The 43,017-nt window shown below is 71.8% G+C and carries 42 protein-coding genes (1 of these 42 cut by a window edge); 21 read left to right on the top strand and 21 right to left on the bottom strand.

Annotated features, from left to right (window positions below):
- The 3 genes from ACYVIP_RS40130 to ACYVIP_RS40120 all read right to left on the bottom strand — a co-directional run.
- The coding region (locus ACYVIP_RS40130) for an NAD(P)/FAD-dependent oxidoreductase (RefSeq protein ID WP_460406314.1) at positions 1-1,322 on the bottom strand (1,322 nt) is incomplete at its 3' end.
- Positions 1,322-3,070, bottom strand: coding sequence for a hydroxysqualene dehydroxylase (locus tag ACYVIP_RS40125; protein WP_460406312.1), 1,749 nt, complete (start codon positions 3,068-3,070; stop codon positions 1,322-1,324). The genes ACYVIP_RS40130 and ACYVIP_RS40125, both read right to left, overlap by 1 nt.
- Positions 3,067-4,125 carry a hypothetical protein gene (locus tag ACYVIP_RS40120; protein ID WP_460406310.1) on the bottom strand — a complete coding sequence of 353 codons (1,059 nt, stop codon included), beginning with the start codon at positions 4,123-4,125 and terminating at the stop codon, positions 3,067-3,069. The genes ACYVIP_RS40125 and ACYVIP_RS40120 overlap by 4 nt, the downstream gene beginning before the upstream one ends.
- A 78-nt stretch (positions 4,126-4,203) precedes the next feature.
- Between ACYVIP_RS40120 and ACYVIP_RS40115 the strand changes: the two genes are divergently transcribed.
- Positions 4,204-4,818, top strand: coding sequence for a TetR/AcrR family transcriptional regulator (locus ACYVIP_RS40115; RefSeq protein WP_460406308.1), 615 nt, complete (start codon positions 4,204-4,206; stop codon positions 4,816-4,818).
- On the opposite strand, the gene ACYVIP_RS40110 is transcribed toward ACYVIP_RS40115, so the two are convergent.
- The gene (locus ACYVIP_RS40110; RefSeq protein WP_460406306.1) at positions 4,809-6,017 is read right to left on the bottom strand and encodes an FAD-dependent monooxygenase; all 1,209 of its coding nucleotides are present in this window, start codon (positions 6,015-6,017) and stop codon (positions 4,809-4,811) included. The genes ACYVIP_RS40115 and ACYVIP_RS40110 overlap by 10 nt on opposite strands.
- 77 nt (positions 6,018-6,094) lie before the next feature.
- Here ACYVIP_RS40110 and ACYVIP_RS40105 point away from each other — a divergent pair, with 77 nt between their 5' ends.
- Complete coding sequence (locus tag ACYVIP_RS40105; protein WP_460406304.1) at positions 6,095-6,649, top strand: TetR/AcrR family transcriptional regulator; 555 nt, start codon at positions 6,095-6,097, stop codon at positions 6,647-6,649.
- Between the two features lie 39 nt (positions 6,650-6,688).
- On the top strand, positions 6,689-7,033 hold the full coding sequence (locus tag ACYVIP_RS40100; RefSeq protein WP_460406302.1) for a TraR/DksA family transcriptional regulator: 345 nt from the start codon (positions 6,689-6,691) through the stop codon (positions 7,031-7,033).
- A gap of 8 nt (positions 7,034-7,041) precedes the next feature.
- Here ACYVIP_RS40100 and ACYVIP_RS40095 read toward each other — a convergent pair whose 3' ends face one another.
- The gene (locus tag ACYVIP_RS40095; RefSeq protein WP_460406300.1) at positions 7,042-7,536 is read right to left on the bottom strand and encodes a hypothetical protein; all 495 of its coding nucleotides are present in this window, start codon (positions 7,534-7,536) and stop codon (positions 7,042-7,044) included.
- A 168-nt stretch (positions 7,537-7,704) separates the two neighbouring features.
- On the opposite strand from ACYVIP_RS40095, the gene ACYVIP_RS40090 reads away from it, so the two are divergent.
- The 12 genes from ACYVIP_RS40090 (at position 7,705) to ACYVIP_RS40035 (ending at position 17,397) form a co-directional block, all read left to right on the top strand.
- The gene (locus ACYVIP_RS40090) at positions 7,705-9,369 is read left to right on the top strand and encodes a purple acid phosphatase family protein (protein WP_460406298.1); all 1,665 of its coding nucleotides are present in this window, start codon (positions 7,705-7,707) and stop codon (positions 9,367-9,369) included.
- A 68-nt stretch (positions 9,370-9,437) separates the two neighbouring features.
- On the top strand, positions 9,438-10,037 hold the full coding sequence (locus ACYVIP_RS40085) for a hypothetical protein (RefSeq protein WP_460406296.1): 600 nt from the start codon (positions 9,438-9,440) through the stop codon (positions 10,035-10,037).
- Complete coding sequence (locus ACYVIP_RS40080) at positions 10,034-10,837, top strand: nickel/cobalt transporter (protein ID WP_460406294.1); 804 nt, start codon at positions 10,034-10,036, stop codon at positions 10,835-10,837. The genes ACYVIP_RS40085 and ACYVIP_RS40080 overlap by 4 nt, the downstream gene beginning before the upstream one ends.
- A 108-nt stretch (positions 10,838-10,945) precedes the next feature.
- Complete coding sequence (locus ACYVIP_RS40075) at positions 10,946-11,296, top strand: hypothetical protein (RefSeq protein ID WP_460406292.1); 351 nt, start codon at positions 10,946-10,948, stop codon at positions 11,294-11,296.
- Positions 11,277-12,776 carry a sensor histidine kinase gene (locus ACYVIP_RS40070; RefSeq protein ID WP_460406290.1) on the top strand — a complete coding sequence of 500 codons (1,500 nt, stop codon included), beginning with the start codon at positions 11,277-11,279 and terminating at the stop codon, positions 12,774-12,776. Before ACYVIP_RS40075 ends, ACYVIP_RS40070 begins: the two co-directional genes overlap by 20 nt.
- Positions 12,773-13,432: a response regulator transcription factor gene (locus tag ACYVIP_RS40065; RefSeq protein ID WP_460406288.1), complete on the top strand. Its 660-nt coding sequence runs from the start codon at positions 12,773-12,775 to the stop codon at positions 13,430-13,432. The genes ACYVIP_RS40070 and ACYVIP_RS40065 overlap by 4 nt, the downstream gene beginning before the upstream one ends.
- 73 nt (positions 13,433-13,505) lie before the next feature.
- Positions 13,506-14,723 (top strand): phosphotransferase family protein, encoded by a 1,218-nt coding sequence (locus ACYVIP_RS40060; RefSeq protein ID WP_460406286.1) that lies wholly within the window; start codon positions 13,506-13,508, stop codon positions 14,721-14,723.
- A complete protein-coding gene (locus ACYVIP_RS40055) occupies positions 14,720-15,190 on the top strand; it encodes a hypothetical protein (protein WP_460406284.1) in 471 nt (156 codons plus the stop codon). The genes ACYVIP_RS40060 and ACYVIP_RS40055 overlap by 4 nt, the downstream gene beginning before the upstream one ends.
- Positions 15,191-15,270: 80 nt before the next feature.
- The gene (locus ACYVIP_RS40050; protein WP_460406282.1) at positions 15,271-15,996 is read left to right on the top strand and encodes a GNAT family N-acetyltransferase; all 726 of its coding nucleotides are present in this window, start codon (positions 15,271-15,273) and stop codon (positions 15,994-15,996) included.
- Positions 15,993-16,544 carry a hypothetical protein gene (locus ACYVIP_RS40045; RefSeq protein ID WP_460406280.1) on the top strand — a complete coding sequence of 184 codons (552 nt, stop codon included), beginning with the start codon at positions 15,993-15,995 and terminating at the stop codon, positions 16,542-16,544. The genes ACYVIP_RS40050 and ACYVIP_RS40045 overlap by 4 nt, the downstream gene beginning before the upstream one ends.
- A complete protein-coding gene (locus ACYVIP_RS40040) occupies positions 16,541-16,774 on the top strand; it encodes an anti-sigma factor family protein (protein WP_460406278.1) in 234 nt (77 codons plus the stop codon). Before ACYVIP_RS40045 ends, ACYVIP_RS40040 begins: the two co-directional genes overlap by 4 nt.
- Entirely contained in the window at positions 16,771-17,397 is a 627-nt protein-coding gene (locus ACYVIP_RS40035; RefSeq protein ID WP_460406276.1) for a hypothetical protein, read from the top strand. The genes ACYVIP_RS40040 and ACYVIP_RS40035 overlap by 4 nt, the downstream gene beginning before the upstream one ends.
- Here the strand turns inward: ACYVIP_RS40035 and ACYVIP_RS40030 are convergent.
- The 13 genes from ACYVIP_RS40030 to ACYVIP_RS39970 form a co-directional block, all read right to left on the bottom strand.
- The gene (locus ACYVIP_RS40030) at positions 17,385-19,826 is read right to left on the bottom strand and encodes a hypothetical protein (protein ID WP_460406274.1); all 2,442 of its coding nucleotides are present in this window, start codon (positions 19,824-19,826) and stop codon (positions 17,385-17,387) included. The two genes, ACYVIP_RS40035 and ACYVIP_RS40030, sit on opposite strands and share 13 nt — an antisense overlap.
- A complete protein-coding gene (locus ACYVIP_RS40025) occupies positions 19,823-20,149 on the bottom strand; it encodes a hypothetical protein (protein ID WP_460406272.1) in 327 nt (108 codons plus the stop codon). Before ACYVIP_RS40025 ends, ACYVIP_RS40030 begins: the two co-directional genes overlap by 4 nt.
- Before the next feature lie 51 nt (positions 20,150-20,200).
- A complete protein-coding gene (locus ACYVIP_RS40020; protein WP_460406270.1) occupies positions 20,201-20,887 on the bottom strand; it encodes a hypothetical protein in 687 nt (228 codons plus the stop codon).
- Between the two features lie 56 nt (positions 20,888-20,943).
- Positions 20,944-22,203, bottom strand: a complete 1,260-nt coding sequence (locus tag ACYVIP_RS40015) for an amidohydrolase (RefSeq protein ID WP_460406268.1) — start codon at positions 22,201-22,203, stop codon at positions 20,944-20,946.
- A 19-nt stretch (positions 22,204-22,222) separates the two neighbouring features.
- Positions 22,223-24,367, bottom strand: coding sequence for a zinc-dependent metalloprotease (locus tag ACYVIP_RS40010; protein ID WP_460406266.1), 2,145 nt, complete (start codon positions 24,365-24,367; stop codon positions 22,223-22,225).
- On the bottom strand, positions 24,364-25,077 hold the full coding sequence (locus tag ACYVIP_RS40005) for an ABC transporter ATP-binding protein (RefSeq protein WP_460406264.1): 714 nt from the start codon (positions 25,075-25,077) through the stop codon (positions 24,364-24,366). The genes ACYVIP_RS40010 and ACYVIP_RS40005 overlap by 4 nt, the downstream gene beginning before the upstream one ends.
- Before the next feature lie 142 nt (positions 25,078-25,219).
- Complete coding sequence (locus ACYVIP_RS40000) at positions 25,220-26,878, bottom strand: ATP-binding cassette domain-containing protein (RefSeq protein WP_460406262.1); 1,659 nt, start codon at positions 26,876-26,878, stop codon at positions 25,220-25,222.
- Entirely contained in the window at positions 26,871-27,878 is a 1,008-nt protein-coding gene (locus ACYVIP_RS39995; protein WP_460406260.1) for an ABC transporter permease, read from the bottom strand. Before ACYVIP_RS39995 ends, ACYVIP_RS40000 begins: the two co-directional genes overlap by 8 nt.
- On the bottom strand, positions 27,875-29,437 hold the full coding sequence (locus ACYVIP_RS39990) for an ABC transporter substrate-binding protein (protein ID WP_460406258.1): 1,563 nt from the start codon (positions 29,435-29,437) through the stop codon (positions 27,875-27,877). The genes ACYVIP_RS39995 and ACYVIP_RS39990 overlap by 4 nt, the downstream gene beginning before the upstream one ends.
- Positions 29,434-30,201 carry an SDR family NAD(P)-dependent oxidoreductase gene (locus tag ACYVIP_RS39985; RefSeq protein WP_460406256.1) on the bottom strand — a complete coding sequence of 256 codons (768 nt, stop codon included), beginning with the start codon at positions 30,199-30,201 and terminating at the stop codon, positions 29,434-29,436. The genes ACYVIP_RS39990 and ACYVIP_RS39985 overlap by 4 nt, the downstream gene beginning before the upstream one ends.
- Positions 30,194-31,090, bottom strand: coding sequence for a polysaccharide deacetylase family protein (locus ACYVIP_RS39980; RefSeq protein WP_460406254.1), 897 nt, complete (start codon positions 31,088-31,090; stop codon positions 30,194-30,196). The genes ACYVIP_RS39985 and ACYVIP_RS39980 overlap by 8 nt, the downstream gene beginning before the upstream one ends.
- Positions 31,087-32,088, bottom strand: a complete 1,002-nt coding sequence (locus ACYVIP_RS39975) for an Lrp/AsnC family transcriptional regulator (RefSeq protein WP_460406253.1) — start codon at positions 32,086-32,088, stop codon at positions 31,087-31,089. Before ACYVIP_RS39975 ends, ACYVIP_RS39980 begins: the two co-directional genes overlap by 4 nt.
- Positions 32,089-32,173: 85 nt before the next feature.
- Positions 32,174-32,734, bottom strand: coding sequence for a TetR/AcrR family transcriptional regulator (locus tag ACYVIP_RS39970; protein WP_460406252.1), 561 nt, complete (start codon positions 32,732-32,734; stop codon positions 32,174-32,176).
- Positions 32,735-32,820: 86 nt separating this feature from the next.
- On the opposite strand from ACYVIP_RS39970, the gene ACYVIP_RS39965 reads away from it, so the two are divergent.
- The 5 genes from ACYVIP_RS39965 (at position 32,821) to ACYVIP_RS39945 (ending at position 39,362) form a co-directional block, all read left to right on the top strand.
- A complete protein-coding gene (locus ACYVIP_RS39965) occupies positions 32,821-33,762 on the top strand; it encodes a TIGR03620 family F420-dependent LLM class oxidoreductase (protein WP_460406251.1) in 942 nt (313 codons plus the stop codon).
- A 147-nt stretch (positions 33,763-33,909) separates the two neighbouring features.
- On the top strand, positions 33,910-35,700 hold the full coding sequence (locus ACYVIP_RS39960; RefSeq protein ID WP_460406249.1) for an FAD/NAD(P)-binding protein: 1,791 nt from the start codon (positions 33,910-33,912) through the stop codon (positions 35,698-35,700).
- 53 nt (positions 35,701-35,753) lie between these two features.
- Positions 35,754-36,995, top strand: a complete 1,242-nt coding sequence (locus ACYVIP_RS39955; RefSeq protein WP_460406247.1) for a putative PEP-binding protein — start codon at positions 35,754-35,756, stop codon at positions 36,993-36,995.
- Between the two features lie 33 nt (positions 36,996-37,028).
- Positions 37,029-38,255 carry an MFS transporter gene (locus ACYVIP_RS39950; RefSeq protein ID WP_460406245.1) on the top strand — a complete coding sequence of 409 codons (1,227 nt, stop codon included), beginning with the start codon at positions 37,029-37,031 and terminating at the stop codon, positions 38,253-38,255.
- Between the two features lie 75 nt (positions 38,256-38,330).
- Positions 38,331-39,362: a GNAT family N-acetyltransferase gene (locus tag ACYVIP_RS39945; protein ID WP_460406243.1), complete on the top strand. Its 1,032-nt coding sequence runs from the start codon at positions 38,331-38,333 to the stop codon at positions 39,360-39,362.
- 13 nt (positions 39,363-39,375) lie between these two features.
- Here the strand turns inward: ACYVIP_RS39945 and ACYVIP_RS39940 are convergent, their stop codons facing one another.
- From ACYVIP_RS39940 to ACYVIP_RS39930, 3 genes are read right to left on the bottom strand one after another with little or no spacing between them, the layout of a single operon-like run.
- Positions 39,376-39,864: a LeuD/DmdB family oxidoreductase small subunit gene (locus ACYVIP_RS39940; RefSeq protein ID WP_460406241.1), complete on the bottom strand. Its 489-nt coding sequence runs from the start codon at positions 39,862-39,864 to the stop codon at positions 39,376-39,378.
- Complete coding sequence (locus ACYVIP_RS39935; RefSeq protein WP_460406239.1) at positions 39,861-41,126, bottom strand: 3-isopropylmalate dehydratase large subunit; 1,266 nt, start codon at positions 41,124-41,126, stop codon at positions 39,861-39,863. The genes ACYVIP_RS39940 and ACYVIP_RS39935 overlap by 4 nt, the downstream gene beginning before the upstream one ends.
- A complete protein-coding gene (locus ACYVIP_RS39930) occupies positions 41,123-42,325 on the bottom strand; it encodes a LeuA family protein (protein WP_460406237.1) in 1,203 nt (400 codons plus the stop codon). Before ACYVIP_RS39930 ends, ACYVIP_RS39935 begins: the two co-directional genes overlap by 4 nt.
- A 361-nt stretch (positions 42,326-42,686) precedes the next feature.
- Here ACYVIP_RS39930 and ACYVIP_RS39925 point away from each other — a divergent pair, with 361 nt between their 5' ends.
- A protein-coding gene (locus ACYVIP_RS39925) for a TauD/TfdA family dioxygenase (RefSeq protein WP_460406235.1) crosses the window boundary here: on the top strand, positions 42,687-43,017 show its 5' end (the start). The gene runs 677 nt beyond the window's last position; only the first 331 of its 1,008 coding nucleotides appear in the window; its start codon is at positions 42,687-42,689; its stop codon lies beyond the right edge, outside the window.

Below are 43,017 nucleotides of genomic sequence, written 5' to 3'. Positions count from 1 at the left end.
GGCGGCAGCGGCCGCCGGCGGGTGTGCCGGCGGTCGAGTGCGTCGGTCAGCGCGGTGCGCAGGTCACCGGCCAGCGCGCGGAGCACCGCGCGCCTGCCGGTGGACGCCCTGGCCAGCGCGGCGGCCGCCAGGGTGGTGAACCGCAGCGGGGTGGCCACCTCACCGGGGCGGCGGGCGCGGGAGTACACGTCGAGCAGCCGGGTGGTCAGCGGCGCCCGGTCCCGCGCCGCGCGGTACAGCTCGGTCTCCAGCGGGGTCATCGCCTCGCCCCTGGCCAGGCCGTTGGTCCACTGGTAGACCTCGAGACACTCGGCCTGCCGGCGGCGCTCCCAGGCCAACAGCGTCGCGTCCAGCTCCTCGGTGTGCAGCACCGGCGCGGCCGCCTCGCCGAGCAGGCGGCCGTAGCGCAGCGCGTCCCGGATGCCCTGCGCGGTCACCGGATCCTTGAAATGACCGGCGTCGCCCGGCAGCGCCCAGCCCTGACCGGACGACCGCCGGAAGTAGGACTCGATCCCGGTGGCCGACCGGATGCCGCCGACCAGCTCGCCGCCGCGCAACCGGTCGGCCAGCCCGGGAATCGCCCTGATCGTGCGCAGGTACTCCGCCAGCGGGTCCGCTCGGAAGTCCCCGGCGCGCTCCTGCGGAGGTTGCAGCAGGCACAGCACAAGCCCGTCGTCGCAGGGGAACGCGGTGCCGAGCTCGGCGTCCACCCGCCACTGCACCGCGATCTCCCGCCAGTCGGGCCGGGGATCGGTCCAGTAGCCGAAGAAACAGGCCCGACCGCTGGGCACCCGCCGATAGGGCCGGTGGACGCCGACGAGCCGGGCCACCGTGCTGCGCCTGCCGTCCGCGCCGACCACCAGCGGCGCGCACAGCTGTCCCTCGACGCCGTCCCGGTCGGTGAACCGGACCCCGGCGACCCGCCCGGCGCGCACCACCAGGCCGGTGACCCGGCAGCCCTCCCGCACCTGCGCGCCCGCCGCTCGCGCGGTGGCCACCAACGCGGCGTCCAGCCCGCCGCGGCGCACGCAGATCCCGTACCCGATACCGTCCACAGTGGAGTACCGGCCGCGCACGGTGATGCCATCGCCGACGGTCATGCCGACCGGCAGCCGGGGCGCGCCGAGCGCCTCGACCCGCTCGAGCGCCCCGATGGCGCGCAGTTCGGCGACCCCGCCGGGAAACAGCAGGTGCGTGGACAGCGTGTCCGACGGGAACCGTGCCCGGTCCAACACCACGACGCGCCTCCCGGCGCGGGCCAGCGCGATCGCCGCCGCCGACCCGGCCGGGCGCGCGCCGACCACCAGCGCGTCGGCGTCCATCAACCGGGCAGATCGAAGAGGTTGGGCAACCCGACCGCGTACCGCGTCGCGTCGACCCGTTTGAGCGGCTCGAGTTCCGGCGGTTGGTGCAGGGTCTGGATCGGCACCCGGTCGCCGGTGGCGCCGGCCGCGTCCAGCAGCGCGTTCACCGCCTGCCGGCCGGACTCGTTGGCGCTCTCCATGGTGGCCAGGTTGATGTCGGTGCGCACGTAGTCACCAGCCAGGAAGAGGTTGCCGATCGACGTGCCGGAGTCGGGCCGGAACCGGTAGCTGCCAACGGTGTTGATGAACAGCGGGGTGTCGTTGGTCAACCCGGAGCCGGTCTCCCGGATGGCCGGGTCGAGGAACGACGAGTGCCGGATGCCGTCGGGCAGGATGGTCCGCCCGGTGTCGTGCAGGGCGTCGGTGACCTGTGCCCAGCACTCCGCGAGCACCTCCTCGATGGTGCACTCCCGCGCGGTCTTCCCGTACAGGATTCCCGGAGTGTCCCAGTCGGACACATCCAGCGACAGGATGTCCCGCGCGGCGCCGTCGCCGTACTGGGCCGGGATTTCCCGGTCCCACAGGAGACTGTCCAGTACCGAGGTGATCTCCCACGGGGTGTCCAGGAACAGCTGGGTGCCCGCCGCGATCGGCGGGGTCTCCCGCAGGTAGAACTGCACCCCGTTCATCCAGTCGGTCCGCAGCTGGCTCATCCCGGCCAGTTCCGGTGCCGCGCGCAGGATCTCCGGCGACCACAGCTCCCGTGCCCGCTCCATCGGGACCGCGCTGATGAACCAGTCCGCGGTCACCTGTGCCGGCGTGCCGGCGGCGTCGGTGACCGTGGCCGAGGTGATCCGGCCGCCGGACAGCGTGAGCGACCGCACCGTCTGGCCGAGCTCGAACCGCACCCCGAGCGAGGTCAGGTGGCGCGCCCACGGGTCGATCCAGGTCTCGCTGGTGGGGCCGTTGAGCATCCTGGCGGGGGACTGGCCGTTGGTGCCCCGGCCGAGGAACGCCAGGATGAACGCCTCGCCCATGGAGCCGACCGTGCGGGTGTTGGCCACCCGCTCCTTGAGCGCGATGAGGCCGCGGGTCATGAACCGCACCAACGCGACCTGGTACTCCCGCGACCGTCCCTCGGCCCGCATGAAGTCCCAGAAGGACACGTTCTCCCACTGGCCCTCGCGGCGCGCCGGGCTGCTGGTCATGAACACCAGCAGCCGGTCGGCGAACAGCAGGATCTCCGACAGCGGCAGCGCGGCGAGCTGTTGTGCCAGGCCGATGATGGACTCCCGCAACGAGTCCGGGTTCAGCGGTTGGCTGATCGGGTTGGCCGGGATGGCCAGCTCGATGTCCGATCGCCCGCCGCTGCGGGAGATCAGCGCGCCGTTGAGCGAGACCAGGTTGTCCACCACCGAGTTCCCGTTGCCCGGCAACGGAATCCTGGACATACTGTCCGGCACGTTGTGGTAGAAGCCGGGGAAGAACCGGAAGCCGTGCTCGCCGGGCAGGTCGGCCCGGCCCATGGTGCCGGTGCCGGGCACCGGGATGCTCCGCGCCTTGCCGCCAAGCGCGGTGCTCTCGTACACCGTGACCTCGAAGCCGCGCTCGATCAGCTCGTGGGCCGCGGTCAGCCCGGACATGCCGCCGCCGAGCACGGCCACCCGCCTGCCGTCGGCCGCGGCGTGCGCCGGGACGCCGCCCAGCGCCGCGGCGACCCCGGCCATGGTCGCGCCGCGCAGCACCGTGCGCCGGTCGAGGCTCATCGGCCGTCCTCGAGTCGCGGGGGCAGCGTGCGGATGTGCTCGATGAGCCCGATCGAGCCGGGCACGGTCTTGCCGATCGACTCGGGCAGCGCCAGCAGGCCGACGTCCAGGATGAACGGGTCGGTCACGGTGAACGTGTGGTCCAGTCCGGGATAGGGCTCCGGTTCCCAGCCGGTCGGGGTGCCCTTCTTGCCCTCCTCGCAGGAGGCGTTCTCCGTCTCCGGATAGGAGAAGGTCCCGTAGACCCGCCAGTTCGACAGCCGCAGCGTCGCCATGCAGCCGATCACCTCGGTGGGCGTGGCGTGCGCGATCACGCCCTGCCAGACGCCGTTGCCCTTGACCACGCCGCCGAGCAGGGTGGCGCTGCCGTCCGGCTCGTGCGACACGCCCCATTCCCAGCCGGAGTAGCGCTGGTCGAGAACGTTGAAGTTGCCCCAGTTGTGGTCGTGGTAGCCGCGCCAGCCGGCGAGGTCGGTGGTCTGCCCGTCCGGGGTGCGCAGGTAGCCGGTGGGGTGGCTGGTGGCCACCGGCGCGGTCCAGTACATGTCCTGGCCGCCGTCGTACCTGATGGGTCCGCCGGTCAGCCCGGTGACCGGCCGGTCGAGCCAGGCGTCGATCCGGAAACCGTTGGCGTTGAACAGGAAGTGGTAGCCGCGGTTCGGGTCGTAGACGATGCTGCCCGCGCTGTTGCGCACGTCCGGGGTGACCGTGCTCGCGATGGTGGGGGTCGCCGCGACCGGCAGCACCAGCTTCTGGCCGTCCTCCGGGTAGTAGAACATCGCGGTGATCGGCAGGGGATCGGTGAAGAACAGCGCGATGAAGGTCCGCTCGGTGCGCGGATCCATCAGGTGCACGTACCACCACTCGGTCGCCGAGCCGGGATGGGCGACGTCGTCGGATGGCAGTGCGAGGTGACCGGGGACCTGGGTCAGGTCCGAGCCGGTGATGTCGGTGTGTGGCGGGTCGAAGTCCTGCGCGCCGGCGGGCGCGGGGACGAACAAGGTCAGGGTGGCGGCCGCGATCATTGTCACCACAACGTTGTGACGCAATCTCATTCGAGCCTCCTCAGGGTTCATAGACAGGGTGTCGACACCCTGTCCACAAGTCAATAGCGCACCTGTAGCATTCGGCTCATGTCCTCGGTGACCAGAACCGCGCGCAACCGGCCCAGGCGCGCGGAGATCGTGCGCAGGCTGGTCGAGGCCGTGGAGAACGAACTGGTCGCGGGCACGCCGTTCACCGAGATCTCGGTGCTGCGGATCGCCGAGCAGGCCCAGATCGCCCGGTCGACGTTCTACCTGCACTTCCCGGACAAGAGCCGGCTGCTGATCGCGGTAGCCGACGAGGCCGTGCAGGGGTTGTTCGACGTGGCCGCCGAGTGGTGGGGTGCCGACCACGCCGAAGGGCCGGCGGCCGTGGAACGGGCGATGCGCGAGATGTTGGCCCAGTACCGGGCCCATCCTCGGGTGCTGCGCGCGCTGGCCGAGGTCTCCTACTACGACGAGGAGGTCGCGGCCTACTGGCTGGGCAAGGTGGCGGCCTTCGTCGAGGTCGAGCAGCGGCGGCTCGAGGACGAGCAACGGGCGGGCCGGGTGAGCGCGGACCTCGACCCGGCCAACACCGCGCGCCTGTTGGCGAGCATGGTGGAGCGCACCATCTCCGTGCACTGCGGCGTCGCCGGCCAGGACCAGGACCCGGCCATGGCCAGGACCCTGGCCAGATCCATCTGGCTGACCGTCTACGGCTGAGCCGGCGTGTAGTCCTCGACGGTCATGGAGTCGAACAGGCGGGCGCTCCTGGTGATGAGGCGCAACAGCGCGCGGCTGGCCGACCCTGGCAGGGCGGAGATCAGCCGGAGGCTGTGCGCCAGTCCCTGTACGCCGAGGCGCGAGGTGGGGATCAGGGTCTTCGCGGCGCGCAGCGCCAACGCGCGGCTGTCCCGAACGTAGGGCGCCAGCACCCGCTCGTAGGCGGGGAAGGCGCGCTCGTGGTCGCCGTCCGCGCGCGCCAGCTCGCCGGCCAGGACGTACGCGCCGACGACCCCCAGGGTGGTGCTGCCGCCCACGGCCGCGCCGGGGCAGTAGCCGGCGTCACCGACGAGGGCCACCCGGCCGTGGGACCAGGTGTCCAGGCGCAGCTGGGTGATCGAGTCGAAGTAGAACGCCGGGGTGCGGTCCAGCTCGGCCAGCCAGTGATCCACTTCCGGATGAAAGCCGGCGAACGCCTCGCGCAGCAACTCCTGTTGCCGGCGGACATCGCGGTGGTGGTAGTCGAGTTCGTGCTCGCTGCGGAACAGGAACAACGCCCGTGCCTCGTCGAGGTGCCGCACGCCGTAGCTGCCGGCGGTGCGCCCGACCCCGACGTGCAGTTGGAGCTCGTCGCTCTGGTCGGCGGGTTTGGGCACCGTCAGCACCGCGAGGTAGGCCCCGACGAAGGTGCTGAAGCGGGACTCGTCGCCGAAGACCAGGCGGCGCACGTTCGAGTGCAGCCCGTCCGCGCCGACGACGAGGTCGAACCGGCGTGGTGGCGCGTGCTCGAACCGGACCTCGCCCTCGGGGGAGATCGCGGTGATCGAGTCGCCGAAGAGGTACTCGACGTCGGCGCGCGCGGCGTCGTGGTAGATCTCGCTCAGGTCGTCGCGCATGATCTCGACGTGCTGGTCGGACGTGGCGTCGTAGACCTTGGACAGGTCCACCCGGACGGGACGCCGCGCACCCTCCCGGTGGAGGGCCATCCGGTGCACCCCGGTGACCCGCTCCGCGACGCGGGGGAGCACGCCCATCTTCTCCGAGATGACCATCGCCGGCCGGAACAGGTCGACCGCGTGGCCGCCGGTCACGCGCAGCGCGGGCGCGCGCTCGACGACGGTGACGGTGAAGCCGTACCTGGTGAGCCAGTACGCCAGCACCGGGCCGGTGACGCTGGCGCCGGAGATGAGGATTCGCACGAGCGGATCTCCTTACTTATCGATAGGTAAGCGTAGCATGGTTACTTACCGATCGATCAGTAAGTTAGGTTGATGGCATGGCCCGTCCCTCTGGCACCAAGCAGCAGATCCAGAACGTCGCCCGTGAGCTGTTCGTCTCGCAGGGTGTGCAGCGAACCAGCCTGCAGGAGATCGCCGACCGGATCGGCATCACCAAGCCCGCGCTCTACTACCACTTCTCCTCGCGCGAGGAGCTGGTCCGCAGCATCGTGCAGCCGATCATCGACGAGGAGGAGGAGTTCCTGCGGGTGCAGGAGGCGCGCGCGCGGGCCGAGGTCGAGCCCCGCGCCCTGCTGGAGGGCTACTTCGACTTCCACTACCGCCATCGCCACGAGATCGTGCTCCTGCTCAGCGAGGCGAACCTGCTCACCGACCTCGGCCTGATCGAGCTCGTGCTGAACTGGCGCAGGCGGCTGGGGGCGCTGGTGCACGGTCCCGAACCCACGCTGGCGCAGGCTGTCCGGGCGGTGATCGCCTTCGGCGGCATCCAGGACTGCACGATCCAGTTCCCCGACACCCCACCGGAGGAGCTTCGCCGGGTGGCCGTCGACGGCGCCTGCGCCGCCCTCGGCATCGAGCCCCCGGCGCGGTGACGGTCCGCGTTCGCCTGCGGGCCGGTGTTCAATGGAGGGATGTCCGACCAGGCCAGCAGGCTGGCCAGCCGCCGCCGGGAGACGCTCGAGCTGGTCGAGGCGCTCGGTAGGCGGCTGGCGGGCATCATCGAGTCCGCCGTGCACACGACCAACGACGACGAGCACGACCCCGAGGGCGTCACCGTCGCGTTCGAGCGTGCCCAGGTGGCCGGCCTGTTGGCGCAGACCCGTGCCGAGCTGGCCGCGCTCGACGCGGCCGACCAACGCCTCGAGGCCGGCACCTACGGCACCTGCGCGCGTTGTGGTCAGCCGATCGCGGCGGAGCGCCTGGACGCGCTGCCCGCGGTCACCACCTGTATCCGCTGCGCCGATCGCCGATCATGACCCGGCGGTCAGGCCTTGGGCAGCACCGAGTCGGTCAGCTGTCCGGTCGGGTCGTACACCACGCACATCACGTCCCGGTCGCCGTCGGCCCAGGTCTCCATGGTCGGCAGGATCGGATAGTAGTCCAAAGTGGACTTCTCGGTGGGCCAGTAGGTGCGGAAACCCTTGCCGCAGCGGGTCCACGCGTCCTCGGCCACCCGGTCGTGGTCGAACGGGCCGTCCGGCAGGTGGACGAAACCGTAGGACTGGTTGTCGGCCTGCTGGGTGCACACCGTGTACAGCACCACGCGTGCGGCGGCGGCCGGATGGTAGGCCGGATCGGTGAAGCACTCGCCCGCCTCGATGTCCAGGATCCCTGGCGTATCGGCGGTGATGAAGTTCTCGTCCTTGTGGCTGACGGCGTGCGTGCTGGCCGCCTGCGCCGGGGTGAGGGTGACGGCGCACAACCCGAGCACCACCCCGAGCAGGATCCAGCGCGACGACGGGTCTCTCGGTGCCGGCACGGCGGAAGCGTACCTGCCGGTTGACCTGCGGCGACGCCCGTGCGGGAACAGGTTTCGTTGTTCACCATGCCGAAAGTCGTTGGTTGGCCGACGTTCCACTTCCGATGAGCTAATGCTCATCGTCGCCGGGCGCTCGCCCGGTTGTTCGAGTCCACAGGAGACCCTTACGTGAGTGACGTCAACAGACGTGGGTCGGTCAGCCTCCGCAACGTCGGGGTGGCTGCCCTGTCCGCCACGCTGGTGTTCGGTGGCTTCTCGGCCGCACCGCTGGCCTTCGGCGCCGGCACCTCCGCGCCGGTCAAGGTCCCGGCCGCCGAGGTCCACCGGTCGACCGCGATGCCCGACCGCCTCATCCTCATCCCAACCAGCACTCCGGCCACGTCGCAGAAGGTGACGTGGCGTGCGCAGGCGACCGCCGAGTTCGCCAAGGCACAGATTCTGGTGGCCCCCAGGGCACTTGGCCAGGTGGAGCCGGCCCCCGGCGCGGTGACCACCGTGCCGGCCTCGGCCACCCAGTCGGTCAACACCTCCCTCGGGTACGCCTCCACCTACCACACCGTCGAGTTCGCCGACCTGGCGCCGGGCACGCGGTACACCTACCGCGTCGGCGACGGGGTCAACTGGAGCGAGTGGACGGACTTCACCACCGCGGCCGCCGACGCCCAACCGTTCTCCTTCATCTACTTCGGCGACGCGCAGAACTACATCGACTCCGCGGTGCCCAGGGTGTTCCGCCAGGCGTTCGCCGACCGGCCGGCGGCCAAGGTCGTGGTGAACGCCGGTGACCTCATCAACTCCGCCAACAGCGAGGAGGAGTGGGGGCAGTGGTACGCCGCCGACGGGTACATCAACAGTCAGATCAACAACATCTCGGTGCCCGGCAACCACGAGTACTCCGGTGGCCTGTCGACGTTCTGGCGTCCGCAGTTCCCCTACCCGGACAACGGTCCTGGCAACCCCGAGCTGAAGAACACCGCCTACTCGGTGGACTACCAGGGGGTGCGGTTCATCGGCCTGGACTCCAACGTGCAGAGCGACGAGCAGCTGATGGCCGCGCAGACCGCGTGGCTCGAGGGACTGCTCAAGGACAACCCGAACAAGTGGACGGTCGTCACCTTCCACCACCCGGTGTACTCGACCACCGGCACCCGCAACAACCCCAACGTGCGTAACCAGTGGGGGCCGCTGCTGGAGAAGTACGGCGTCGACCTCGCGCTGCAGGGCCACGACCACAGCTACGGCCGGGGCGACAAGGCGGCCAACCGGAAGTCGGTGACCGTCCACAATGGAGTCACCTACGCGGTCTCGGTGTCCGGCGGGAAGATGTACGCGCTCAACGACGGCGAGAACTGGACCGACAACGGTGCCGAGCTGCGCAGCCGCAGCGAGAACACCCAGCTGTACCAGATGATCGACGTCACCGGGGACACGATCCGGTTCGAGTCGCGGTATGCCAACGGCCAGCACCACGACGGTTTCCTGGTCCGCAAGAACGCCAGGGGCGAGCGCACGGTGAACGACATCCGCACGCCGGAGAACACCGTCGGCGAGCAGGTCACCCTGGACCGGACCAGCGTCGGGCACCGGGGCACGGTGCTGGTGTCGGCCTACGGCTACGACCCTGGCGAGCGCGTCGCCCGCTACCTGCGCACGGCCGACCGGCACGGCGGCGGCAAGGACCGGCTGATCGACCACGTCCTGGCCGACGAGCTCGGCCGGGTCGTGGCACCGGTGCGGATCCCCGCGTGGGCCAAGCGCGGTGCACCGTACCGGTTCTATCTGCACAGTGAACACCAGAAGATCACCAGCCCCGTCATCACCGTGACGAGGTAGTTCGCCTTCCTGGTCGGGGCGGCCGGGGTCACCGGCCGCCCCGAACCACACCCGCCGCTGGAGCTTTCGTGCGTGTTCTCGTGCTGGCCGGGGTTTTCCTCCTGGCGTTCGCCGCCCCCGCCGCGGCCCATCCGTTCGGCCCGCCGTCGACCGCGCGGGTCGCCGTCGACGGCTCGACGGTCAGCCTGTCCTGGCTGGCCGCCGAGGACGACTGGGTCGCGTTGGGACAGTCGCTCGGCGCCTTCGACGACTCGACCACGGTGACCGGGGAGGAGAAGCTCCGCCGGTCGCCCGCGGTCCGGGACTACCTGCTGGCGCGGGTCACCATCAGCCAGGGCGGCCGGCCGTGCCGGGGGGAGTTGGCGCCACTGGCGGATCTGTTGAGCCAGGGCGCGCGCTACACGTTCACCTGCCCGGCCTCGGTGTCCGAACTGGACGTTCAGCTGGCCACGCTCACCGACCTGAACTCCGCCTACCGCACGGTGTTGACCACCGATCCGCCAGCCACGCCGGCACGCGCGCTGTTCACCGGCGCGCAGGACACGTTGCGGCTGCGGTTCGCCGGCGACGGGGGACTGCCCGGCTCGGTGGTCGGACTCGCCGCCGGGCTGGCCGTGGTGGTCGCCGCGGGCGCGGTGTTCCTGGTACGCCGGCGGCGGCGCGGATGAGCGGCTTCGACGAACGGCTGGTCGCCCTCTTCGACGGCGGCGCGGTGTTCTGGCTCGCACTCGTGGTCGCGTTCGGGGTCGGCGCCATGCACGCGGTCGCGCCGGGGCACGGGAAGACGGTCACCGCGGCGTATCTGGTCGGCACGCGTGGGCAGTACCGCGACGCCGCCCGGCTCGGGGTGATCGTCGCGGTGATGCACACGTTCTCGGTGCTGGTGCTCGCGCTGGTGTGGGTCGGCGTGTCCGGGGTGGCGACGCTCGGCACGGAGACCATCACCGCGTGGCTGCAGGTGGTGGCCGGCGCGGTGGTGATCGCCGTCGGGGTGCACCTGTGCTGGCGGCACACCCGAGGCCGGACCATGGCGCGGGCCAACGCCGGTCACGGGCATGGCCACGGCCACGGGCATGGGCACGGCCACGGGCACGGTCATGGGCACGGGGACCGGGAGCCGGTGGACCCGTGGTCGCGGCGTGGGCTGGTCGCGCTGGCGTTGTCCGGCGGGCTGCTGCCGTCGCCGTCGGCGTTCATCGTGCTGGTGAGCGGGTTGCTGACCGGTCGCGCGGTGAACGCGGTGGTGCTGGTGCTCGCGTTCGGTGTCGGCATGGCGGCGACCCTGACCGGCGTCGGCATCCTCACGATCAAGAGCGTCACCGCCATCAGCACCGCCATCGGCACCCGCGCCAGGACCTGGTCGATCGCCGCCACGGTGGCCGCCTGGACCCCGGTCGTGGCCGGCGTGGCCGTGGTCATCGGCGGCTGTGTGTACCTGACCGTCGCGGTCTCCGTACTGACCAGCTGACCCCGCTCGTTTGCGCAGGTCGGGCCGGACGGCGACGATCTGTGAGATGAAGGTTTTCTCATCCGTGGTTCATGTCCGGCTGCCCGGCGGACCTGAACACTGGCGGCCATGCGGTTGACCACCCGGATGGCGGTACTGGCCGTGGCGCTGGCCCTGCCGCTGGTCGCCGCGCTCGCCAGCTACCTGCTGCTGGCCGACCCGCCGGCCCCCCGGGTGCCCGCCACCGTCGAGATCGGCGAGAACAACCCCAGCCCGCCGGCCACGGTCCCATCCACGACGACCCCATCCACGACGACCCCATCCACGACGACCCCGCCACCGCCGCCATCGTCGACCCCACCGCCACCGCCACAGACCCAGGTCGTACCGCCACCGCCCCCGGTCAGCGATGACGACGGAGGTGACGATGACGACGACGAGGTTGACGACGACGGAGACGATGACGGAGACGACGACTGAGCCGGTGGATCCGCCGCGGCCGCCACCCACCCGGCGCCGCCGGTTCCGCGGCCTCCCAGCACGAGTGCTGATCATGTGCTGGCTGCTGGTGCTGATGGCCGTGGTCCTCGCGTCGGTCTGCCTGGTCACCAGGAACCTGCTGCGCCAGGAGATGCACTCCGACATGAACGCCGCGCTGGAACAGGAGGCCAGGGAGTACCGGGACCTGGCGGCCGGCGGGGTCGACGAGAACCAGCGCCCGTTCCCGTCGGTGGCCGCCCTGCTCGGCTACCACCTCCGGCTCCAGGTCGCCGACGACGACGAGGTGATCGCCGGCTGGGTCGGCGAGCCCGACCCCCAGTACCTCTACCAGCACCGCGAGGAGGTCCCGCTGCGGCTGCGCGAGCACCCGGACCTGCTCGACACGATCGTCCGGTCGCCATCGGCGACCGGTGTGCTGACCACCCCGGCCGGGGACATGCACTGGGTCAAGGTCACCACCACCGGCCAGCAGCCGGCCGCCGGCAGCGGCGTGTACGTCGTCGGCTACCTCATCGACCGCGACCTCGCCGAGGTCGACCTGATGGTCCGCACGCTGGCACTGGTGTCGCTGGTCGGGCTGGTGCTCGCCGGGGTGGCCGCGTGGATCGTGGCCGGGCAGATCCTCGCGCCGATCCGGCTGGTCCGCCAGGGCGCCGAGGAGATCACCGAACACGACCTGACCCGTCGGATCCCGGCGGGTCAGGTCGTCGGCAACGACGACATCGCCGCCCTCGCCGAACAGTTCAACGCGATGCTCGACCGGCTGGAACAGGCCTTCGCCACCCAACGTGAGTTCCTCGACGACGCCAGCCACGAACTGCGTACGCCGATCACGATCGTGCGCGGACATCTGGAGCTGCTGTCCCCGGACGACGACCCGGCCGAGCGGGCCGAGGCGATCCGGCTGTGCCTGGACGAGCTGGACCGGATGAGCCGGATCGTGGGCGACCTGCTGCTGCTGGCCAAGGCGGAGCGGCCCGACTTCGTCCGGCCGGAACCGGTCGAACTGGCCGAGCTGACCAGCGACGTCGACGCCAAGGTGCGGGCGCTGGACGACCGGGACTGGCGGCTGTCCGACATCGGCACCGGCATCGTGCATGTCGACCCGCAGCGGGTGACCCAGGCGATGGTGCAGCTCGCGCAGAACGCGGTGCAGCACACCAACCGCGGGGACCGGATCACCCTCGGTTCGTCCCGGTGGAACAACACGGTGTCCCTGTGGGTGACCGACACCGGCCCCGGCGTGCCGGCCGAGGACCTCGCGGTCATCTTCGACCGGTTCTCCCGGGGCCACGGCGGCCGGGCGCATCGCGGCGGCGCCGGGCTCGGCCTCGCCATCGTGCGCGCGATCGCCGACGCCCACCACGGCACGGTCCGCGTGCTGTCCAACCCGGGGTCCGGCGCCACCTTCGGCATCGAACTGCCGGTCGACGCGGGGGAGCGAGGTGTCGGGCCGTGAACCGGATCCTGATCGTCGAGGACGAGGAGCGGATCGCGTCGTTCGTCCGCAAGGGACTGTCGGCCAACGGCTTCACCACGACCGTCGTCGCGGACGGCCGCGGTGCCATCGATTTCGCCCTGACGGGTGACTTCGACCTGATGGTGTTGGACATCGGCCTGCCGGACATGGACGGCTTCGCCGTGCTCCGCACCCTGCGGGAGGCGCGGGTGACCACCCCGGTGATCATCCTGACCGCCAGGGACTCGGTCCGGGACACCGTCGCCGGCCTGGAGGGTGGCGCGGACGACTACGTGACCAAGCCGTTCCGGTTCGAGGAGCTGCTCGCCCGGATCCGGCTGCGGCTGCGCGCCGACAACGCCCCGGAGGCGACCGTGGTGAGCGCCGGCGGGGTGTCGTTGGACCTGCGCACCCGCCGCGCGCGGGTCGAGGACCGGACCGTCGACCTGACCGCCCGCGAGTTCACCCTGCTCGAGCTGTTCCTGCGCCACCCCGGCCAGGTGCTGTCCCGGGAGCAGATCCTGTCGCACGTGTGGGGCTACGACTTCGACCCCGGCTCGAACATCGTGGACGTCTACGTCCGGGCACTGCGCCGCAAGCTCGGCCAGGAGCACATCTCCACCGTGCGTGGCATGGGCTACGCCGTCGGGCGCTGACCCATGACGCTGATGAAGGTGCCTTCATCAGGGACTCAGGTCGCGGTCATCTGCCGCCAGCAGTCTTGGTGTCGTGCGAGCGAACCTGAGCGAACCGACCGAGACCGGCCTGGCCACGCTGACCGGGCCCGACGCGGCCGACCTGCTGGCCGCCGTGCTGTCGCCGGTGGGCGGGCGGGTCGAGCACTGGCGGATCGGCCAGGTCGACCACCAGCCGGGCGGGCGGACCACCGTCGGCTACCAGGTGCGGGTCGCGTGGCCGGACGGCACGCTGACCGAGGAGTCCCTCGGCGCGGCCACCGGCTCGCTGCCGGCCGGCGCGCCTCGGCTGACTGACGGGGAAACCGAAGTCGCCATGTGGCGCTTCCCGTTCGACCCCGACCTGCCGGCGCTGCCCGCCGCGTGCGACCCCGACCGGATGGGCCGGCTCGCCACCCGCCTCGGCCTCGACGGCACGGCCGTGACCATGACGGTCCGGACCTACCGGCCACGGCGCCGCGCGGTGGTCGAGGTCGCCACCCCGACCGGCCGGGTCTTCGTGAAGGTGCTGCGCCCGGCGAAGGTCCGCGCGGTGCACGAGGCCCACCGGCTCGCCGCCGACGCCGGCTACCCGGCGCCGCGTTCGCTCGGGTGGACCGACGACGGTCTGCTCGTGCTCGCCGAGCTGCCCGGCCGGACGCTGCGCGACGTGCTGCTCACCGGTGACCCCGTGGACACCGCCGGGGTGGTCGACGGGGTGGTGACCGCGCTCGACACGCTGCCCACCGCGCTCGCGACCGGCCGCCGGCGACCCACCTGGGGCCAGAAGGCCGCCCACTACGCCGAGATCGTCGCCGACACGCTGCCCGAACTCGCGGGCAGGGCAATGGCCATCGCCACGGCCGTCGACCACGCGGCCCCCGAGGGCCCGGCCGTCCCGGTGCACGGCGACTTCTACGAGACCCAGCTGATGGTCGCCGCCGGCCGGGTCACCGGGGTGCTCGACATCGACACCGCCGGCCGGGGCGAGCGCCTCGACGACGCCGCCTGCCTGCTCGCCCACCTGGCCGTGCTCGCGCAGCTCCACCCCGGGCACGCCGGTGCGATCGACCGCCTGCGGGTGGCGCTGCACCGGCGGCTCACCCGCGACCTCGACCCGGCGGCGCTGGCGCGCCGCGGCGCCGCGGTCGTGCTGTCCCTGGCCACCGGCCCCTACCGGGTGCGGGAGCCGGGCTGGCGGCAGGCCACCACCCAACGCGTCGAGCTGGCAGAACGCCTGCTCGTCACCACAGGAGAAGGAGATATCGGATGAACATCAAGCGGACCTGGATCGTGGCCGGCGCGGCGGTCGCCATCGCCGGCTTCGCCGGCACCGGCATCGCACTGGCCAGTGACGACGTCGAGCTGCGCGACCAGAAACCGGCGCCGGTGGTCGAGCTGCGCGGCGACGACGCGCCCCGGCAGGCGGCCGTGGACAGCGCCGCGTCGGCCAACAGTGCGTCAGCCAACAGCGCGTCAGCCAACAGCGCCGCGTCGGCCAACGCCGCGTCGGCCAACTCGGCGGACTCCCCGGCAGCGCCGGTCAACCAACCGCCGGCCGCCCCGGCCAAGGTCGCGCCGGCCAAGGCCCCGGCGCCCGCCCCGGTCGCCGCCTCCGCGGACAGCCCGGCCCCCGCGAAGGTCTACATCCCGGCCCCGGCGGCGTCCGCGGACAGCGGTGCCAGTGGTGCCAGTGGTGCCAGCGCCGGTAGCGCGGACAGCGCCGGCAGCGCCGACTGAGACCCGGCTGTGGCCGGGAACGCCAGCCGGTGTTCCCGGCCACAGCCGGATTCCCGTGCGCAGGCGTCATAATGTCCCCCATGGACGTGACGCCGGCACCAGGCGCGGTGATCGTGGACCTGGCCGACCTCGGCGACCAGGCCTTCGACCAGCTCTACGACGACGTCCTCGCCCCGTCGTTCCCCGAGACCGAACTGCTCGGCCGCGACGTCCTGCGCGCCCAGTACCTCGGTGACCCCTCGGACTTCTTCGGCAGTGCCGTGCTCACCGCCGGCCGGGCGGTCGCCGTCGCTCTGTGCGAACACCACCGGGCCAGCGGGATCTCGCTGCTCAACTATCTCGCGGTCGATCCAGGGATCCGCCAGGGCGGGCACGGCGGCCGGTTGCTGCGGCACACGCTGTCCCGGTGGGAGACCACCGACTCGGTCGCGTTCCTCGCCGAGGTGGAGGACCCCCGATGCCACCCAAGCAACGACCACGGCGACCCGACGGCGCGCGTCCGCTTCTACGAACGGCACGGCGCCGCCCTGCTCCCGCTGCCCTACTTCCAACCGTCGCTGGGACCGGGGCTCGCCAGGGTGCCGAACCTGCTGCTGATCAGCCTCCGCACCAGGGAGGCCGGCCTGCCCAGCGCCGGGCTGACCCGGTTCCTCGACGACAACATCGCCGCCTGCGAAGGAGAACAGGCCCGCGACCACGATCCCGCCTACCGCGCGCTGCGCGACACGGTCACCGCGTGGCCGGCGCACGCCCCGCTGTGGCCGCTGTCGCGGTTGACCGAACTGCCAGTACAACCGTCGGCATGACCGACCGCGACCTGTGTGCCCGCCTGCGATCCGGGGACCGGGCCGCAGGCGCCGAACTGCTGGCCCGGCACCACCCGATCAGCGCCTTCGCCCTCGCCGCGCTCGCGGCCGAGCAGGCGACCACGATCCTCACCACCGTGTGGCACGAGGTACTCGGCGAGGTCACCGCCGGCACCCTGCCGGCAGGCGTGCGGGCCGAGGTCCTCGGCCGGTTGATCGCCGCACTCGCCGACCAGAACCTGATGGACACCGCGCCGCCACCGCCGCCGCGCGACCGGTTCCTGCCGGCGACCGACCGCTGGGCCGGCTGGTGGCGCGACGACCCGGCCGCGCTGGAATCCGACCAGCTCACCCGCCCGTCGATGCTGGCCGCCCTGCGCCAGGTGCCGATCGAGGCCAGGGCGGTGCTCGTGCTGCGCGACGCCGCCGGCCTCGACGCCCGCGCGGTCGAGGCCATCCTGCGGGCGAACGCCACCCAGCAGGACGCGGTGCTCGACGACGCCCGCCGGCGATGGGTCGACGTCCTGACCGAGCGGGCCGGCCGGTGAACCCCGCGACCGTCAGCTGCGAGATCATCGTCGGCCTGATCGGCCGCTGGCACGACGGCGCCCTGCCCCCGGCCGATGGCGACGCGTACGAACAGCATCTGCTGTGCTGCCCGCCGTGCCTGACCCTCGCGGAGAACTACCGCCGCGCGCTCGGCGCGCTGCCGACCGTGGCGAACACCTCGGCGGTGCCGGCGGACCTGCGCGCGCTGTTCGACGGGCGGCCGGGGTGAGGTACTGGAAGTTCCTGCGCGCGGGCGCGCGCGGCCAGTTCACCGGCTACCGGTGGACCCCGGGCGTGTGGGCGCACAGCGAACGGACCCGGCCGTGCGGCGCGGGGTTCCACGCCTGCCGGACCGGCGACCTGCCGTACTGGCTCGGCGAGGAGCTGTGGCTGATCGACCTCGACGGCCCGATCACCGAACTGGACCGCAAGGTGGTGGCGCCAACGGCGATGCTCGTCGAGCGGGTGACCGCCTGGGACGCGGCCGCCGGCCGGGAGTTCGCGCTCGACTGCGTGCGCCGGGTCGCGGAGTACGCGGCCGCCGAACTCGCCGACCACGGCCTGACCGGCGACGCCGAGGACCTGCGGGCGGCCACCGACCCGGCTGGCTGGGCGGCCGCCGCGGCGGCCGCGGCGGACCGGACCGACCTGGCGTCGGCGGTGCTGTTGTGCGGCTACGTGCAGGACGCGGTGGAGACCTTCGACGGCTACCCGGCGCCCGCCAGCGCCTACCTGGCGGCCAGGGTCGCCGACGAGTGCGCGCGCGAACCGGCGGCCGACGGCTACGCCGACGAGCGGAGCCGGCAGGCGCGGTGGCTGGTGGACCGGCTTGAGCTGACTCAGTCCGGCTGACCGGTCCCGCGCAGCTCGTCGAGCCCGGCCACCACGTCCAGGCAGTCCTCCCAGTGCAGTCGCCAGCGCGCCATGAAGTCCGAGCCCTCACTGCGCAGGTCGGCCGGGGACGGCCCGGCCACGAACAGCGCCGCGCGCACCTCGTTGACCTCGGTGGGCAGCGTCGCCGGGACAGCAGGACACGCCTCGGGACAGCCGTCGCGGACACCGGCGAGGAACTCGGCCACCCGCGCCTGCGCGGTCAGCTCGCCGACGCGCCGGGCGACCCTGCTGGTCTGTTCCCGGTAGAACTCGCTGGTGTACTCGTCCGGGCCGCCCTGCCAGGCGCCGTGCAGCCAGTAGGCCTGCCGGACCGCGCGGCCGTAGCAGACGCCCGCCTTCCCGAGCTCACCCTGCCGCCACCACAGGTCGCCGCGCAGCCGGTGCAGGTCGCCCTGCAGTTCGTGGTCCCAGTCCTCGTCGTCGCTCGCCCTGGCGTGCTCGCGCCGCGCGCTGTGGGCCAGCAGCCGCTCGGCGGCGGTGTGGTCGCCGGCCTCGAAGGCCATCTCCGCCTGCTCGCTGAGCATCCAGGCCACGTTCCAGTCGTCGCCGAGCCGCTCGAACGTGGCCGTCGCCGACTGGTAGTAGCGCGTCGCCCGGTCGTCTCCCCGGCTCCGGAACCGGATCGAGTGCGCCAGGTACACGGCGAGCAACGCGTCGGCGAAGGCGGCGTCGCGCTGTTCGTCCTCGGTGAGCCGCACCCCCTTGGCCAGGCTGCGCACGGTGAGGTCGCGCAACAACAGCAGCTGGCCGCGCACCTGGTCCCACGGCGCGTCGGCCGGTTTGGGGCTGCCCATCGGGTAGGTGGTGAGCAGGGTCGCCAGCGCGTCCAGGAACGCCCGGTCCCGGCTCAGCTCGGCCTCGACCAGCGCCACGTTCTCACTGGCGTTCGCCCAGATCGTCGCCGTCCGGTTCCAGTCCTCGAGCAGGCCGCGGTTGAACTCGAACGGCACGTAGCTGCCCCACCACCAGAACGCCTTGAGGAAGACCAGCAGGAACCGGGTACGGGTGATCGCCCGGCGTTCCACCAGCATGCCGGAGTGGTGTAGCCAGCGGCGTTTGTGGTGCTGCCACAGGGGATCCTCGAAGGCGTACCAGGATTCGTATGATCCTTCGCGCAGGTCGCTGTCGAGGTCGCCGAGCGAGGCGTAGTAGTGGTCGGCGGCCAGTTGGTGCAGCTCCCGCCACCTGGTCCGGTTGCGGGCCGGGGTGCGCGCCTCGATCGCGAGCCGGAGGAACTCGTGCAGCCGGTAGCTGTTGTGCGACCGGCCGGACGCCTCGCCGACCTGCCGGATCATCCGCAGCCGCGCCAGGTCGGCGATGACGTCGGCCGCCACGACACCCGACCCGATCAGGGTGCCGAGCAGCCCCTCGGTGAACGTGTCGGCCACCGCCGCCGCCTCGACCGCCTCCCGGTGCCGCGGTTGCCGGGCCGCGCCGAGGATCGCGTCGACGAGCTCGGCCCACAGCTGGTGGGACTGGGCGGGCAGCCGGTCGAGGGTCCGGCGCAGGGTGAGCGCGTCGAGCGCCGGTCCGCCCAGCTCGAGCACGAGCTCGGCGACCAGGCCGACGCCACCGGGGTGGCCGTCGGTGAACCGCAGCACGATGTCGGTGATCTCGTCGCTCACCGGGACGCCGGAACACCGGCGCCGCAGGAAGTCCGCGGTCTCCTCGCGGGTGAAGTGGGTGAGCGGGAGCTGGTGGAACTCGGCGTCCTGCAGCCAGGTGTGCACCGTGGGGGTGCGGGCGATGACCACCAGCGTTCGTGGCAGGTGGCGGACCAGGTCACGCAGCAGCCACCAGCCGATCTGGTCGTCGGCGACCAGTTCGAAGGCGTCGATGGTGACCAGGACCGGCTCGCGTCGCTTGCGGATGACGGCTTCCCAGGCCGACACGAAGGCGTCGTTGATCCGCTGTTGGCGCTCCCGCAACGCGTCCCGGTTGGCGGACTCGGCGTTGATCTCCACCCGCGCGTCGAGGTTGCCGACCTTGGCGGAGTCGCCGAAGGTGATCGCGTTGTACCCCTGCTGCCGTTCGCCCTCCAGCCCGTCGAGGCGGGCGACCAGCCGGAAATCGGCGAACTCCCGCCGCCCGTCGTCGAAGTACCGGTGCAGAATCTGTTTGGACCGGGACAGCGTTTCGAGCAACATGGCCGAACTCGCGGTCAACCCGAACTCGCCGGAATAGCCCTCGCCGATCCCGTGGTCGCGCATATCCAGCCGGATCACCCTGGCCTGACCGTCGGCCATGGCCGCGAGCCGGTCGAGGAACATCGTCTTGCCGATGCCGTTGAGCCCGGCGACGTCGATGACGTGGCCGTGGAGATCGGGGGCGTACAGGTGGTCCAGGCACGTGCGGAGTTCCCGCGCGCGGCCGATGAACTCGGTCATCCGCCCGAGGACACGTCGAGGTCGGTGATGGTGGCGTCATCGCCAGCGGTGAACCGGTTCCGCCGCCCCTTGACCCGGACCCGGCCGGCGCGAAGCCGGTGACCGAAGCTCAGGTCGTTGGTGCGCGGGGATTCCGGTGCGTCGCGCATCAACAGAAAGGTCGTCGCGGCGGTCAGGATGGTGAGGGCCGCGACCACGATCCAGGCCGCCAGGTTGTGTTTCCACTCGGTGGCCAGATTGACGACGACCGCCAGCGCGGAGGCGAGTAACGCCGAGGCGAACGCGTAGCCGGCGGATCGCCGAAGTTTCCTGGTTCTGGACAACTAAACCTTCAACCGTGACGGAGCAGCGTCGCGACAACGGTACACGAGAACTCACTCGCAGGTGGCTCGCCAACAACGCAGATCCCATTGGGGGACCGACGTTCGGCCATTGGTTGGGAATACCCGCCGGCCGTGTGCGAAGGTCACTTTCCGACCGGAATGCAGCCAGATCCAGATGTCCATCCGCCGGTCCGGCTGATCCCAGACGTGGTACCAGCGCGAGCCGCCGACGGCACCATCGGTGTTCTCGGTGTTGTTCTCGCCGGCGGTCAGCAGCGGGACCTGCAGATACCACTGGACCGCCGACGGCAGGTGCCCGAGCAGCGCGCTCACCTCGGGCGGCATCGAGTCCAGCGTCGCCGGGTCGTGCTCGGCCAGGCGACGCGCCGAGGTGTCGGCGCCGGGAGTGCGGAACCGCTGCTGGGTCAACGATCCCGGGACCCACCGCCGCAGTTCGACGCGGTGGCGGGCCTGACCGTCCACGCTGACCGGCGTGGCCACGCACATCGCGCGGTCGCCGAAGGCCAGTACCGAGGTGCGGTTCGGGTCGTCGTGATCGCGCCACCACATCTGCCTGGTGCCGAGCACCCCGGCCAACCGCTCCCGCAACGCCGGCCGCAGCCCGTCCCAGTCCTGCTTGGCGGCCGGGTCCTCGGCCGGCAACACTCCAGGCGCATGCAGCACGCCCCGCTCGTCCAAGCCGGACTCGTCCACCCGAACCGGGCCCTGTTCACTCACCTGCCTGCTCCCGTGCGTTTCGCCCAGTGTGCCGGTGGCCCGGGCGGGCAGCAAGGTCAGCGGATGGTGAGCCAGTTGGCCGCCGCGGTCAGCAGGGCCTCGACCGCCCGGCGCAGCGCGGGTTCGACGTCGTTCGGCACGAACTGGGAGGAGTGGTTGCCCGGCGCGGCGCCCTCGGCCACCGCCAGCTGCGGCTTACCGGGATCGGCGTACAGCCCCCGCTCGAAGGCGCCGAAGTTCCAGAACACCGACGGCACCGCCGCCGCGGTCCCGAACCGGCCGAAGTCCTCGCTCGCCGGCTTGCTGCCGACCACGTGCACGGTGTCCTCGCCGAACGCCTCGGTGAACGACGCGAGCACCTTCCTGGTCGCCTCGTCATCGTTGACCAGCAACGGGAAGTCGTTGATCAGGGCGATCTCCGGGTCGCGGGGCGCGCCGGCGGCCGCGGCCTCGGCCAGCACGATCCGCTCCACCGCCGCCAGGATCCGCAGCCGCACCCCGGGGTCGAACGTGCGGATGTTGAGCTTCAGCTCCGCCTCGGCCGGGATCACGTTCTCCTTGGAGCCGGCCCGGATGGCACCGACGGTCACCACCGCGACATCGGTCGCGGCGATCTCGCGGGACACGATCGTCTGCAGCCGCAACACGATCGCGGCCGCGATGACGATCGGGTCCACGGTCGTCTGCGGCGCCGACCCGTGCCCACCCCGGCCGAACACGGTGACCCGCAGGCTGTCGGCCGCGGCCATGAACACGCCAGGACACACGTAGAGGTGCTCGCTCGGCGCGGAGATCACGTGTTGGCCAAGGGCCACGTCGTAACGGGGGAAGCGGTCGAGGAAGTCCTCGTCGAGCATCGCCCGTGCGCCGGCGCCGATCTCCTCGGCCGGCTGGAAGACCACGAGCACGGTGCCCGACCAGTGCGCGCGCCGCGCCGCGAACTGTTCCGCCGCACCGACCAGCGCGGTGACGTGGGTGTCGTGCCCGCACGCGTGCATCACCGGCACCACGTCGCCGTCCGGCCCGACCCCGGTGGCCTGGCTGCGATAGGGGACTTCCGTGCCCTCCCGCACCGGTAACGCGTCCAGGTCCGCGCGCAACAGCACCGACCCGCCGTCGCCGTTGCGCAGCACTCCGACCACCCCGGTGCCGCCGACCCCGGTGGTCACCTCGAACCCCGCCTCGGTCAGCCGGGCGGCCACGATCGCGGCCGTGCGCTTCTCCTGGAACGACAACTCGGGGTGCTCGTGCAGGTCCCGGTACAGCGCGGCCAGGTCGGCGATCCGGTCGGCGACTCCGGTGGTCAACGCGGTCATGTACTCCTCTTCCTCAGCACTAGATCGGGGTGCCCTGCGGGGGATCAGGGAGGTCGCCCGGATGTTCGTAGGCCTGTGCGGTCATCGCCGCCCAGCGCGCCAGGAGCGCGGGCCGGCCCGCGCCGTCGAACCACGGTCCGTCGGCGACCGACTCGACCGCGGTCATCCGGGTGTGCTGGTGCAACCCCGGATCGGTCAGGGTGTGCTCGAACCGGCGCAGCAGCGTCCAGCCGATGGTGTCGGTGCGTGGGTCCCGCCGCGCGCCGTTCAGCAATGCCACCGCGTGACCGACGGTCCTGGCCAGCACCTCGTCCAGGCCGACGCCAGCGCCATCGGCGAGCCGGTTGAGCCGTGCCGGCGCGAGCAGCGCGCCGGCGACCACGTCGGTGCCGGCCGCGATGGCCGAGGCCGCGTCGAACGCGCCGGCCGTGCGGTGGTCGAACTGTCCCGCGCGGCGCGGGCGCCCGCCGGCCGGCCCGACCAGCAGCGGCCGGATGTGCGCCGGGATCTCCAGGAACTCCGGCGTCAGCAGCGCGGCGAGCTGGTCGAGCGCTGCCCGTTGCCGCGACTGGTCGACCGGGACGGTCCCGCCGGCGAAGTCGGCGCCGGTCACCGCGTAGCGGCGCACACTGCCACCGATCAGCTTGACCACCGCCGTCGCCTGATGGCGGTGCAGCAGGTACAGCAGCAGGAAGCGGCGCTCGAGCTCGTTGGGATCGCTGCCGGCCGGCACGACGGCCTGTCCGAACCGGCGCAGCGCCGCGGCCCGCACGGCCAGCAGCCGCGCCAGCGCCGCGATCGGCTCGCCCGGCGTGATCCAGGTGGCGCCGCACGCGTCGGCGGCGTCGTCGGCCCGCGCGTCGGCGTCGGTGGTGTAGTCCAGATCCGGTGGCACCGCACCGGTTCCGTAGAGCGCGGCGACCTGGTACCGGTCCCAGTCGCCGAGCCCGGTCGCGTACGGCGCGGGCGCGACCGGCCGCTCACCGTCCACATCGAACACCGGACCCGGATAGTCCATAACGGACAGTCGAGGATGCTGGTGGGAGGCGAAGTTGTGCGCGAAGCCGAGCCCGTGGCCGATCTCGTGCGCGGCCAGCTGGCGCAGCCGCGCGGCCACCACCTCGGCCACCACCGCCGCCCCGTCTTCCCGGTCGTAGGGCGCGAGCACGCTCTCGGTGATCGCCCGCAGCTGCTCGATCCGCTGGGAGCCCAGCCGCACCACGGCACGCAGGATCTCCCCGGTGCGCGGGTCGACCTGGGTCATGCCCATGGACCACCCCCGGTCGGCCCGGTGCACCCACAGCACGACGTTGAGCCGGGGGTCGGTCAGCTCCCTGTCGTCTGGCAGCGGCTCGACCCGGTACGCGCCAACCAGTCCGGCCGCGGCGAACGCCTCCTGCCACCAGTTGCCGCCCGCGCGCACGGCGGCCATGACCGCCGGCGGCATCGCCGGGTCCAGGTGGAACACGATCGGCTCGGCCGCCAGGAACCGGGTGGCCAGCGGGGTTTCCGCGTCCCGGGTGTCGACCAGGTCGAACCGGTGCACGGCCAGGTTCGGGGTCGCGCCGATGGTCGGGTCCAACGCCACCGGCCGGTAGCCAGGCGGCGGCAGGGGGCGCAGCGCCACCTGCTGGCGCAGGCTCACGGTCTCGCCGGGCGCGGGATGGTCCGGCGGCGGCCAGGCCCCCGGCAGGGCCTCCCTGGTCGTGCGGGGCCGCGGTTTCGGCTGGGCCAACCGGAACGTCAGTACCGACTCGACCGCCAGCACCTCGCCGTACCACGCGACGCGCACCACCCTGCTCAGCGCGCGGTCCAGTACGAACGGGGTCTCGGCGGCGTCGGTCAACCGCTGGCCGATCCCCACGAGGTCCACCAGGCCCAGCGGCGCCGGGTCGAAGCCGCCCGCGCCGGTGGCCGGGCAGCGGGCCAGCGCCGACTCGGCGAACGAGCGCTCCGCCGCGGCCCGTTGCGCGGCGGTGGCGCCGGAGTGGCCGAAGGCGGTGTTGGTCGCGGTCACGACCACGCTGGTGCCGTCCGGATCGGCCCGGCACAGCAGCGACGGCCCTATCTCGCCGCGGTCCAGGCCGGTGGCCGACAACCCCAACCCGCCGGTTACCGTCGCGTGCAGCAGGAACTCGCGGTCGGCGAAGGTGGTCGTGCTCATCGCGTCGGTGCCTGGCCGGGGATGGCGGCCAACAGGTCGCGGGTGTAGTCGGCGGTCGGTCGGGTGAACACCTGGCCGACGGTGCCGGACTCGACCACCTGCCCGTGCCGCAGCACGACGACGTCGTCGCTGACCTGGTGCACCACGGCCAGGTTGTGCGAGATGAACAGCATGGTGAGGGTCAGCTCGTGGCGCAGCCGGTCCAGCAGCGCCAACACCTCGGCCTGCACCGAGACGTCCAGCGCCGAGGTGATCTCGTCGGCGATCACCACCTCCGGCCGGGTGATCAGCGCGCGGGCGATGGCCACCCGCTGGCGCTGCCCGCCGGAGAACTCGTACGGGTAGCGGCCGGCCGAGTCGGCCGGCATCGCCACCTCGGCCAGCGCGGTGTCGATCGCCTCCTGGTGCTGGCGCACCCTGGCGTGCACCGGGTCGAGCGCCTCGGCCAGCGTCTGGCCGACCGTCCGGCGCGGGTCGAGCGAGGAGTAGGGGTCCTGCGGGATCAGCTGGACCCGGCGCAGGAACGCGCGCCGTTCGCGGCGGCCCAGCCCCCGCACGTCGGTGCCGTCGAGCAGCACCCGCCCGCCGGCGACCGGCGCGATCCCCAGGATCGCCCTGGCCAGCGTCGACTTCCCCGACCCGGACTCGCCGACCAGCCCGACGGTGTGCCCGGAGGGCACGGTGACACTCACGTCGTCCAGCGCCGTCACCCCCCGCGCCCCCCGCCCAAACCGCACCGAAACCCCCTCAACCGCCAACCCGCTCATGTAGCACCCCCGGCGGCAACGCAGCGAAGGGTCCCTTCGCTGCGCCCAGTGCAGTGAAGGAGCCCTTCGCTGCGGGTCGACTGGCTCATGAGGTCACCGCCGGTCCTGGGAGCTTCGGGACGGCGTTGAGCAGCATGCGGGTGTAGGGGTCGCGGACCTCGCCCGCGCGCAGTGCCTCGTTGGTCAGTTCCTCCACGATCGCTCCGTCCTTCATCACCAGCACGCGGTCGCACAGGTCCGCGACCACCCCGAGATCGTGGGAGATGAACAGCATGGCGGTGTCGGTCTCGTCGCGGATCCGGGCGAGTTCGGTCAGGATCCCGGCCGCGACGGTGACGTCGAGCGCGGTGGTCGGCTCGTCGGCGATGAGCAGCGCCGGCTCGGCGGCCAGCGCGGCGGCGATCATCGCCCGCTGCCGCATGCCGCCGGACAGCTCGTAGGGATGGGACCGCAGCAGGCGGTCCGGATCGGTGATGTGCACCCCGGCCAGCAGCTCGGCGATGATCGCCCGCGCCTCGCTCTTCGACTTGCCCCGGTGCACCCGCAGCACCTCGGTGAGCTGGGCGCCCATCCGCAGCGCCGGGTTGAACGTGGTCCCGGGGTCCTGGTAGATCATCGCGACCGCGTCGGCCAGCTCGCGCCTGGTCGGCCGGTCGAGCAGGTCCACGCTGCCGGCGCGCAGCTCGGTGGCCGACGCGGCGAGCCCCTCTGGCAGCAGCCGCGCCAGCGACAGCGCGGTCAGCGACTTCCCGCTGCCGGACTCGCCGACCAGCCCCAGGATCTCGCCCCGGCCGATCTCGAAGGAGATCCCGGCCACCAGCTCGGTGCCGTCCACCCGCCGCACGGCCAGGTCACGCACCACGACCGGCGCGGTCGAGGCGCCCCGCGCGGACTGGGTCGGCACCGGCCTGGTCGTGGGGAACCGGCGGGCGACCCGGGGATCGGCCGACGCGGCCAGCCCGTCGCCGATCAGCATCGCGCCGATGGACAGCAGCAGGATCATCACCGTCGGGCCGACCACCTCGATCGGCCGCGAGTAGATCGCCGGCAGCCCGTCGGCGAGCAGCCGGCCGAGGTCCAGGTCCGGGGTCTGCACCCCGAGCCCGACGAACGACAGCGCCGACATCGCCACCAGGCCGGTGGAGAAGCTCGCCGCCAGCTGGATCAGCAGCGGCTCGGCCATGTTCGGCAGCAGGTGCCGGCTGATCAGCGCCCGCCGGGGCACGCCGACCAGCCTGGCGGTGGTCACGAAGTCCCGCTGGTAGATGGCGCCGGTGAGGTTGGCGGTCAGCCGGGCGGTCACCGGGATGTTGGCCACCGCGACCGCGATCACCACCTGCCAGCGCCCGGAGCCCAGGATCGCCGCGAGCACCACCGCGACCAGCAGCTCCGGGTAGGAGACCGAGATCTCCACGATCCGCAACGCCAGCTCCCGCAGCCGGCGCGGCGCGGTCCAGATCACCGTGCCGATCAGCACGCCGAGGAACATCGAGATCGCGGTGGCCACCAACGCCATCCACAGGCTCGCCTGCGCCCCGACCAGCGCCCTGGTCAACAGGTCCCGGCCGAGATCGTCGGTGCCCAGCCAGTGCGCCCCCGACGGCGGCTGGCTGGTGTCGTCGCTCAGCGCCCCCGGGTCGCCGCTGAGCAGCGAGACGATGATGACGGTCACCGCGGTGCCACCCACCAGCGCGGTGCCCGCGATCAGCGCCGGATTCCAGCGCAGCCGTCCGGTGCTAGCCACGGCTTCCTCCCCGCACCCTCGGGTCGACGATGCCGAGCACGATGTCCACCAGCATGGTCATCAGCGCCGACAGCACGGCCAGCACCAGCACGATGCCCTGGACCAACGGGTAGTCCTTGGTGGTCACCGCGTTGACCACGCCAAGGCCCAGACCCGGCCAGCCGAACACCTTCTCGACGCTGATCGCACCGCCGAGCATGCCGACCAGGATGATGCCGCTGAGGGTCAACGTGCTGGTCAGCAGGTTCGGCAGGGCGTAGCGCAGCGCGGTGCGCATGGTGCTGAGCCGCCAGCCGCGCGCGGTGCGCAGATAGTCCTGTTCGAGCACGACGGCCGTCTCCCGGCGCACCACCCGGGAGATCAGGCAGATCGACGGGATGCTCAGCGCGAGCGCGGGCAGGATGTAGGACACCCCCGGCTCGGAGCGGGTGTAGGCCGGCGGCAGCAGGCCCATGGTCACCGCGAACAGCAGCACCAGCAGCGTGGCCATCACGTACGGCGGGATCGCCGCGACGAACGCGGTGACGTAGCCGAACGCCGCGTCCAGCCGGGGCCGCCGCCCGCCTCGGGTGAGCGCGCCGACCGCCATCCCGAGCGGCACCGCCACCAGCAGCACGACCAGCAGCGCGAGGAACGACAGGCTCGCGGTCAGCGGCAGCCAGGTGAACACCGCGTCGGCCACCGGCGCGTTCAGCGAGAACGAGTGCCCGAGGTCGCCACGGAACAACCCGCCGACGTAGGAGGCGAACTGCTCGAGGATCGGCCGGTCCTGCCCGAGCTGCGCCCGGACCTGCTCGATCTGCTCCCTGGTCGCGTCCGGCCCGGCCGCGCTCACCGCCGGGTCGCCGGGGATCAGCGGCACGATGAAGAACGTCACCACGACCGCGGTGACCACCGTGCCGGCCAGCCCACCCGCCCGGCGCAGTGCGAAGGACGCCCACGACGACTCACCCCGCACCCGCCGGGGCCGGGCGCGGACCGCCAGGTTCGCATCGGTCACGGCGCACCGAACCGGAGCGTGGCCCAGTCCGCGTAGTCGTCGAACACCGACATCGTCAGGCCGCCGCTGGTGACGTAGGTCAGCGGGCCACCGACCAGCGGGACCACGTCGGTGCGCTCGAACAGGGTCTGCTGGGCCCGCTCGAAGGCGGCACACCGGCTGTCCTCGTCGGTCGCGGCCAGCCCCTCGGCGAGCGCGGCCGCGCCCTCCGGGTTGACCGACGCGCTGTAGTTGCGCCCGCCGTCCTCGACGCTCGGGCCCATGACCCGGTCCAGCGACGCGCTGATCGAGCCGACCGAGTTCAGGTCGCCGAGGAACACGATGTCCCAGTCAGAACCGCCCTCGGCGATCGTGCTCCAGAACGTGGCGTTGTCGACCTTCGCCAGCTCCGCCTCCGCGCCCGCGTCGGTGAGCACCTGGTAGATGTAGTCGGCGCCGCCGCTGTACTGCCGGTTGGCCGTGTTGCCGATGATCTTGATACCGCCGACGCCCTCGAGCGCCCGCTTGGCCGCCGCCGGGTCGTGGTCGACCAGGTTCGCGCGGTCGGTGCTGACACAGGGGTAGCTCGCCGGGGACACCGAGGTCAACAGCTCGGAGGTGCCCTTGCTGAACACCGCGTTGAACGCCTCCTGCTCGATGGCCGAGGCCACCCCCCGGCGCAGCTCCGGCTTGTCGGCGAACACCCGGCCCGGCCGCTGGTTGAACACGACGTAGGTGCTGGCCTGGGTGATCGGGAAGGTCTTCAGCTCCGGCTGGTCGGCGAACCGCTTGACCACGTCCGGGTCGGCGAACTGGCCCAGCTCGACGTCGCCGGCCAGGATCTGGTTGGCCACCGTCGACTGGTCGGTGGAGATGCTGAGCTCGATCGTGCTCGGCGGCTCACCGGTCAGCGGCTGGCTGAACTCCGGCCAGGCGTCGTAGTCCTCGCGCAGCGCGAAGGTGTAGCCGACGCCCTGCTGGGCCTCCTCGACGGTGTAGGGCCCGGAGAACGCGCCGTCGACCGAGCCGGCCGCGAGGCCCTTGGGGTCGGCCAGGCCGGCCGGGCAGACGATGCCGGCCTGCGGGATCGTCAGGCTCTGCGGGAGCGTGGCGTAGGGCGCGGACAGCGAGATCGCCACGGTCGCGCCGGTGGCGGTCACCTCGACCTCGCCAAGGCCGAAGACCAGGTTCCGCCAGGTCGACGTGGTGGCCGGGTCGGCGAGTCTGCGCAGCGAGTTCGCCACCACCTCGGCGGTGATCTCGGTGCCGTCGGCACAGGTCGCGTCGTCGCGGATGGTGAAGGTGTACTCCGAGGCGGACACCGCCTCCCAGTCCGTGGCCAGCCCGCCGATCACCTTGGCGTCGCTGTCGCGGCGCAGCACGGTGTCGTAGAGCAGGTTCGCCACCTGGAAGCTCTGCTGTCCCTGCGCCAGCGCGGGGTCGAAGCTGGAGGTGTCGCTGGGGAGCACGGTGCGCACCGTGGTGTCGCTCTGCGCCGGGTTGATCTCCTCGGCCGCGCAGGCCCCGGTGGCCGCCAGCACGCAGACGGCCAGCACGGTTACGAGCTTCCGACAGTTCACCGGGACTCCTCCTTCTGCAGCGTGGTCATGGTGGGGAAATGAAGCGGTAGGGCGGTGGAGCCCGCGGTCGCGCCGCCGTCGACGCGCAGGATCGAGCCGGTGACGAACGCGGCGTCGGCGCCGGCCAGCCAGACCACCGCGGCCGCGATCTCCTCCGGGCCGGCCGCCCGGCCGACCAGGTTGGCCGACACCGCGCGGGCGTACTCCGGGGTGACCGGGTTGACCGGGCTGGTCACCTCGACGAAGCCGGGGGCGACCGCGTTGACCCGGATGCCCTGACCGGCCAGCTCGACCGCGCAGGCCTTGGTCAGCATCTCCACGGCGGCCTTGGAGGTGCAGTAGTGGGCCGCGCCCGGCCGGGCGCGGGTGGCCGCCGACGAGCTGAGGTTGACCACCGCGCCCGGCCGCCCGGCGGTGGCGAGCTCCCTGGTCAGCAGCATCGGCGCGCGTACGTTCACGTGCTGCACGCGGTCCCAGGCGGCCGCGGTCAGCTCGGTGAACGGGGTCGCCGGGTAGATGCCGGCCGCGTTGACCAGCACGTCGACCGGTCCGGTCGCCGCGACCGTGCGCCGGATGACCTCGGCACACTCCGGGTCGGCGAGGTCGGCGACCAGCGCGCGGCCGCCGAGCGGGGCCATCGCCGCGACCAGGTCGGGTTCGCGCGCGTCGACGCCGGTGACCAGGTCGCCGAGCGCGGCGAAGGCCTTCGCGGTGGCCAGCCCGATACCGCCGGCCGCCCCCGTGACCACGACATGCCTAACCACGGCTACTCCTCACTGCGTGGGCGGCCTCCGCGACGGCCGCGTGGGTGGCGAACCAGACCTTCGGCCGCTCGCGGATGTGGGTGAGCAGGTCCCGCAGCACCGGCAGCCGGGAGCGGTGGCCGATCAGGTGCGGGTGCAGGGTGAGCTGGAACAGCCCGCCCTCGGCGTAGGCGGCGTCGAACTCGTCGCGCCAGATCTCGAACAGGGCGCGCGGCGGGGTGTACGGCCGCTGCGCGGCGGTCCGGTTCATCGTCAGGTAGGGCGCGTCGTCGCGGATCCACTCGACCGGGATCTCCACGACCCCGGTCGGCCGGCCGTCGGCGAGCAGCTCGTACGGCTCGTCGTCGGCCATCAACGACGAGTCGTACCGCAGCCCCAGCTGGCTGATGATGTCCATGGTGGACTCGGAGAAGTCCCAGCTCGGGGTGCGGATGCCGACCGGGCGCACGCCGGCGAGCCGTTCCAGCGTCGCGCTGGCCGCGCCGGTGAGGTCCAGCTCGGCGGCCGGCGGCAGCGCGGTGTTCAGCTCGTGGATCCAGCCGTGCAGCGCGACCTCGTGCCCGCCGGCGACATAGGCCTCGATGTCGGCCGGATGCAGCAGGGCCGACACCGCCGGCACGAAGAAGCTCGCCGGCGCGTCGAACTCGGCGAGCATGGCCAGGATCCTCGGCACCGCGGCCCGCGCGCCGTACTCGCCCTGGGACAGCCGGCCGGGGCTGAGATCGCCGTCGCGCAGCGGGATGGTCTCGTGGTCGGCGTCGAAGGACAGCGCGACGGCCACCGCCGCGCCACCCGGCCAGCTCGCCGGCGTGAGCCGCCGGCCGGCGCGGATGCGGTCGACGTGCCGGCGCCAGGTCGGCTCGTCCCACTGCCACGGAGGCGTGCTCATGCTTCCCGCCGCCCGTCCTCGGCGATGCGCACCCAGGCCCGTTTCAGGGTGCGGGCCTGCAGGGTCATGTCGGCGGCGTGCACCCCGGGCAGCGCGCCGATGACCTTGGTGAGGTAGTCGTACAACTCGCCGTAGCCGGGCAGCACGCCGTGCAGGCACAGGTTGAACCGGCCGGTCGTCGCGCTCACGTACCTGGTCGACGGCTCCTTGGCCAGCATCGAGCCGACGTTCTCCAGCGCGCCCGGCTCGACCGACAGCCACTGCATGAAGTTCACGTCCAGGCCGAGTACCGGGGTCTCGAACAGGGTGCGGAACCGCAGGCAGCCCCGGCTGACCAGCGACTCCACCCGTCTGGCCGCGGTCGACTCGCTGATCCCGACGGCGGCGGCGAGCTGGGCGTAGGTGGCCCGGCCGTCCGCGGCCAGCGCGCCGGCGATGGCGAACTCCTGCTCGCTGAGCTGCTCGGGCGCGTGCCAGTCCCGGTGGTCGGTGACCGGCGCCGCCGAGCGCAGCTGGGCGCAGGCCTGCGCGTCGAGCAGCCCGGTGTCCCACTCCTCGAAGGCGAGGAACTTGCGGACCACCACCATCGACTCGGTCTCGACGATGTCCTCCGGCCGGGGGAGCCCGTCGACCAGGACCTGGGCGACGTCCTGGTGGCGGCGGACCACGATCTCGGCGGCGACATCGGCGCTGCCGGACACGACCGTGACGAACCGGGTGACCGGCAGCGCGGCCATCGCCTCGGCCACGGTGGTCGCCCGTCCCGGCCGGCAGCGCACCCGGACGAGCAGGGAGATGCCCAGCCCGCACCGGAGGTGGTCGAGCACCCCGGTGACGCCGACGACCCGGGACTCGATCAGCTGCTGTCCCCGCCGGACGACCGTCGACTCCTTGGCGTCGATGGCGGCCGCGACCTTCTTCCAGGAGGCGCGGCCGTTGAGCTGGAGCGCGGCGACGATGCGGCGGTCCAGCTCGTCCAGCTTGAGGACTTCACCCATGGCGACACCCTTGGGTGGGGGAATCGCTCAAGTCAAGGGAGTAATGTGCGGGATACAGCTAATTAACCGGCGCGAGATCTAACCGTTATGCGGGACTTCGCGCCGGTGTCAGCGCGGTCATCACCAGCTCGAGCAGGCGTTGTGGCCGCTGGTGGTCGTCGGGCAGCTGCTCGGTGAGCCAGGCGATGGCGCCGGCGAGCGCGAGCACGTCCATCGGGTCGATCTCCGGGCGGAGCTCGCCCGCCTCCTTGGCGCGCACGATCAGCGCGACCCCGGCGGCGGTCATCGCGTGACAGGACTCGTAGAGCGCCGAGCCCTCCTGGTGGAGGGTGGTGAGCACCGAGCCAGGCAGGCCCCGGTAGGTCGCCGCGCGGGTCACGAGCCGGCCGAGCCACTCGGCCAGCGCCGCCAGTGGTGCCGGCGCGTCGAGCAGGGCCTCCGCCCGGGTGCGCAACGCGGTGAACCGGTCGTGCAACAGGGACTCCAGCAGGGCGTCGCGCGTGGGGAAGTGCCGGTACAGCGTGCCGATGCCGACCTCGGCGCGGCGGGCGACCTCCTCCAGCGACGCCTCGGTGCCCTGCTCGGTGAACACCGTGTGCGCGACCGCGAGCAGCCGGTCGTAGTTGCGCCGCGCGTCAGCTCTCATCGGTCTCGTCCTTGCCTAATCGGAGGGGGCCTCCGTAAGGTGGGCGAAATCGGAGGGGCCCTCAGTTTAGAGCGAAGGAGCGGATCATGGCGGAGTTGGGCCGGGTCGGGGTGTGGACCTGGGCGTTCGACCAGAACCCGTGGCCGGTGGTGCGAGACGCGGTCACCGAGATCGAGGAGCTCGGCTACGGCACGGTGTGGTTCGGCGAGGCCGCCGGGCGGGACGCGACCACGCAGGCCGCGCTCCTGCTGTCGGCGACCAGCCGGATCGTCGTGGCGCCGGGGATCGCGAACATCTACCGGCACCGACCGGGGACGCTCGCGGCGGCCGAGCGCACGCTGGCCGAGGCGTTCCCCGGCCGGTTCGTGCTCGGGCTCGGGGTCGGCGCGCCGGTGCTCGCCGGCGACCGGTGGCGGCCGCCGATCCAGGCGATGAGCGAGTACCTGACCGCCATGGACGAGGCGACGCTCACCGGGCCGGCGCCCGCGTCGCCGGCGCCCAGGGTGCTCGCCGCGCTCGGACCGAGGATGCTGGGCCTGGCCGCGGCGCGGACCTGGGGCGCGCACCCGTTCTTCCTGCCGGTCGAGCACACCGCCTACGCGCGGCGGATCGTCGGCCAGGACGCCGTGCTCGCCGTGCACCAGTCGGTGGTGCTCGACGCCGATCGCGCGCGGGCGCGGGAGACCGCGCGGGCGAGTATCGCGGGGTGGCTCGCACAGCTCGACGTCGTGCCGTCCCGGTGGGCGATGGTGCGCGAGCTGCTCGGCGTTGACGAGTCGGACCTGCGCGACGGGGGGAGCGACCGGCTGGTCGACGGGATGGTCGCCGCCGGCGACCTATCGGTGATCGCCGACCGGGTGCGCCAGCAGTTCGCCGCCGGCGCGGACCACGTGTGTCTCGGGGTGGCCGGCGCGTCACCGGTGCCGGAGCTGGCGCTGCCCGCGCTGCGGGAGTTGGCCGCGCTGACGAAGGACAGCAACCAGGAAGTAGCCGCCGGTTCCGGCACGGGGTTAGTTATGGGGTCATGATCTCCCGACGCCGGACGCGGTGAAATGCCGGGATAGCGTGACCGCGCGGTAATATGTTTGCCGATCGTCGTCCGGCGTTCGTCAGCCGTGCTGCAGAGGGCGAGAAACAAGGTGAACCACGTCGGCGATCGTCCCAGAGTGCTTGTCGTGGGTGCCGGTCTCGGCGGCACCGCCACCGCCATTCGCCTTCTTCAGTTCGCCAGGGAACCGGTGGAGATCGTGTTGCTCGAGCGGCGTGCCGAATATCGGCAGGCCGGGGTGGCGTATCACCGGGAGAGCAACCACTGGCAGCACGTGTTCAATATCCAGGCCGGTCGGATGTCGGCGTTTCGGGAAGACGTGGACGACTTCGTCGCCTGGGCCAATCACGAGGCCGACCGGACCGACTGGCCGGCGGAGTGGCGCGAGTTCACCTTCGTCGAATCCGGTCCGGCGCCCCGGTGCGTCTATCCCGACTATCTCGCCGACCGGCTGGCACAGGCCGCGCGGGAGGCGATGGCCGGCGTGACGCTGGTCGAGACCGACGGCGAGGCGGTCGATGTGGACGTCCACACCGATCATGTCGATGTCCACATCTGTCAGCCCGCGGGCACGGTGACGCTGCGGGCCGACCACGTGGTGCTCGCGACCGGACTCGAACGAAAACACCCGGCGTTCGCCGCCGGGGTGTTCGATCACCCGGCGTTCGTGCCCCAGCCGTATTCCCCGGACGGCATCGACCGGATACTCGGCGTCCGGCCCGACGCGGTGGTGGCGATCGTCGGCACATTGCTCAGCGCGTACGACTCGGCGGCGTTGTTGTTGCGGCACGGGCACACCGGAAAGATCCACATGATCTCCGGCTCGGGGCGGACGCTGCGCACCTATCCGGCAGATCATCGCCACCGCGTGCTCGATTTGCCGCCACCGCAACTCGGCGGCCAGGCCTATACCGGTCGCGAGGATTTCATCCGGCGGTTCACCGACGAATGGCGGCGGGCCTGTCGCGCGGTGGTCCGCGAGTATCCGGACGTGTCCAGGGCGGTGGTGACCGAACGCGTCGCCAAGTCGTGGGAGCCCCATCTTCCGGAGATCCTCGCGGGAATTCCCGCCGCCGAGCTGCGGGCGTTGCTCGACCGGTACGGCAGCATGTTGGCCGTGCTGCGGGTCGGGGTCATGGCGTACACCTCCGAGATCGTCGACGCCGCGAGGGTCAAGGGCGGGCAGGTCGAGGTGATCGCCGGCAAGGTCGACGAGATCGACCGCACCGGGACCGGCACGCTGGTGCTCGCGCTGTCCGGCTCGGCGCAGCGGTGGTCCCTCGAAGCCGACCTGGTGATCTCGAACTTCGGCCGGGAGTCGGACTACCGGCGCGTCGACTCGACGCTCTGGGCGAACCTGCTGGCCAAGGGCATCGCCTGTGCGCACGGGCGCACCGGTCGCGGCGTCGAGGTGGACGAGCGCGGCACCCTGGTCGGGGCGACGGGCCGGCCGGCGGGCCCGATCTCGGTGGTCGGCAGCCCGCGGGAGGGCGACGAGATCGTGCGCAACGGGCGAACGGGGGCGTTCACGTTCAACCTCGCCGCGATCAAGAACCACTCGGTGGAGGTGGCGGCCTCGGTACTGTGCCGCCTGGAATCCTGTTACGACACCACGGCGCCGGCGTTCACCGGCACCGACCGGGAGCTGGCCGAGGCGGTCGAGTACTCGACCATGCTCGAGGTTCACCGGCTGACCGCGCGGCGCCGGGACCACCGCCAGGCGCTCACCTCGCGGCTGGAGGACAGCCTGCGCGGGATCCAGGCCATCACCGCCAGGAGCGGCGCCACCATGACCGACCGCGCGGTGCGCTTCGCCATCACCGCGGTCGCCGCGACGAGGTTGAAGGACCTGTCGGTGACCCCGCGCGAGCTGCGCACCCTGCTCGGTCTGGAAAGCCGCCTGGAGCCGGTGGACTGAACCCGCATCCGAGGAGATGCCGGCGCGGCCTGCCGGCTGGGATTCTGAGGTTCATGGCTCGCGAACTTCCTGGGGCACTGCTGGTCGACGCGCCGACGACCACCGTTCGTGGGATCTGCAACCACACCAGGGCACCGATCGCGGGCTCGGTCCTGGTCGTGGAGGCACTCGGCCCGGAGCTCTACGACGCCATCGTCGCCTCGGTGGCGGTGATCTGCGCCGAGGGCGGCCGTACCGGTCACATGGAATCCCTGTGCCGGTCAAGAGGAATCCCGGTGCTGCGGGTCGATCGGCGCGAGCTGGCCGGGCTGGTCGGTCCGGTCACGGTGCGCACCGATCGGGAGTCGGTCACCTTCGGCGACGTCGCTTCGTCAACGGGGGCAACGACATCCTTCGCCGTCACCCCGGCGGAGCTGCGGTCGATCTGTGTGGTCATCGCCGACGCGTCCGACGTCGAGGCGACCAACGCGCTGGTGCCCCGGGTCGAGCAGGTGCGCAGCTTCTTCGTGCGCGAGGAGTTCGTGTGCCTGTCCGCCGGCCTGAGCCCGCTGGACGCGCTGCGCGCGGGACCCGTTGCGGCACAACGATACGGCGCCGCCATCGGCGCGGAGCTGTGCGCGATCGTCGAGAGGTTGGTGCCCGGCCAACGTCTGGTCACCAGGCTGCTGGACCTGCGGTCCGACGACGCCGCGCAGATCACCACCGAGGTGGCGGTCGGCCGGGAGACCAATCCCGACCTCGGCCTGCACGGCGCGCGGGCGTTGCTCGCGGAGCGGCACTACCCACGCGCGTTCGCGGCCATCCGCGCCACCGTGCGCGATCGGCTGGGTCCGGCCGCGGCGAACCTGACCTTCGCGGTGCCGTTCATCAACGACCAGCACGAGTACCTGCGGCTGCGCCGGCATCTGGAGCTCGGGCGGGACACCCCGCTCGCGGTGTTCGTGGAGACGCCGGCCGCGGTGTACTCCGTGCCGGAGTTCTGTGCGGCCGGCGCGAGCGAACTGTTCGTCGGTACCAAGGATCTCGTGCAGTTCTACCTCGCGGCCGACCGCGGCAACCATCTGGTGGCCTCGGCCTACCAGACGCGGCATCCGGCGATCCTGGCCGGACTGCGCGAGGTGGTCGGCGCCGCGCGGCTGGCCGGCACCCCGGTGCACGTGTACGCGCTGCTCGCCGACCTCGACCACTACCTGTGGCGCCTGCCGGCGGACGGTTTCATGATGTGTACCGCCGAACTGCGGCAGCTGGCCCACCTGGCCGCGCGGCCGAGGAAGCCGGGATTCGAGGCGGCGTAACGCGGTTCGCGGCGATGGACCATACTCGCGCGAATGCGAGACCGGGTGCCGGTTGAGGCCGGCGATCGCGCGGCGACCTACCGGGATGTGTTCGCCGTAGGCGAGTTCCGGGTCCTGTTCGGCACGCACGTGGTGTCCATCGCGGGCGACCAGATGGCCAGGGTGGCGTTGGCGGTGCTGGTGTTCGACCGCACCGGCTCGGCGGCGATGGCGGCGTTGACCTACGCGCTCACCCTGCTGCCCGAGCTGGTGGCCGGTCCACTGTTGGCCGGGCTGGCCGACCGGTACCCCCGGCGGGCCATGATGATCGCCTGTGATCTGGTCCGCGCCGGGCTGGTGGCGCTTATGGCGATACCCGGGATGCCGTTGTGGCTGCTCGGAGTGCTGGTGTTCGCGGTGCCGCTCGCTGGTGCGCCGTACAAGGCCGCCCGCGCGGCGATCATGCCGACAATCCTTGCCGGGGACCGGTACGAGGTCGGCATGGGGCTGACCTTCACCGCGCTGCAGGTCGGCATCCTCGGCGGGTACGCGGTAGGCGCCCCGCTGGTGGCGTGGTTGGGTCCGGAGTGGGCACTGCTGCTGGACGCGGCGACCTTCGTCGTCGCCGCGGCGCTGATCGCGCTGGGGCTCGGCGCACATCCCCCGGAGGCGACCGATGGCCGCGCACCTGGCTTGCTGGCGGCGTTTCCCTCGTTGGTCGGTCTGGTGTGGCGCGACCGGCGACTGCGGTACCTGATGGCGTTCGGCTGCCTCGCCGGCTGCTACACCGTGCCCGCCGGGCTGGCGGTGCCGCTCGCGGACCAGATCGGCGTCGGCACGGCCGCGGTCGGGCTGCTGTTGGCCGCCCATCCCGCCGGCTGCGCGCTCGGCGCGACGCTGCTCACCCGGCTGGTGCCGCCGGGTCGCCGGCTGCTGCTGCTCGGGCCGTTGGCGGTGGCGACCAGCCTTGTCCTGCTGCCCATCGGCCTGGTTCCCGGGCTGGGCCTCACGGTCGCGCTGTGTGCCCTGTGCGGGTTGCTGTCCGGGCACGACGCGATCGCGGTCGCCACGTTCACCAGGACCGTGCCGGCGGACCGCCGGGGACAGGCCTACGGCCTGGCCATCGCGGTGGTGCGGGCGACCCAGGGACTCGGCGCGCTGCTCGCCGGTGTGCTCGCCCAGTACAGCTCGCCGTCGAGCGCGATCTCGGTGTTCGCCGTGCTCGGGGTGCTGGCCGGGACGGCGACCGCCATCGGCTGGCGGCGGGCTCAAACATCCTAGATTCTCCTTGCCCCGCAACGAATCAACACTAGGATGCACGGGACATCGCGCCGCCAAACGGAAATGGGTGACCAGGTGAACTCTGGGTTGGTCAACAGGACGGTACTCGCCAGTGACGAGCTGCTCGCCCTCGTCGAACTCCTCGACGGGGAAAGGGAATCCGTGCTGGCACGGTGTGACCACACTCTTGATCCCGACGTCGACGACAGGTCGATGCCCCTGGAGGTCCCCCGGTTCTGGGCGGGTCTGCAGTCGTTGGCGACCGGTGAGCTGCTCGGCACGATGAGCTGGCGTCCGGTACCGCACCTCGCCTCGGTGTCCGGCACCGGTTGGAACCAGGGGTTTCACCTGTTACCCGGCGGCCGCAGCCGCGGCCTGAGCTCTCGGGGCGGCGTGTTGTTGGCCAGGCATCTGTTCGCCACCACCGAGCTGGACCGCATCCAGGCGGTGACCGACCCGGAGAACGTGCCGGCCCGGCGCGGGCTGGAGGGAGCGGGTTTCCGGCTGGAAGGCCTGGTGCGCGGGATCATGCTGCGCGGTGGGGTACACCGGGACCTGTTGCTGTACAGCCTGTCGCGCGCCGAGCTGGCGGCCATCGACGCCGACCGCGAGGTGCTCGCCACGCGGGAGGGCGTGGTGCTCGCCAGCGGCCGGCCGGGTGACCGCCGGGAGCTCGCGGCCGCGCTGGACACCACGTTCGCGGTCGACAAGGACCACCGCCCCTCGCCGGAGGCGCCACGGACGCCGGCGCGCGGGGCGGTGCTCGACGCGGCGACCGGCCGCCTGCTCGGGGTGGTCCGGTGGCACGCGGTCGGCCACGGCGACACCTTCGGTTGCGCCGCCTGGAACATCGGCGCCGAACTGGTTCCCGACGCCACCAGCCGGGGAGTCGGGGTCATCGCCAGCAGGCTGCTCGCCGAGTACCTGTTCGCCAGCACCGGTGTCGACCGGGTGGAGTCCGGTGTGGACGTTGCGGACGTCGCCACCCGGCAGGCACTGGAGAAGGCAGGCTTCCACCAGGACGGGGTGCTCCGCGGCGCGCGGCCGCGCGGCGGCCTGCGCCGAGACCTGGCGCTCTACGGCCTGCTGCGGTCCGATCTGGACTGACGGCGGCGGCGGATCAGGCCTTCGGCAGCAGTTCCAACAGGCTGCCGGCGGCCCAGATCCGCCGGACGAACTCGCCTGGGGGAGTGAGCTCGATGACCTCGCCCTCCTCGGTGCGCAGGGTCGCGGTGTCCGGATCGACGGTCACCCGCTGCCCCTTGGCCAGTCGCCGCAGGTCCCGCGGATCCGCGAAGGTGAGGCAGGGCAGGCCGTTGTTGGTCGCGTTCCGGAAGAAGATCCGGGCGAAGTCGACCGCGACGATCGCGCCGACCTGGTTGAGCTTGATCGCGCGGATCGAGGTCTCCCTGCTGGAACCGCAACCGAAGTTGCGACCGGCGACCAGCACGTCGCCCGGTTCGAGGTTGGGCTGGAGGTCGGGGTCATAGCCGTGGAACAGCCCGCGCCGGACCTTGTCGTTGTCCAGGCTGTAGAACGCGGGCGGATGGATGACGTCGGTGTTCATGTCGTCGCCGAAAGGCCATACCCGGCCAACGATGTCGCTCACGCGTCCCCCAGATCCCGGTACAGGTCAGGTGCCAGCACACCGCGCACCGCGGCGCGGGCCACCGTGCGCGGGCTGGCCAGATAGGTCCGGCTCTGCCAGTGCCCCATCCGGCCCCGGAAGTTGCGGTTGGAGCTGGACACGCACACGTCGTCCGCGCCGAGCACACCCTTGTCGATGCCGCCGCACGCGCCGCAGCTGGAATGGTTGATGATCGCACCGGCCTCGGTCAGCGTCTCGACGTAGCCCGCCCGCAGCGCCTGCTGGAACACCGCCACCGACGCCGGGATCACCACGAAGCGCACCTCCGGGTGCACCTTCTTACCGGCCAGCTCCGTTGCGACCGCGCCGATGTCCGACAGCCGGCCGCTCGCGCAGGAGCCGAGGAAGGCGCTGGTGATCCGCACGGGTTCCAGTTCCCGCAGCGGCACCACGTTGGCCGGCGACCACGGCTTGGCCACCCTGGCGTCCAGCTCGGTCAGGTCCAGGTCGAGCACGCGTTCGTACCTGGCGTCGGCGTCCGGGCGGACCAGCGTGCCGAGCAGCTCGCCGTCCCGCTCGACGTAGTAGTCCACAGTGACCTCGTCCGGCACGAACACGCCGAACTTGGCCCCGATCTCGACGGCCATGTTGGCGATGGCGAACCGGTCGTCCTGACCGAGGAGCGGCACCGACTCGTCGTGGAACTCCAGGGACCGGTACTGCCCACCGCTTTCCCCGAGGATGGCCAGCAGCGCCAGGACCACGTCCCGGCCACTGGACTGCGCCGGCAGCGTGCCGCGCAACCGGACCGCGATGGTCTCCGGCCTGCGCATCCAGGTCGTCCCGGTGGCCAGGGTGAACAGGATGTCGGTCGCGCCCATGCCGGTCGCGCACGCGCCGATGCCGCCGGCCATCACCGTATGGCTGTCCGCGCCGACGATCAGGCCGCCCGCCTGACACAGCTTGTGCTCCACCAACAACTGGTGGCAGATCCCGCGGTCCAGCATGAGGTTGGGGATCCGCTGCTCCCTGGCGAAGGCGAGGAACCGGTTGGAGATGTCGGCCCGCTCGGCCGTGGCCGGTGGGGAGAAGTGGTCGTTGGCCAGCAACACCTTGTCCCGGTCCCAAATGGACACACCGCGGCGTTCGAAGTCGTCGATGAGCAGTGCGGTGGTCGCGTCGTGACCGAGCACGGCGTCCACGGTGACCCGGCGGTAGAGGTTCGTGTCGTCGTCGCAGGCGTGCGCGTCGATCACCTTGTCGCTGAGCGTGCGCCCGGTCATGCGGTGCTCGCGGTCAGCCGGTCGTACTCGGCGATGACCAGCTCCGGCGGGACACCGCCGAGCGCGGCCGCGGTGAACTCCTGCTTGGCGGTGTATGCCCGTTCGTGCTCGGCCTTGCCGTTGTGCTCCACCGCCTGCTTCACCAGGTCGACCAACATCCGCGCGGTGTCGTCGTCGACCTCGCGCGGTGGGGTGGTCTGCCCCAGGATGTGGCGCACCAGCGACGCGCCGGTGTGCTTGCCGAGGACGTAGCTGCGCTCCCGGCCGGTCCACCTCGGTGGCAGCACCTCGTAGCTTCGGGTGTCCTTGAGCATGCTGTCGACATGCACCCCGGACTCGTGCCGGTAGACGTTGAACCCGGTGACCGGCTTGGTGGCGCTCATATGGATGCCGCTGGCCCGTTCGACGAAGTCGGCCAGCTCCGGTAATCGGTCGGCCAGCACGCTGTGCCGCACGCCGTACAGGTGGGTCAGCGCGGCCAGGCACTCCGCGAGGTCGGCGTTGCCGGCACGTTCGCCGATCCCGTTCACCGTGCAGGTGATCGAGCGCGCGCCCGCGGCCACCGCGGCCAGCGTGTTCGCGGTGGCCAGGCCGTAGTCGTTGTGCGTGTGCACGCAGATCGCGATGGCCGGATCGACGTGGTCGGCCACCACCCGCACCAGCGCGCGCATCCCGTCCGGGTGCGCGCAGCCGACCGAGTCGGCCATGATCACCCGGGAGATGGTCTCCGGCGCGCACACGTCGGTGACCAGCCGGACAAGGTGTCGCGGGTCGGCCCTGGTGGCGTCCTCGAACACCAGGTTCACCGCCATGCCCTCGCTGCGCGCGTCGTCCACGCCGGCACGCATCAGGTCGGCCGCCTGATCACGGGTGATACCAAGGGTTTCACGCAGTCGCAGATCACTGGTCGGCAGGAACATGAAGACCTCATGCGCCTGCGCCTTGGCCGCCGCGATGATGTCCTGGCGCAGTGGCCGGGCGGTCGCGCCGATCCTGGCGGTGATCTCGGACCGGCGCATCTCCTGCATCGCCTCCAGGTCCGCGCCGGACGCGCCGGGGAACCCGGCGTCCAGCAGCGGAATGCCGGCGTCCGCCAGGAGTTTCGCCAGTCGCACCTTCTCCTCGACGGTGAACCAGACCCCCGGTGTCTGTTCGCCGTCCCGGAGCGTGCAGTCGATCACCTCGACGGTCGCGGGCATGGTGGGTGAAGTCGTTAGCCGGCTGTCCGCCACTAAAACCGTTCCTCCTGGCTGGCAACATTGTCCGCGCAACTGTCCACGCACGCCTGCGGGACCGGGAGATCAAACATTGCCCGGCCAGCCGCAGTCAAGGGCCATCGGGTGGAAATCTCCTGTGTGGTAACAAAAACGCAGGTGACCAGGACAAAGATGATCTTCTTGGGTGACCACGTCCCAAAGGATGGCGTTGAGCCAGGTGAAGTGTCTAGACTTCGCGGTCGCCCGCACCGGCGCGCAACCGCTAGTGCATTTGGACGCATCGTCGCGTCCGCCTGGTGTCGGTATTTCGATTCGACCATTGTGGACATTCAAGAGGGACGGTATGCGGCTGACATATGCGTTTTCCGACGACGAGCGCACGGAATTACACGCCCTGCTGATGACCGTTGGCGCGCATCCCTACCAGGACCCGATCGCCTTCGCAAAGGAGATCGCCTGGTTGGTTGAACAACGAAAGGTGCCGCCTGCCATGATCGCGGCGACCGACCGGGTGCGCGCGGACCGGGCGGCCGGCAGCTCGTTCGCCCACGCGCTGCGCAACTGTCCGCTCGACGAGGACATCCCGCTGCTCGACCAGGAGGACCCGCTCGCGGACAAGTACGCCAGGAAGTCCACCTTCGTCGCCGAGGGCCTGCTGCAGCTGTTCGGGCTCC

It is taken from the genome of Actinophytocola sediminis (assembly GCF_054779715.1).
The sequence above is the reverse complement of the archived record's forward strand: the minus strand, read 5'-3'. Positions and strand labels throughout refer to the sequence as shown.

Bases quoted from the DNA above. Each gene is read 5' to 3' on its own strand.
- ACYVIP_RS40125 (WP_460406312.1), bottom strand. From the start codon at position 3,070: ATGAGCCTCGACCGGCGCACGGTGCTGCGCGGCGCGACCATGGCCGGG.
- ACYVIP_RS40120 (WP_460406310.1), bottom strand. From the start codon at position 4,125: ATGAGATTGCGTCACAACGTTGTGGTGACAATGATCGCGGCCGCCACC.
- ACYVIP_RS40115 (WP_460406308.1), top strand. From the start codon at position 4,204: ATGTCCTCGGTGACCAGAACCGCGCGCAACCGGCCCAGGCGCGCGGAG.
- ACYVIP_RS40105 (WP_460406304.1), top strand. From the start codon at position 6,095: ATGGCCCGTCCCTCTGGCACCAAGCAGCAGATCCAGAACGTCGCCCGT.
- ACYVIP_RS40100 (WP_460406302.1), top strand. From the start codon at position 6,689: ATGTCCGACCAGGCCAGCAGGCTGGCCAGCCGCCGCCGGGAGACGCTC.
- ACYVIP_RS40080 (WP_460406294.1), top strand. From the start codon at position 10,034: ATGAGCGGCTTCGACGAACGGCTGGTCGCCCTCTTCGACGGCGGCGCG.
- ACYVIP_RS40075 (WP_460406292.1), top strand. From the start codon at position 10,946: ATGCGGTTGACCACCCGGATGGCGGTACTGGCCGTGGCGCTGGCCCTG.
- ACYVIP_RS40070 (WP_460406290.1), top strand. From the start codon at position 11,277: ATGACGGAGACGACGACTGAGCCGGTGGATCCGCCGCGGCCGCCACCC.
- ACYVIP_RS40055 (WP_460406284.1), top strand. From the start codon at position 14,720: ATGAACATCAAGCGGACCTGGATCGTGGCCGGCGCGGCGGTCGCCATC.
- ACYVIP_RS40050 (WP_460406282.1), top strand. From the start codon at position 15,271: ATGGACGTGACGCCGGCACCAGGCGCGGTGATCGTGGACCTGGCCGAC.
- ACYVIP_RS40045 (WP_460406280.1), top strand. From the start codon at position 15,993: ATGACCGACCGCGACCTGTGTGCCCGCCTGCGATCCGGGGACCGGGCC.
- ACYVIP_RS40030 (WP_460406274.1), bottom strand. From the start codon at position 19,826: ATGACCGAGTTCATCGGCCGCGCGCGGGAACTCCGCACGTGCCTGGAC.
- ACYVIP_RS40015 (WP_460406268.1), bottom strand. From the start codon at position 22,203: ATGACCGCGTTGACCACCGGAGTCGCCGACCGGATCGCCGACCTGGCC.
- ACYVIP_RS40010 (WP_460406266.1), bottom strand. From the start codon at position 24,367: ATGAGCACGACCACCTTCGCCGACCGCGAGTTCCTGCTGCACGCGACG.
- ACYVIP_RS39980 (WP_460406254.1), bottom strand. From the start codon at position 31,090: ATGAGCACGCCTCCGTGGCAGTGGGACGAGCCGACCTGGCGCCGGCAC.
- ACYVIP_RS39975 (WP_460406253.1), bottom strand. From the start codon at position 32,088: ATGGGTGAAGTCCTCAAGCTGGACGAGCTGGACCGCCGCATCGTCGCC.
- ACYVIP_RS39970 (WP_460406252.1), bottom strand. From the start codon at position 32,734: ATGAGAGCTGACGCGCGGCGCAACTACGACCGGCTGCTCGCGGTCGCG.
- ACYVIP_RS39965 (WP_460406251.1), top strand. From the start codon at position 32,821: ATGGCGGAGTTGGGCCGGGTCGGGGTGTGGACCTGGGCGTTCGACCAG.
- ACYVIP_RS39955 (WP_460406247.1), top strand. From the start codon at position 35,754: ATGGCTCGCGAACTTCCTGGGGCACTGCTGGTCGACGCGCCGACGACC.
- ACYVIP_RS39950 (WP_460406245.1), top strand. From the start codon at position 37,029: ATGCGAGACCGGGTGCCGGTTGAGGCCGGCGATCGCGCGGCGACCTAC.
- ACYVIP_RS39935 (WP_460406239.1), bottom strand. From the start codon at position 41,126: ATGACCGGGCGCACGCTCAGCGACAAGGTGATCGACGCGCACGCCTGC.
- ACYVIP_RS39930 (WP_460406237.1), bottom strand. From the start codon at position 42,325: ATGCCCGCGACCGTCGAGGTGATCGACTGCACGCTCCGGGACGGCGAA.